The 57671-nt window shown below is 66.6% G+C and carries 51 protein-coding genes and 1 other RNA gene (1 of these 52 running past the window's edge); 37 read left to right on the top strand and 15 right to left on the bottom strand.

Going from position 1 to position 57671, the window contains the following annotated elements; translation table 11 throughout:
• The 6 genes in view from bchM to bchF are tightly spaced (at most 13 nt apart) and all read right to left on the bottom strand, a layout consistent with a single transcriptional unit that may run on beyond the window.
• On the bottom strand, positions 1 to 65 hold the start of the coding sequence (gene bchM, locus P24_RS09090) for a magnesium protoporphyrin IX methyltransferase (protein WP_008944416.1). It extends 658 nt beyond the left edge of the window; 65 of the gene's 723 nt are visible here — the first part of the coding sequence; its start codon is at positions 63 to 65; its stop codon lies off the left edge, out of view.
• Between the two features lie 13 nt (positions 66 to 78).
• Positions 79 to 1008 (bottom strand): ferredoxin:protochlorophyllide reductase (ATP-dependent) iron-sulfur ATP-binding protein, encoded by a 930-nt coding sequence (bchL, locus tag P24_RS09085; protein ID WP_008944415.1) that lies wholly within the window; start codon positions 1006 to 1008, stop codon positions 79 to 81.
• Positions 1005 to 4790 carry a magnesium chelatase subunit H gene (locus P24_RS09080; protein WP_008944414.1) on the bottom strand — a complete coding sequence of 1262 codons (3786 nt, stop codon included), beginning with the start codon at positions 4788 to 4790 and terminating at the stop codon, positions 1005 to 1007. The genes bchL and P24_RS09080 overlap by 4 nt, the downstream gene beginning before the upstream one ends.
• Complete coding sequence (gene bchB, locus P24_RS09075; protein ID WP_008944413.1) at positions 4762 to 6333, bottom strand: ferredoxin:protochlorophyllide reductase (ATP-dependent) subunit B; 1572 nt, start codon at positions 6331 to 6333, stop codon at positions 4762 to 4764. Before bchB ends, P24_RS09080 begins: the two co-directional genes overlap by 29 nt.
• The gene (locus P24_RS09070) at positions 6330 to 7661 is read right to left on the bottom strand and encodes a ferredoxin:protochlorophyllide reductase (ATP-dependent) subunit N (protein ID WP_008944412.1); all 1332 of its coding nucleotides are present in this window, start codon (positions 7659 to 7661) and stop codon (positions 6330 to 6332) included. Before P24_RS09070 ends, bchB begins: the two co-directional genes overlap by 4 nt.
• Positions 7658 to 8182, bottom strand: a complete 525-nt coding sequence (bchF, locus tag P24_RS09065; protein WP_008944411.1) for a 2-vinyl bacteriochlorophyllide hydratase — start codon at positions 8180 to 8182, stop codon at positions 7658 to 7660. Before bchF ends, P24_RS09070 begins: the two co-directional genes overlap by 4 nt.
• A 246-nt stretch (positions 8183 to 8428) precedes the next feature.
• On the opposite strand from bchF, the gene P24_RS09060 reads away from it, so the two are divergent.
• The 6 genes from P24_RS09060 (at position 8429) to P24_RS09035 (ending at position 14778) form a co-directional block, all read left to right on the top strand.
• Positions 8429 to 9409, top strand: coding sequence for a cobalamin-binding protein (locus P24_RS09060; protein ID WP_008944410.1), 981 nt, complete (start codon positions 8429 to 8431; stop codon positions 9407 to 9409).
• An 80-nt stretch (positions 9410 to 9489) separates the two neighbouring features.
• A complete protein-coding gene (gene ppsR, locus P24_RS09055) occupies positions 9490 to 10851 on the top strand; it encodes a transcriptional regulator PpsR (RefSeq protein WP_008944409.1) in 1362 nt (453 codons plus the stop codon).
• 85 nt (positions 10852 to 10936) lie between these two features.
• Positions 10937 to 11860, top strand: a complete 924-nt coding sequence (gene chlG, locus P24_RS09050) for a chlorophyll synthase ChlG (RefSeq protein WP_083859651.1) — start codon at positions 10937 to 10939, stop codon at positions 11858 to 11860.
• A gap of 21 nt (positions 11861 to 11881) precedes the next feature.
• Positions 11882 to 13243, top strand: coding sequence for a BCD family MFS transporter (locus P24_RS09045; protein ID WP_008944407.1), 1362 nt, complete (start codon positions 11882 to 11884; stop codon positions 13241 to 13243).
• Positions 13244 to 13276: 33 nt separating this feature from the next.
• Positions 13277 to 14488, top strand: coding sequence for a geranylgeranyl diphosphate reductase (locus P24_RS09040; RefSeq protein WP_008944406.1), 1212 nt, complete (start codon positions 13277 to 13279; stop codon positions 14486 to 14488).
• A complete protein-coding gene (locus P24_RS09035) occupies positions 14485 to 14778 on the top strand; it encodes a hypothetical protein (protein WP_008944405.1) in 294 nt (97 codons plus the stop codon). The genes P24_RS09040 and P24_RS09035 overlap by 4 nt, the downstream gene beginning before the upstream one ends.
• Here P24_RS09035 and P24_RS09030 read toward each other — a convergent pair.
• The gene (locus tag P24_RS09030) at positions 14745 to 15194 is read right to left on the bottom strand and encodes a TspO/MBR family protein (RefSeq protein ID WP_008944404.1); all 450 of its coding nucleotides are present in this window, start codon (positions 15192 to 15194) and stop codon (positions 14745 to 14747) included. The two genes, P24_RS09035 and P24_RS09030, sit on opposite strands and share 34 nt — an antisense overlap.
• Before the next feature lie 438 nt (positions 15195 to 15632).
• Here P24_RS09030 and P24_RS09025 point away from each other — a divergent pair, with 438 nt between their 5' ends.
• The 6 genes from P24_RS09025 to P24_RS09000 all read left to right on the top strand — a co-directional run bounded on the left by P24_RS09025 (position 15633) and on the right by P24_RS09000 (position 21104).
• Entirely contained in the window at positions 15633 to 17516 is a 1884-nt protein-coding gene (locus tag P24_RS09025; protein ID WP_051013115.1) for a 1-deoxy-D-xylulose-5-phosphate synthase, read from the top strand.
• A gap of 275 nt (positions 17517 to 17791) precedes the next feature.
• The gene (locus P24_RS09020) at positions 17792 to 18601 is read left to right on the top strand and encodes a cobalamin B12-binding domain-containing protein (RefSeq protein WP_008944402.1); all 810 of its coding nucleotides are present in this window, start codon (positions 17792 to 17794) and stop codon (positions 18599 to 18601) included.
• A gap of 111 nt (positions 18602 to 18712) precedes the next feature.
• Positions 18713 to 19156 (top strand): peptide-methionine (R)-S-oxide reductase MsrB, encoded by a 444-nt coding sequence (msrB, locus tag P24_RS09015; RefSeq protein WP_008944401.1) that lies wholly within the window; start codon positions 18713 to 18715, stop codon positions 19154 to 19156.
• Position 19157: 1 nt separating this feature from the next.
• Positions 19158 to 19679 (top strand): peptide-methionine (S)-S-oxide reductase MsrA, encoded by a 522-nt coding sequence (gene msrA, locus P24_RS09010; RefSeq protein WP_008944400.1) that lies wholly within the window; start codon positions 19158 to 19160, stop codon positions 19677 to 19679.
• Between the two features lie 91 nt (positions 19680 to 19770).
• Positions 19771 to 20229 (top strand): carboxymuconolactone decarboxylase family protein, encoded by a 459-nt coding sequence (locus P24_RS09005; RefSeq protein WP_008944399.1) that lies wholly within the window; start codon positions 19771 to 19773, stop codon positions 20227 to 20229.
• Positions 20226 to 21104 carry a sigma-70 family RNA polymerase sigma factor gene (locus P24_RS09000; RefSeq protein ID WP_008944398.1) on the top strand — a complete coding sequence of 293 codons (879 nt, stop codon included), beginning with the start codon at positions 20226 to 20228 and terminating at the stop codon, positions 21102 to 21104. The genes P24_RS09005 and P24_RS09000 overlap by 4 nt, the downstream gene beginning before the upstream one ends.
• Positions 21105 to 21150: 46 nt before the next feature.
• On the opposite strand, the gene P24_RS19650 is transcribed toward P24_RS09000, so the two are convergent.
• Positions 21151 to 21750, bottom strand: a complete 600-nt coding sequence (locus tag P24_RS19650) for an HNH endonuclease (protein ID WP_156816238.1) — start codon at positions 21748 to 21750, stop codon at positions 21151 to 21153.
• A 208-nt stretch (positions 21751 to 21958) separates the two neighbouring features.
• Between P24_RS19650 and P24_RS08990 the strand changes: the two genes are divergently transcribed.
• Both P24_RS08990 and P24_RS08985 read left to right on the top strand, forming a co-directional pair.
• Positions 21959 to 22225 carry a FitA-like ribbon-helix-helix domain-containing protein gene (locus P24_RS08990; protein ID WP_008944396.1) on the top strand — a complete coding sequence of 89 codons (267 nt, stop codon included), beginning with the start codon at positions 21959 to 21961 and terminating at the stop codon, positions 22223 to 22225.
• Positions 22222 to 22638 (top strand): type II toxin-antitoxin system VapC family toxin, encoded by a 417-nt coding sequence (locus P24_RS08985; RefSeq protein WP_008944395.1) that lies wholly within the window; start codon positions 22222 to 22224, stop codon positions 22636 to 22638. Before P24_RS08990 ends, P24_RS08985 begins: the two co-directional genes overlap by 4 nt.
• Before the next feature lie 4 nt (positions 22639 to 22642).
• Here P24_RS08985 and guaA read toward each other — a convergent pair whose 3' ends face one another.
• Genes guaA through guaB form a run of 3 tightly spaced genes read right to left on the bottom strand, consistent with a single transcriptional unit; the run spans position 22643 to position 26395 of the window.
• Positions 22643 to 24190, bottom strand: coding sequence for a glutamine-hydrolyzing GMP synthase (gene guaA, locus P24_RS08980; protein ID WP_008944394.1), 1548 nt, complete (start codon positions 24188 to 24190; stop codon positions 22643 to 22645).
• 13 nt (positions 24191 to 24203) lie between these two features.
• Positions 24204 to 24899, bottom strand: a complete 696-nt coding sequence (locus tag P24_RS08975; RefSeq protein ID WP_008944393.1) for a GNAT family N-acetyltransferase — start codon at positions 24897 to 24899, stop codon at positions 24204 to 24206.
• A gap of 32 nt (positions 24900 to 24931) precedes the next feature.
• A complete protein-coding gene (guaB, locus tag P24_RS08970) occupies positions 24932 to 26395 on the bottom strand; it encodes an IMP dehydrogenase (protein WP_008944392.1) in 1464 nt (487 codons plus the stop codon).
• A 268-nt stretch (positions 26396 to 26663) separates the two neighbouring features.
• On the opposite strand from guaB, the gene P24_RS08965 reads away from it, so the two are divergent.
• Both P24_RS08965 and P24_RS08960 read left to right on the top strand, forming a co-directional pair.
• On the top strand, positions 26664 to 28019 hold the full coding sequence (locus tag P24_RS08965) for a globin-coupled sensor protein (protein ID WP_008944391.1): 1356 nt from the start codon (positions 26664 to 26666) through the stop codon (positions 28017 to 28019).
• A 93-nt stretch (positions 28020 to 28112) separates the two neighbouring features.
• Positions 28113 to 28418: a type II toxin-antitoxin system HicB family antitoxin gene (locus P24_RS08960; protein ID WP_156816237.1), complete on the top strand. Its 306-nt coding sequence runs from the start codon at positions 28113 to 28115 to the stop codon at positions 28416 to 28418.
• Here P24_RS08960 and P24_RS08955 read toward each other — a convergent pair whose 3' ends face one another.
• The 4 genes from P24_RS08955 to P24_RS08940 form a co-directional block, all read right to left on the bottom strand.
• Positions 28419 to 28628, bottom strand: coding sequence for a type II toxin-antitoxin system HicA family toxin (locus P24_RS08955; RefSeq protein ID WP_008944389.1), 210 nt, complete (start codon positions 28626 to 28628; stop codon positions 28419 to 28421).
• Between the two features lie 95 nt (positions 28629 to 28723).
• Positions 28724 to 32344, bottom strand: coding sequence for a hydantoinase B/oxoprolinase family protein (locus P24_RS08950; RefSeq protein ID WP_008944388.1), 3621 nt, complete (start codon positions 32342 to 32344; stop codon positions 28724 to 28726).
• Positions 32345 to 32844: 500 nt separating this feature from the next.
• On the bottom strand, positions 32845 to 33357 hold the full coding sequence (locus tag P24_RS08945; RefSeq protein ID WP_008944387.1) for an AAA family ATPase: 513 nt from the start codon (positions 33355 to 33357) through the stop codon (positions 32845 to 32847).
• Positions 33358 to 33411: 54 nt separating this feature from the next.
• On the bottom strand, positions 33412 to 33960 hold the full coding sequence (locus tag P24_RS08940) for a GNAT family N-acetyltransferase (protein WP_008944386.1): 549 nt from the start codon (positions 33958 to 33960) through the stop codon (positions 33412 to 33414).
• Positions 33961 to 34222: 262 nt separating this feature from the next.
• On the opposite strand from P24_RS08940, the gene P24_RS08935 reads away from it, so the two are divergent.
• The 21 genes from P24_RS08935 to ftsZ form a co-directional block, all read left to right on the top strand.
• Complete coding sequence (locus tag P24_RS08935; protein ID WP_008944385.1) at positions 34223 to 34969, top strand: TerB family tellurite resistance protein; 747 nt, start codon at positions 34223 to 34225, stop codon at positions 34967 to 34969.
• A 172-nt stretch (positions 34970 to 35141) separates the two neighbouring features.
• Complete coding sequence (locus tag P24_RS08930; RefSeq protein ID WP_008944384.1) at positions 35142 to 36980, top strand: ATP-binding cassette domain-containing protein; 1839 nt, start codon at positions 35142 to 35144, stop codon at positions 36978 to 36980.
• On the top strand, positions 36977 to 37858 hold the full coding sequence (locus P24_RS08925) for a DMT family transporter (protein WP_008944383.1): 882 nt from the start codon (positions 36977 to 36979) through the stop codon (positions 37856 to 37858). Before P24_RS08930 ends, P24_RS08925 begins: the two co-directional genes overlap by 4 nt.
• 13 nt (positions 37859 to 37871) lie before the next feature.
• Complete coding sequence (locus P24_RS08920; protein ID WP_008944382.1) at positions 37872 to 38576, top strand: N-acetylmuramoyl-L-alanine amidase; 705 nt, start codon at positions 37872 to 37874, stop codon at positions 38574 to 38576.
• Between the two features lie 52 nt (positions 38577 to 38628).
• An RNA gene (gene rnpB / locus P24_RS19215) (RNase P RNA component class A) lies at positions 38629 to 39038 on the top strand.
• Positions 39039 to 39370: 332 nt separating this feature from the next.
• Positions 39371 to 39844, top strand: coding sequence for a division/cell wall cluster transcriptional repressor MraZ (locus P24_RS08915; protein WP_008944381.1), 474 nt, complete (start codon positions 39371 to 39373; stop codon positions 39842 to 39844).
• Positions 39841 to 40806, top strand: coding sequence for a 16S rRNA (cytosine(1402)-N(4))-methyltransferase RsmH (gene rsmH, locus P24_RS08910; RefSeq protein ID WP_008944380.1), 966 nt, complete (start codon positions 39841 to 39843; stop codon positions 40804 to 40806). Before P24_RS08915 ends, rsmH begins: the two co-directional genes overlap by 4 nt.
• Positions 40803 to 41201 (top strand): cell division protein FtsL, encoded by a 399-nt coding sequence (gene ftsL / locus P24_RS08905; protein WP_008944379.1) that lies wholly within the window; start codon positions 40803 to 40805, stop codon positions 41199 to 41201. Before rsmH ends, ftsL begins: the two co-directional genes overlap by 4 nt.
• On the top strand, positions 41198 to 42961 hold the full coding sequence (locus P24_RS08900; protein WP_008944378.1) for a peptidoglycan D,D-transpeptidase FtsI family protein: 1764 nt from the start codon (positions 41198 to 41200) through the stop codon (positions 42959 to 42961). Before ftsL ends, P24_RS08900 begins: the two co-directional genes overlap by 4 nt.
• Positions 42962 to 42965: 4 nt before the next feature.
• Entirely contained in the window at positions 42966 to 44423 is a 1458-nt protein-coding gene (locus tag P24_RS08895; RefSeq protein ID WP_008944377.1) for a UDP-N-acetylmuramoyl-L-alanyl-D-glutamate--2,6-diaminopimelate ligase, read from the top strand.
• Positions 44420 to 45826, top strand: coding sequence for a UDP-N-acetylmuramoyl-tripeptide--D-alanyl-D-alanine ligase (locus tag P24_RS08890; RefSeq protein WP_008944376.1), 1407 nt, complete (start codon positions 44420 to 44422; stop codon positions 45824 to 45826). Before P24_RS08895 ends, P24_RS08890 begins: the two co-directional genes overlap by 4 nt.
• Positions 45827 to 45829: 3 nt before the next feature.
• Positions 45830 to 46918, top strand: coding sequence for a phospho-N-acetylmuramoyl-pentapeptide-transferase (gene mraY, locus P24_RS08885; protein WP_008944375.1), 1089 nt, complete (start codon positions 45830 to 45832; stop codon positions 46916 to 46918).
• A gap of 10 nt (positions 46919 to 46928) precedes the next feature.
• The gene (murD, locus tag P24_RS08880; RefSeq protein ID WP_008944374.1) at positions 46929 to 48344 is read left to right on the top strand and encodes a UDP-N-acetylmuramoyl-L-alanine--D-glutamate ligase; all 1416 of its coding nucleotides are present in this window, start codon (positions 46929 to 46931) and stop codon (positions 48342 to 48344) included.
• Positions 48341 to 49462: a putative lipid II flippase FtsW gene (gene ftsW / locus P24_RS08875; protein WP_008944373.1), complete on the top strand. Its 1122-nt coding sequence runs from the start codon at positions 48341 to 48343 to the stop codon at positions 49460 to 49462. Before murD ends, ftsW begins: the two co-directional genes overlap by 4 nt.
• Positions 49459 to 50619 carry an undecaprenyldiphospho-muramoylpentapeptide beta-N-acetylglucosaminyltransferase gene (gene murG / locus P24_RS08870; protein ID WP_008944372.1) on the top strand — a complete coding sequence of 387 codons (1161 nt, stop codon included), beginning with the start codon at positions 49459 to 49461 and terminating at the stop codon, positions 50617 to 50619. Before ftsW ends, murG begins: the two co-directional genes overlap by 4 nt.
• On the top strand, positions 50616 to 52055 hold the full coding sequence (murC, locus tag P24_RS08865) for a UDP-N-acetylmuramate--L-alanine ligase (RefSeq protein ID WP_008944371.1): 1440 nt from the start codon (positions 50616 to 50618) through the stop codon (positions 52053 to 52055). The genes murG and murC overlap by 4 nt, the downstream gene beginning before the upstream one ends.
• A 17-nt stretch (positions 52056 to 52072) precedes the next feature.
• The gene (gene murB, locus P24_RS08860) at positions 52073 to 53029 is read left to right on the top strand and encodes a UDP-N-acetylmuramate dehydrogenase (protein WP_237740184.1); all 957 of its coding nucleotides are present in this window, start codon (positions 52073 to 52075) and stop codon (positions 53027 to 53029) included.
• A complete protein-coding gene (locus tag P24_RS08855; protein ID WP_008944369.1) occupies positions 53026 to 53952 on the top strand; it encodes a D-alanine--D-alanine ligase in 927 nt (308 codons plus the stop codon). The genes murB and P24_RS08855 overlap by 4 nt, the downstream gene beginning before the upstream one ends.
• A complete protein-coding gene (locus tag P24_RS08850; RefSeq protein WP_008944368.1) occupies positions 53940 to 54794 on the top strand; it encodes a cell division protein FtsQ/DivIB in 855 nt (284 codons plus the stop codon). The genes P24_RS08855 and P24_RS08850 overlap by 13 nt, the downstream gene beginning before the upstream one ends.
• Entirely contained in the window at positions 54794 to 56047 is a 1254-nt protein-coding gene (gene ftsA / locus P24_RS08845) for a cell division protein FtsA (RefSeq protein ID WP_008944367.1), read from the top strand. Before P24_RS08850 ends, ftsA begins: the two co-directional genes overlap by 1 nt.
• A gap of 64 nt (positions 56048 to 56111) precedes the next feature.
• Positions 56112 to 57671: cell division protein FtsZ (gene ftsZ / locus P24_RS08840; protein ID WP_008944366.1), on the top strand; the 1560-nt coding region annotated here is incomplete at its 3' end.

Raw genomic sequence — 57671 nt, 5'->3', positions numbered from 1 at the left:
AGCGCGGTGCGGTCGAAATAATGCTCGATCTCGCCGGTCCTGCGGATGTAGTCGGTCTGCGTCACCGTGCGGCCCTCCTCACTCGAATCCCAGGAAGTTGAAGATGTCGCGGTCCTTCATCGGCTCCGCCTCCAGCGCCGGCGTACCGGCCCACAGCCGTTCGGCGAGCTGGATATATTCGCGCTGGATGCCCACGACCTCGTCGGCGTCGCCCATCTCGAACAGGGTGCTCTTCTTCAGCCGGCTGAGCCGCAGCAGGTCGGAATCGGGAATATGCGCCAGCCGCTTCAGCCCGATGGCCTCGTTGTAGCGGTCGATCTGGTCGGTCTCGCGCGATCGGTTGGCGATCACGCCGCCCAGCCGCACCTCGTAATTCTTCGCCTTCGCCTTGATCGCGGCGACGATGCGGTTCATCGCGAAGATCGAGTCGAAATCGTTGGCCGCCACGATGACCGCGCGCTCGGCATGCTGCAGCGGCGATGCAAAGCCGCCGCACACCACATCACCCAGCACGTCGAAGACGACGACGTCGGTATCGTCCAGCAGGTGATGTTCCTTCAGCAGCTTCACCGTCTGGCCGACGACATAGCCGCCGCAGCCGGTGCCCGCCGGCGGGCCGCCCGCCTCGATGCACTGCACGCCGTTATAGCCCTCGACCATGTAATCTTCCGGGCGCAGCTCCTCGGTATGGAAATCCACCGTCTCCAGCACGTCGATGACGGTGGGGATCAGGCTCTTGGTCAGCGTGAAGGTGGAATCATGCTTCGGGTCGCAGCCGATCTGCAGCACCCGCAGCCCCAGCTTGGAGAAGGCGACCGACAGGTTCGACGAGGTGGTCGATTTGCCGATGCCGCCCTTGCCATAGACGGCGAAGACCTTGGCGCCGTCGATCTCCTGGGTGGGGTCGAGATGCACCTGCACGCTGCCATCGCCATCGGCGCGCTCCTGCAGCTTGCGGACGATCTGCTCGGCCCGGCCGGGCGTGATGACGGGGGAGTGGGAATTCATTCGGCTGCCTCCATGACCAGCCCTTCCAGGCGGTCTTCCATTTCCTCGCCGGCCTGCCGCAGGGCTTCCAGCGTTTCGGGATCCGGCTGCCAGTAGTTGCGCTCATGCGCTTCCATCAGGCGTCTGACGACGCGTGCGGCGGCAGCCGGGTTGAGGTCGGACAGGCGACGGCGCATCGCCGCATCGAGGATGAAAGTCTCGCCGATCTGCTGATAGACCCAGGGATCGACGCCGCCGGTCGTCGCCGACCAGCCCATGGTGTTGGTCAGCTGCGCCTCGATATGCTGCACGCCCTCATAGCCGTGCCGCAGCATGCCTTCGAACCATTTCGGATTCAGCGTGCGGGTGCGGGTTTCCAGCGCCACCTGCTCACCCAGCGAGCGGACCTTGCCCTCGCCCTGGGTCTGGTCGGAGATCAGCACCGGCAGGTCGGCGCCGCCCCGGGCCGCCGAGACCGCCTTGCTGAGCCCGCCCAGCGTGTCGAAATAATGCTCGATGGTGGTCACGCCGACCTCGACCGAATCGAGGTTCTGATAGGCCATGTCCACCTCGCCCAGGATCGCGTCCAGCGCCTCGGCCTGATGGCTGGTCTTGCCCTTGCGGTCGATGGCGAAGCTCTTGCGCGCGGTATAGGTCCTGGCGATCTCCTCATCGTCCGACCAGGCGGAGGAGGCGATCAGCATGTTCACATTGGCGCCATAGGCACCGTCAGCATTGGTGAAGACGCGGTAGGCCGCCGCCTCGGTCTCGCAGCCATGCGCCGCGCAATAGGCCTGCGCATGCTTGCGGATGAAGTTCCACTCCGCCGGCTCGTCCGCCATCGCCGCCAGATAGCTGGCCTCGGCCAGCATGCTGGCCTGGATCGGCAGCAGGTCGCGGAAGATGCCCGACAAGGTGATGACCGTGTCGATGCGCGGACGCTTCAACTCTTCCAGCGGGATCAGCTCGGCGCCACAGACCCGGTTATAGGCGTCATGGCGCGGCCGCGCGCCCATCAGCGCCAGCGCCTGCGCCAATGCTGCGCCGCCGGTCTTGAGGTTATCGGTGCCCCACAGAACGATGGCGACCGTCTCCGGCAGCCGGGCGTTGCCCTTCATGTAATGTTCCAGCACCAAGGCGGCCTGCCGCGCGCCATCCTGTAGCGCGAAGGCGCTGGGGATACCGAAGGGGTCGAAACCATGCAGGTTGCGTCCGGTCGGCAGCAGGTCCGGCGTGCGCAGCACATCGCCCGAGGGCGAGGGCGGCACGAAGCGCGCATCCAGCGCCCGGACGATCCCGTCCAGCTCCTCATTCATGGCCAGGCCGATATTCAGCGCCACCAGCCGGCCAATGGCCTCGGCCAGCGGTGTTTCCGCCTTCACCTTCACGCCCGCCATGAAGCGCGCGAGCCGCGCCTCATCATCGGCGACGATGACCTGCACCAGGTCGGACAGGGCCGGATTCTCCGCCAGTTCCGGCATCGTGCCGGCGGCGTGGGTCAGCATCTCCGCCCGCTCCTCCGCACCGAGGCCGCGCCCGGCAACGTGCAGCCCGTGCGGGATCAGCGTGTATTCCAGCTCGGTGATTTCGGCGACCAGCCGCTGCACATAGAGTTCCGCGGCCAGCCCCGGCTCCCGCCCGCCCAGATCGAGTGCGGCCGCCTGCGTCTCCAGCAATGCAAACAGCCGCGTGCGTTCCGCCATCGCGTCTGGTTGCAGCGAACGGTACTGGTCGAGGCTCGCCTTCAGCTCGCTCAGCCCCTTATAGAGGCCGGACTGGGTGACCGGCGGCGTCAGGTAGGAAATCAGCGTGGCCGCCGACCGGCGCTTGGCGATGGCGCCCTCGGACGGGTTGTTGGCGGCATAGAGATAGAAATTCGGCAGCGCCCCCAGCAGCCGGTCCGGCCAGCAGCGCCCCGACATGCCGACCTGCTTGCCCGGCATGAATTCCAGCGCGCCATGGGTGCCGAAATGCAGCACCGCATCGGCGCGGAAGCCGTCGCGCAGATAGGTGTAATAGGCAGCAAAGGCGTGGTTCGGCGCGAAGCCGCCCTCATACAGCAGCCGCATCGGATCGCCCTCGTACCCGAACGAGGGCTGGATGCCGACCAGCAGCTTGCCGAACTGGCGGCCCAGCACGAAGATGCCGCGCCCGTTGCTGAGCACCCGGCCCGGCGCCGGCCCCCAATGCGCCTCGATCTCCGCCAGATGCCGTTCCTGCCGCACATGATCGTCCGCCGGGATCACCGCATGGACATTGACCTCGGTGCCATGGGTGGCGGCATTGCCTTCCAGGATCATGCGCTGCAGCGTCTCGGCGCTGTCCGGCACCTCCACGTCATAGCCCTCATCCCGCAGCCGCCGCATGGTTTCCAGCAGGCTCTCGAACACCGACAGGAAGGCCGCGGTGCCGACATTGCCGCCATTGGGCGGATAGTTGAACAGGGTGACGGCGATGCGGCGCTCGGCGCGGTCCTTGCGGCGCAGCCCGGCCAGCGCGGCGAGGCGGTCGGCCAGCAGCGCCACGCGCTCCTCGTCCGGCCGCATGCAGGCCCGGCCCGACGGGCAGGTGCCCATCTTGCGCGAACAGATGCAGGCGGAAGCGGTACCGGCACCATCCGAACGACCGCCGATGACCATGGAGGCGGTGGCGCCGTCCAGCTCCGGGATCGCCACCATCAGCGTCGTCTCGATGGGGGTCAGCCCCTGCGAGGAGGCCTGCCAGCCTTCGCGCGACTGGAACTCGGTCACGAAGGCGGAAAGATAGGGAACGTCCAGCCGCGCCAGCGTTTCCGCTGCGGCCGGCGCATCGCTGTAGGCCGGCCCGCCGACCAGCGAGAAGCCGGTCAGCGAACACAGCGCGTCGATCCGCGCGCCGGTCCTGGCGTCCAGGAAGAAGCGGTCGATGGCACCGCGCATGTCGAGGCCGCTGGCGAAGATCGGCACCACGCGGAAGCCGCGGGCCTGCAGCGCCCGGATCACCGCGTCGTAATGGCCGGTATCGCCGGACAGGATATAGGTGCGCATCAGCAGCAGGCCGATGGTGCCTCTAGCCTCTTCCAGCCGGGGCAGGTCGGCGAGGCGGGTGGTCACGCGCGGCTCGATATCGGGGTGGTAGAGCCCCTGCTCCGGATATTCCACCGGGTCGGCGGCGGTAACGTTGCCGCGCAGCCCGGCGCGCGCATCCTTGGCATATTTGCCGACCAGCAGACGCACCATGTTGGCGATGTTCTCGTCCGAGGCGGCAATGCGGTACTGCAGGGTCAGGAAGTAATTGCGCACATCCTGCGCCGTGCCGGGGATGCAGCGCAGCAGCTTCGGCAGGCGGCGCAGCATGGCAAGCTGGCGTTCGCCGGCCGTCTTGCCGCTGTCACGCCCGCCGCGCGAACTGCCGCCGCGCAGCTTCTTCAGCAGCGCCAGCGGGCCCTTCTGCGGCTCGCCCATGCGGAACCGGCCCATGGATGTATATTTCATAACCGTGCCCGCCGACATGCAGCACACCATGGCGTCGCACTCGCGGTGCCGCGCTTCCAGCACATCGGCGATGGCGCGGACATGCTCTTCCACGAAGATCATCGAGACGATGACGATGTCGCCTTCCAGGATCGCCGCGCGGCAACGCTCCAGGCTGGCCGGATTCTCGGCCCAGTCGGTCGCGGCATGGACGCTGAGCCGCAGGCCCGGCAGGTCAGCCGCCAGCATGTGACGCGCGCCATCGACGGCGGCGGTCATGTGATTGTCCAGCGTGACCAGCACCACCCGGACCGGGGTGCTGTCAGCGGGCGAAATGGGCTTTCGCGTCATACAGCGTCTCCACGGTGATGGGGTGAATGCCTTTGCTCTCGGCAAACAGCTCGGTATTGCGCCGCGCCTTGCCGCGCACGAAGAACGGCACCTTCCGCAGTTCCTTCTCGGCGTCGCTGGTCCACAGCGCCATATCGTCTTCCGCCGTGCCTTGCGCCGGAACGGGGGCTGCCTCTTCCTCCTCGGCAGCCACCGAAGCGGACGGGGACGCAGACGGGGACACCGCATGCAGGTGCGAGGCCTGGGCATCGTCGTTGAACTCGAAATCGTCACGGAACATCTGCAGCAGATGCTCCTCCAGCCCCATCATCAGCGGATGGACCCAGCTGTCGAAGATCACGTTCGCGCCCTCGAAGCCCATCTGCGGGGAATAGCGCGCCGGGAAATCCTGCACATGGACGGGCGAGGAGATGACGGCACACGGCACCCGCAGCCGCTTGGCGATGTGCCGCTCCATCTGCGTGCCCAGTACCAGCTCGGGCCGCGCCTCGATGATCGCGCGCTCGATCTCCAGATGATCGTCGCTGATCAGCGCCTCGACGCCGAGATCGGCGGCGGCGGCGCGTACCTCGCGGGCGAATTCCCGCATGTAGGTGCCAAGGCCGCAGACCTTGAAGCCCATCTCCTCCGCGGCGATCCGCGCGGCGGCGATGGCGTGGCTGGCATCGCCGAACACGAAGACCCGCTTGTTGGTGAGGTAGTTGCTGTCGATGGAGCGGGCGTACCAGGTCATCCGGTCCGTCCCGTCATCGCCCTCATCCATCTCTGCCAGTCCGGCCAGCGCGCGGACCTCGGCCAGGAAGAGCCGCGTCGCGTGCACCCCGATCGGCACCGTGCTGGTGAAGGGCATGCCATAGGTCTTCTTCAGCCAGCGTGCGGCGGTATCGGCAATCTCCGGATAGAGCACGATGTTGAAGGCGGCCTCGGGCAGCCGGGCGATATCGGCCGGCGTGGCGCCCAGCGGGGCGACGACCCGGACATCCAGCCCGTTACGCTCCAGCAAGCGGGTGATTTCCGTCACATCGTCGCGATTGCGGAAGCCCAGTGCGCTCGGCCCCAGGATGTTGCAGCTGTTGGGCGCGATATCCGCCGGGCGCTCGCGGTTGCCCGCCAGCGTGCGGATGATCTGGTAGAAGGTCTCGGCGCCCCCCCAATGTTCCTTCTTCTGGTAGGAAGGCAGCTCCAGCGGCACGACCGGCACGCCAACATCCAGCGTGCGCGCGAGGCCGCCCGGATCGTCCTGCAGCAACTCCGCCGTGCAGGAAGCACCCACCAGCAAAGTGTCGGGCCGGTAGCGCTCGACCGCCTCGCGGCAGGCCGTCTTGAAGATGTCCGCCGTGGAACCGGCCAGATCGCGCGCCTGGAAGGTGGTGTAGGTCACCGGCGGGCGCGAGGGCCGGCGCTCGATCATGGTGAACAGCAAATCGGCATAGGTGTCGCCCTGCGGCGCGTGCAGCACGTAATGAACGCCCTTCATCGAGGCGGCGATGCGCATGGCGCCGACATGTGGCGGCCCCTCATAGGTCCACATGGACAGCTTCATGCGGCACCTCCCGGCGCCGGACGCCGCGTGCCGGAGAGGATGACGTCGCGCATCAGCGGCCGCGCGAACAGCTCCGCCAAGTCGCCAGCCTGCTCATAGCCCTGGATCGGGGTGAAGGCGAATTCGATGGACCATTTGGTCACATGCCCCTCGGCCTCGAACGGGTTGGCCAGCCCCATGCCACAGACGATGAGGTCGGGATCGGCGGCGAGGCAGCGGTCGATCTGACGGTCCACATCCTGCCCCTCGGACAGGGCGGCATCGTCCGGCAGCAGCGCCAGTTCGCCCGCCAGATGCTCGCGGTGCAGGTAGGGGCTGCCGGCCTCGACGATCCGCGCGCCGGCCTCGCGGTACAGGAAGCGCGCCAGCGGCACTTCCAGCTGCGAATCGGGGAACAGGAAGATTTTCCGGCCTTCCAGCCAGGGGCGGTAATGCGCCATGGCACTCAGCGCCCGCTGGCGCGGCGCTTCCGTGATGCGGTTGAACAGTGCCGGCGCCACACCGAAACTGTCGGCGATGGCCTTCAGCCAGGCCGTCGTGCCCTCCTCGCCCAGCGGGAACAGCGCATCGATCCGCTTCGCGCCGCGCGCTTCCAGCGCCGCCGCCGTGGCGCCCAGATAGGGCTGGGCCAGGATATAGCGGGTGTCCGGGCCGATGGCCGGCAGGGCCTCGCTGGACCGCGACGGCAGGAAGGCGACATCGGCGATGCCGAGATCGCGGAACAGACGGCCAAACTGGTCCTCCACGACATCGGCCAGGCAGCCCGCGATAATCAGGGAGGCCGGCGGCGCCTGCGTCGGCTGTGCGCCACTGTCAGCCACCAGCGCCGCCAGGAAATTATCCTCACCCTGGGTGAAGGTGGTCTCGATGCCGCTGCCCGAATAGCTGAGCACACGGTGACGCGGCGCCAGGCGCCGGTTTAGCCGTTCCGCCGCACGCGACAGGTCCAGCTTGATGACCTCGGACGGGCAGGAACCGACCAGCACCAGCATGCGGATGTCGGGCCGGCGCTGCAGCAGTTCCTCGACCACCCGGTCGAGTTCGTCATGCATGTCCGCCATGCCGGCAAGGTCGCGTTCCTCCATGATCGCCGTGGCGAAGCGCGGCTCGGAGAAGATCATCACGCCGGCGGCGGACTGGATCAGATGCGCGCAGGTGCGGGAGCCGACCACCAGGAAGAAGGCGTCCTGCATCTTGCGGTGCAGCCACATGATGGAGGTCAGGCCGCAGAACACCTCGTGCTGGCCGCGCTCGCGGATCAGCTGCCCGGAACGGCAGGCCGCATCCTGCCCGGGATCGCGTGACGGCATGTTCTGTACGGCGGTCATCGGGACGGCTCCGCAGCCAACCCGGCCGGCACGGAACCAGCCTGAGCGGGGCGCTCCAGCCGCGCCATGCGCAGCTTCCACAGGAACTGCCCGGCATTCACGACGTAGGTGGCATAGGCGGTGAGCGCCAGGACCATCTGCCCGGCCGGGCCCAGCGCATCCAGATACAGGCACAGCAGATAGGCGGTGTGCAGCGCCAGCACCAGCATGGAAAAGACATCTTCCCAGAAGAAGGGCCGGGCGAAGAGGTATCGGCCGAACACCTCCTTCTCCCAGATCGAGCCGGTGACCATGATCGCGTACAGCGTCAGCGTCTTCACGACGATGGAGACCTGCGCGGCGACCAGGCCGTCGCCGGTCGCCAGATAGCGCAGGATGAGGGCCAGGCTGATCAGGAAGGCCAGAAACTGGACGGGTGCCAGCACCCCCTGAACCAATGTCCAGACGCTGCGGTCGCGCCGCTGCCGCTCCTCATCCGTGTAAAGCGCCTTGTAAGCGGCCGTTTTTTCGATCTGGGCCATCTGTAGGCTTCCTTCCCTGCCGTGCCCGCCCTGCCGTACCTGACGAAGGGCGAACCGGACTGGGAAAGAGTAAACCCCGGATTTCAGAAGTGTCAACTTTCTTTGACGTATAAGATTGTTTACATGCGCGCCAACTAGGCGCATGGTGTACGGGCTTGTCGGCGCAAAGCGCGGCGCGATGAAAATCGCCACAAGAGCCCCAAACCCGCCGGCACTCCACTCCCCGAGGGATGAGGCGCCGTGACGATGGACAGAACCGACACAGCTTTGGCCGAATTCGAACCGGCCTTCGCAGGACCGGCGGATATCGCTGCCTGGCATATGCGCGCTATTGCATGTGAAGCCGGGAACGCTTACTTAAAACCGGGTGAAAGAGAGAAACTCCGCCGCATTCTGCAAGGGACGGTGGCGCCCATGATGGCCGGGAACCTTGCGGCAATGTATGACCTGGGTCTGGAACACGACCGTCTTTACCGGAAGCCCCTCGCCCAGTTTCAAGACCTCATTCTGGCGCCGGGCACGCGGGCGGCTGTTCTCAAATCCTTTATCGAGCATAAGCTGCCGGCAGGCCGGCCCGACTATATGAAGGCGCTGTTCATCGAAGCCGCCGCCCGCCAGCTCGGCGAACGATGGGTCGGGGACAGCTGCGACTTCATCGATGTCACCATCGGAACGGCCCGCCTGCAGGACCTGATCCAGACCTTTGCCATGGAGACCCGGAATCCGGTTGGCACCACGATCAGGCCTTTCGCCGCCCTGATGACGCCCCAGGGCGAGCAGCACACGCTGACAACCCATCTGCTGGGCCTGCTGTTCGACACGCTGGGCTGGTCGCGGACCGTGGTCGATCCAGGCCCGAAAAATGCCGCCATGCTGGCCGCCACCGTGGCGCGCGCGGATGTCGTCTGCATTGGCTGGAGCAATGAGCGGCTGGCCGGTGAATTCCAGCACCTCGTCAGCCAGATCAGGAGGCTTAGCGCTGGCCGCAGACTCCCCCTGGTGGTCGGTGGCGCAGCCGCCTTGAAATCCGTTGATTTTCTTGTAGAAATAGGGATTGACTGCGTCTGTGACAGCGTCTATTCAGCTGCCAGGATTTGTAAAAGCTTTTATGATCTAGAAGAACTTAATCAACAGGCTTGTGCACCAGGCACCCCTCCTGCCGGAAAGACGGATACCGGCAGGACTGCAATTGTAAGCTCAAGCGGCATAGATTGGCTCAGCCCATGACACCCCCCAACGGTCATCCTGGGAGCGAAATTCAAGGGGTCGATGGCGGCCTCCTGAAGAAGCTTGACCCGGATGCCCTGGTGTCCCTGATCTCTCTCGGCGCGGACATCGTCATGTTCGTCGATGACAAGGGAATCATATCGAGCATCCGCATTTCCGATCCCAGGCTGGACGAGTGGGGCGTGACCGGCTTCGCCGGCAAGCGCCTGGCCGATTGCGTGACCATCGAGTCAGTGCCCAAAGTCGAGGCGATGCTGGCACCGGATACGAAGAACCGGCCGGCGCGCGGCTATCAGGTCAATCACCGCGTTGACGGCAGGCCCGACCTGCCGGTGGTCTATTCCGCCCACCGGGCCGACTGGCTGCCTTTCACGCTGGTCATCGGCCGCGACCTGCGGCAGCAATCGCTCGACCAGCAGCGCCTGGTCGAGACCCAGATGGCGATGGAGGCGGATTACCGCGCGCTGCAGGAAGCGGAAGCGCGCTACCGCACCGCCTTCAAGCTGTCCGCCGTCGCCCATCTGATGCTGGATGGCGACCGCAAGTCGGTGCTGGACGCCAACGCCGCCGCCCTGACGCTGCTGGGCGCCGGAAAGGGCAGCCTGACCGGCAAGCCGATGCGTGATTTCTTCGGCAGGCAGGAGCGCGAGCGGCTGACCGACGCGATCAGCGAGGCCCGCCACAGCGCCAGCCCCGTGCTGATCGACAGTATTCTGAGCGCCAAGGGCGAGGAGATGTCGCTCAGCCTGCGCTCCTACCGCGAAAATGGTGTCACCAACCTCTTCGTCTCGCTGTGGCCCTCCTCCGGCGCGCAGGAAATCCGCCTGCAGCGTGGCGCCGAGCCAGCAGTCGGTCACGCCATCGACCTGTCCGGCGTGCCCGAGGCTGCGGTGCAGACCGACGCAGACGGCCAGATTCAGGCGGCGAACACTTTGTTCCTCGACTTCGTCCATGCGCCATCGCTCAGCCAGGTGATCGGCCGGCATATCGGTTCCTGGTTCACCAAGGCCGCCATCGATATCCACGTCCTCTTCTCGCGGCTGGTGGACGAGGTCGTGGTGCGCGGCTTCTCCTCCGTGCTGACCGACAATCTGTCAGGCGACCGGCAGGTCTCAATCTCGGCGCGGCAGAACCCGGATACCGGCACGGTGCAGATCCTGGTGATCCCGCAGGTCCTCAGCAATGAGCGCATCGCCCTGCCGCCGCCGCGCTCCGTCGATCAGGCCGAGGGTTTTGCCAGCCTGGTTGGCAAGGTGCCGCTGAAGGAGCTGATCCGTGAATCTCTGGATGTGATCGAGAAGATCTGCATCGAGGCGGCGCTCGACCAGACCAACAACAACCGCGCCGGCGCCGCCGAAATCCTCGGTCTGTCGCGGCAGAGCCTCTACATCAAGCTACGCCGGCATGGGCTGGAGGATTACCGGCCTGCCTCCGCCTCCTGACAGGGCGCTGCTGTCAACACGACTGCCTCCTCAAAACTGTAAATTAAAATTGACACTCCGAAGGGGCGAAGCTTAGCATCGCCTCATGGAAATCGCCCGCCCACAGACCGATACCCGTCCGTCACCCGTCAGGGGACCGACGCCGGGTGCCGTGCTGGCATTGCTGAAGCCGATCACCTGGTTTCCGCCGATGTGGGCCTATGTCTGCGGGGCCGTTGCCGCCGGGGCACCGATAGGCGAGCGCTGGTATCTGGTCGCGCTGGGCATCCTGCTGGCCGGCCCGCTGATCTGCGGCACCAGCCAGGCGGTGAATGACTGGTTCGACCGCCATGTCGATGCGATCAACGAACCTGAGCGGGTGATCCCGTCGGGCCGCATGCCGGGCAGCTGGGGGCTCTATATCGCCATCGCCATGTCCGGCATTTCCGCCGTCGTGGCGCTGCTGCTTGGCCCCTGGGTGTTCACCGCCGCGCTGTTCGGCCTGGCCTTCGCCTGGGCCTACAGCGCCCCGCCCTTCCGCTTCAAGCAGAATGGCTGGGTCGGCAACGGGCTGGTCGGCTTCAGCTACGAGACGCTGCCCTGGCTGACCGCCGCCGTCGCCGTGCTGGGCCATCCGCCCTCCTGGACCATGGCCGGCATCGCCCTGCTCTACGGGCTGGGCGCCCATGGAATCCTGACGCTGAATGATTTCAAGTCGATCCGCGGCGACCGCGAGATGGGCATCCGCAGCCTGCCGGCGCGCTATGGTGCGGGTATGGCCGCGCTGATCGCCTGCGCGGTGATCGCCCTGGCCCAGGCCGGCGTGATCGTCATGCTGCACATGGCCGGGCTGGACGGTCATGCCATCCTCATCGAGGCACTGGTCGCGGCGCAATTGCTGCTGATGGTGTGGTTCCTGCGCGATCCGGTCAGTCGTGCCGTTCTCTATTCGGCTGCCGGCGTTGGCCTGTATGTCACCGGCATGATGGTCGCGGCCTTCGGGCTGCGCGGACTGGCGATGCCCGTTTAATTTTACTGAGGGCGTGAGACCATGCGTACTTCCCTCTTCCGCCAACATCCCCCGGGCAGCGCCGGACTCGGCTGGCTGGATATCGTCCGGCTGGGGCTGGTGCAGGCGGCGCTGGGCGCCATCGTCGTGCTCACCAACTCCACGCTGAACCGGGTGCTGATCGTCGAGCTGGGGCTGGCGGCGGTGATTCCCGGCCTGCTGGTCGGCATCCATTATGCCGTGCAGATTTCCCGGCCAGTCTGGGGCCACCGTTCCGACACGGGCGGCTCGCGGCAGCGCTGGATTCTGGGCGGGCTGGCCCTGCTGGGCCTGTCGGGCACCATGGCGGCAGCGTCCCCGCTCGCCTTCGCGCACAGCCAGGCGCTGGGCCTGCTGGTGGCGATCCCGGCCTATGTGCTGATCGGCGTCGGTATCGGCGCCAGCGGCACCTCGCTGCTGGCCCTGCTGGCGACACGCACCGCGCCGGAGCGGCGGGCGACGGCGGCGACCATCACCTGGATGATGATGATCGCCGGCATCGTCGTGACCTCCATCATCACCGGCTTCCTGCTGGAACCCTATTCCCACCTGCGCCTGATCGTGGTGACGGCGGCGACCGGGGCGGTTGCCTTTGCCATCGCCTGCCTCGCGGTTCGGGGTGTAGAGCGCCGGCCGGCCCTGCCCGAGGCTTCGCAGCGCCCGGCGGCGGCCAGCTTCCGCGACAGCCTGGCCGATGTCTGGCAGGACCGGCAGGCCCGGATATTCACCCTGTTCGTCTTCCTGTCGATGCTGGCCTATTCGACGCAGGATCTGATCCTGGAGCCCTTCGCCGGGCTGATGTTCGGCATGACGCCGGGGCAATCCACCCGGCTGTCAGGCACCCAGCATGCCGGCATGCTGCTGGGCATGGCCATTGTCGGCATTTCCGGCTGGCTTTACGGTCGCCGCAACCCGGCCATCGCCCGGCATTTCATCGTCTGGGGCTGCGCCGGCTCGGGTCTGGCGCTGGCGGCGCTGGCGCTGTCCGCCTCGCATGCGCCGGTCTGGCCACTGCAGGCCAACATCTTCCTGCTCGGCCTGATGAACGGCGCCTTCGCGGTCGCCGCCATCGGCACGATGATGCAGCTTGCCGGCCAGGGATCGAAAAAGAACGCCGGCATGCGGATGGGCGTCTGGGGCGCGGCGCAGGCCATCGCCTTCGGGCTGGGCGGGCTGCTCGGCACGATCGCCTTCGACCTGGGCCGCTGGGCGACCGGCCTCGATTCGACAGCCTTCGCGCTGGTGTTCGGCGGCGAGGCCGCTTTGTTCCTGCTCTCGACCTTGCTGGCGCTGCGCATCGGATCGTCACGCCGCGCTGCGCCGGAGCCAGAAAGCTATATCCCCGGCCCTATAGCGGCCGAATGACAGGGGGCGGCTAAAGCCGCCAGGAGGTTCACGATGGAAACTCTCTATGATGTCGCGGTGATCGGCGGCGGGCCGAGCGGCGCCACCGCCGCAGAACAGCTGGCACGGGCGGGCTATCGCGTCGCGCTGGTCGATCCGGCGGACCGGATCAAGCCCTGCGGTGGGGCCATCCCCTCCCGCGCGTTAAAGGATTTCAGCATTCCCGAAAGCCAGCTGGTGTCCCGCGCCCATGGCGCGCGCATCATCGCGCCTTCCGGCCGCAGCGTGGACATGCAGATCGGCGACCGTGGCTTTGTCGGCATGGTGGACCGTGCGACCTTCGACCCCTGGCTGCGTGCCCGCGCCGCACGGGCCGGGGCGGAGCCGGTGACGGGCAGGCTGATCGGGCTGGCCGAGGAGGCGGATGGCTGCATGGCGGTGGTGGTCAGGCCGTCGCGTTCTTCACCCGGCGCGACGGACCTCGACCTGATCTTGCGGGCGCGGCTGGTGATCGGCGCTGATGGCGCCAATTCCGCCGTGCGCCGGCTGGCCTTCCCCGCCGCCAAAAAGCCGCGCTATGTCTTCGCCTATCACGAGATCGTCGAGACTCCGGTTAGTGAGACACCAGCGGGCTTCCATCCTGCGCGCTGCGATGTCGTCTATGACGGACGTATTTCGCCGGATTTCTATGGCTGGGTGTTTCCGCACGGGCCCTACAGCTCGGTCGGTACCGGCACGGCGGTAAAGGGCCACGATCTGCGGCAGGCGACTGCCGCGCTGCGCCGCGCCTCGGGTCTGGAAGGCTGCCGCACCGTCCGACGCGAGGGGGCGCCGCTGCCGCTGAAAGCGATGCGGCGCTGGGACAATGGCCGCAACATCCTGCTGATCGGCGATGCGGCGGGGACCGTGGCGCCCTCCTCCGGTGAGGGCATCTATTACGCCATGCTGTGCGGACAGCTTGCGGCGGATGCCGTCGTCGATTGCCTGGCAAGCGGGCAGGCCGCCCCGCTGAAGCAGGTCCGCCGCCGCTTTATGCGCGAGCATGGCCGGGTCTTCCTGATCCTCGGCATCATGCAGAGTGTCTGGTACCGCAACGACCGGCTGCGCGAGAAATTCGTGACCATGTGCGCCGATCCGGACATCCAGCGCCTGACCTGGGAATCCTATCTCGACAAGAAGCTGACGCGGCGCGATCCGCTCGCCCATATCCGCATCTTCTTCAAGGACCTCGCCCAGCTGCTCGGCATCCCGGCGGCGCAGAAATGACGCTGCTCGCCGACTGGCTCGGCTGGCTGCCGCCGGTTGCCGTGGTGATCCTGTGGGCCGAAACCGCACTGCTCAGCGCGCTTGCACCAGGGCCGCTGGACCGCTTGCGGGCACTCGCACCGAACGCCACCTCCGGCACCTGCCTGCTGCTGGCGCTGGGAGTAGCGCTGCGGGATGGCGGCGCGGTCTGGATCGTCGGGCTGCTGGCCCTCTCCCTGCTGGCCCATGCTCTGGATGTGTTGCAGAGGCTGGCCGGTCAGCGGGCGGAATTCAGCCGCAGCACCGAATAGTTCAGCGCGCCCGCCGTGCTGACCCAGACGAGATAAGGCAGGAACAGCAGCGCGGCCAGCGTCGAAATCGGCCAGGCCAACACGATGAAGGCGGCAACCGACAGCCACAGCACACCGATATCGGCCAGCGCCAGATCCATGCGCCGGCGCCCGAAGAACAGCCAGGACCAGGCGGCATTGGCCAGGATCTGCACGCCCCAGGCCAGCATCGCCGCAGACCATCCGACCTGCTGCCAGACGATCCAGCCGGCATAGGCGATCATCATGTAGAGGATCGTCCAGACCACCGGGAACGCCCATTTCGGCGGGGTCCAGGCGGGCTTTCGCAGGGTCTCGTACCAGGGGCCGGGCTTGAAGATGGCGCCGCTGGAGGCGGTGGCGACCACGATGAGAATGAACGCGATTGCGGAGATCAAACGGTTTCGCCTTTCCGGGGCAATCCTATCCGGGAACCGGCCCTGCCCCTTGTGTCTGCTGTCAACATAGGTTGTCGGAACGGGATTACCAAGAAACAGAAATGCCGGAAGCCAGACCGCGTGTGTAAAAAAAAGTTTACAGTTCATTAAGTCTCGCTGAATATGGAAGCATAATACCGTCCACGTTGCGACGGCCGACACCGCCCGGTGCTGGGGGATACGCCGCTCACCCTTTCTGAAAAGCGGATTTCATTCAGCATCAAGGCGTTCGGTCACCGGAGAAAGAAGCTTCCCCGGTCGCGGTGAGAAGCCGGCAGGCCCGGTCGAGACGACCAAGTCGAGACGACAGGCCCACCGGTGACAACCGGACTGCGCAATGGAAAAGGCGCCAGACAGGCGTCAACTAAAATGGACGGTCCATTGCCGGGAGGACATGCGATGGGCTTGATTTCAGCACCGGTAACCGCCACGCCGCTGCTCGATGGCGTGACCGGTCCCAAAGACCTCCGGACAATGGACTCCGAGAAACTGGTCCGGCTTGCCGGCGAATTGCGGGCCGAGACGATCCGCATCGTCTCCAGGACCGGCGGGCACCTCGGTTCCAGCCTTGGCGTCATCGAGCTGACGCTGGCAATCCACGCGATTTTCGACACGCCGCACGACAAGCTGATCTGGGATGTCAGCCATCAGTGCTACCCGCACAAGATTCTGACCGGACGCCGCGAGCGCATGCTGGGCCTGCGCAAGAAAGATGGTCCCTCCGGCTTCACCCGGCGCGCCGAAAGCCCCTACGATCCCTTCGGGGCCGCGCATTCCTCCACCTCCATCTCCGCCGGCCTTGGCTTCGCCATGGCGCGGGAGCTGGGCGGCGATCCGGGCGATGTGGTCTGCGTCATTGGCGATGGCGCCATGTCGGCCGGCATGGCTTTCGAGGCGATCAACAATGCCGGCGCGCTGGGCAAGCGCATCTTCGTCATCCTGAACGACAACGCCATGTCGATCAGCCCGTCCACCGGGGCGTTCGCGACCTATCTGGCAGAACTCGGCGCGCGGCCCGGCGAAGAGCGCAGCTTCTTCGCGCAGATGGGCTTTGCCTATCACGGGCCGGTGGATGGTCATGACCTGCCCGGATTGCTGGAAAAGCTGCGGTCCCTCAGGGAGGAGGCCACAGGCCCGGTGCTGCTGCATGCAATCACCCGCAAGGGGGCGGGCTACGATGCCGCCGAAACCTCGGCGGACAAATATCATGGCGTGGCCAAGTTCGATGTCGAAACCGGGCAGCAGGCGAAGGCCGCCGCCGCGGCGCCCAGCTACACAAAGGTATTCGCCGGCGCGCTGGTGAAGGAGGCGGAGAAGGACAGCCGCATCATCGCCATCACCGCCGCGATGGAGGCCGGCACTGGCGTCGATATCTTCCGCCGGCACTTCCCCGACCGCGCCTTCGATGTCGGCATCGCCGAACAGCACGCCGTGACCTTCGCCGCCGGGCTGGCGGCCGGCGGCATGAAGCCGTTCTGCGCGATCTATTCCACCTTCCTGCAGCGCGGCTACGACCAGATCGTCCATGATGTCGCCCTGCAGGGGCTGCCGGTCCGCTTCGCCATTGACCGCGCCGGGCTGGTCGGCGCCGACGGCCCGACCCATGCCGGCGCCTTCGATGTGGGTTACCTGGCGAACCTGCCCGGCTTCACCGTCATGGCGGCCAGCGACGAGGCGGAGCTGGTGAACATGGTGGCGACAGCCGCTGCGCATGACAGCGGACCGATTGCCTTCCGCTATCCCCGTGGCGAAGGCACCGGCGTGGCCATGCCCGAGACCGGCGTACCGCTGCCCATCGGCAAGGGCCGCGTGGTGGCGGCTGGCGGCACGGTGGCGCTGCTGTCCTTCGGTGGCCGGCTGGGCGAATGCCTGATGGCCCGGCAGATGCTGGCCACGCACGGTATTCCGGTGACGGTAGCGGATGCGCGCTTCGCCAAGCCGTTGGATACCGGGCTGCTGGAAGAGCTGTACGAGACCCATGAGCTGCTGGTGACCATAGAGGAAGGAGCGAGCGGCGGTTTCGCGGCGCTCGTGCTCAGTCATCTCGCCGGGCGGGGGCTGCTGGACGGGCATCTGGGTTCCCGTTGCGCGCTGCGCACCATGACCTTGCCCGACCGGTTCATCGCGCAGGCCTCACCGGAGGAAATGTACGAAGACGCCGGGTTGAGCGCGCACCACATCGCCCTACTTGTGCGGGATGTGCTGGCCGCCAGAAGCGTGGTGCCCCTGGCAGCACGCCAGTTGAACGGCCGGCATGTCAGACGGGTTCAGGTAGCGGAGTAGTGACAGAAGACCGGGTCCCAAGGTGCATTGCTTTCGGTGCCGACAGAGCGTTAGGATACGCTTAACCAAGGAGGCGCCAGACCACCTGGACCGAATAACGGGAGGGGGAAATGGCCAATGACAATTCAGGCCGGCCATCAGGTGCGGATAACCAGTCCTCGAACCAGCCGATAGACTCGGATACTGGTCAGACTGGCAGATTTCACGGCGCTGAACATTTGAGCGCCAGGGACCACGGGGTTCTCGAAAACGCCATCCGGAAATCGGTTTCGCGCATGGTCGGAGCCGGCCATCCGGAGATTCCTCAGGCGGAGCCGCCGCAGGCCGATGCCGGCGCTGACGCCGAGGCCGGCGTGTGCGGGCTTGGCTTCGACCCAAGGCTGCACCCCGAGCATGATCCGGTGGCCAGCCAGCTGCCGGGCACGGACAAGGCCATTTCCTATCGCAACGCCCTCAAGGAAGCGCTGATCGACATCGACCCGCGCGCGCACCGGGCGATGATCGAGGAGCTGCAGGCCAGCGGCGTGCCGATGCAGACCCTGGCGATCCACCTGTTCTCGCCGGTCGCGGCGCGGCTTGGCGACCAATGGTGCGACGACGAGATCGATTTCATGCTGGTCGCGGTGGCCTCCACCCGGCTCTCCATGATCATCAACCACCTCTCGCACCTGTCCATCCAGCGCACGCAGTCGCAGGACGACCGCCCCGTCCGCCGGGTGCTGCTGGCGCGCACCGGCAAGGCCGCCCACACCATCGGCGTGGCAATCGTGGCGAGCTGCTTCCGCGAGATGGGCTGGGTGGTCGATGGCGGCGTGGATACGGAGCTGGACGACACCATCCACAAGCGCCTGTCCAACACGCCCTATCACCTGCTGGGTATTTCCGTCGGGCAGGTGGACCAGGTGGAGGAATGCACCCGGACGATCCGGCGCATCCACGCCACCCCCAGCCCCAGGCGGCTGAAGATCGCCGTCGGCGGCCCGGCGGTGCTGGCCAACCCCGACGCCTTCAACCGCATCGGGGCGGATATCGTGGCGCAGTCGGCGCTGCAGGTCGTCAGCTACGCCGACAGCATCCGGGCATAAAACCGGGGCCTGAACGGGCCGATCTTCAAATAACCGTGATGCGTGCTTTGGCAGGCGGGCGTACCTACCCCATATTGGATGCAGATTTCCGCAGCCCGTAGAGGGACACCCATGCGCTACGCCAAGACCAAGGACGCCATCGACCGGCTGACGCCCGAACAGTACCGGGTGACGCAGGAGAACGGCACCGAACGCCCGTTCACCGGCGAGTATAACGACAACAAGCAGCCTGGCCTGTATGTCGACATCGTGTCGGGCGAGCCTCTGTTCGCCTCATCCGACAAGTTCGAATCCGGCTGCGGCTGGCCCAGCTTCACCAAACCGGTCGAGCCGGCGAATGTGGCGGAGCTGCGCGACACCAGCCACGGCATGATCCGCATCGAAGTGCGCTCCGCCCATGGCGACAGCCATCTGGGCCATGTCTTCCCGGACGGGCCGCGCGACCGCGGCGGCATGCGCTACTGCATCAATTCCGCCTCGCTGCGCTTCATCCCGCGCGACCGTATGGCGGAAGAAGGCTATGGCGACTATCTCGACCAGGTGAAGGAGAACTGACATGACCGAAAAAGCGATGACCGAGAAAGCGATTCTGGCCGGCGGCTGCTTCTGGGGCATGCAGGACCTGATCCGCCGGCAGCCCGGCATCCTGTCCACCCGTGTCGGCTATACCGGCGGCGATGTGCCGAACGCGACCTACCGCAACCACGGCACCCATGCCGAGGGCATCGAGATCGTCTTCGACCCGGCGGTCACCAGCTACCGCCGCATCCTGGAATATTTCTTCCAGATCCACGACCCGACGACGCCGAACCGCCAGGGCAATGATCGCGGCCCGTCCTACCGTTCGGCGATCTATTATCTGAACGAGGAACAGCACCGCGTGGCGCTGGACACCATCGCCGATGTGAATGCCTCCGGCCTGTGGCCCGGCAGGGTGGTGACGGAGGTCGATCCTGCCGGCGATTTCTGGCAGGCCGAGCCGGAGCATCAGGATTACTTGGAACGCTACCCCAACGGCTATACCTGCCACTTCCCGCGCCCCAACTGGGTGCTGCCGAAACGTAACGCGGCGGAGTAAGAAAAAAAGTTCGGGCGCGCGTGTCACATTCCGCCCCTCTGTCTCGTCAGGCAGGCATCGACCCTGTTTACCCTGACGAGAGGAAGCGAAAATGACACCGCGTCTGAACAATCCGCACGGAATTGGCACCGGCCCGATCAAGGCCATGGTGGCGCTGGAGGGGGCCCTCTCCAAATGCAGCCTCGACCATGGGCTGCTGGAGCTGGTGAAGCTGCGGGCCTCGCAGATCAATGGCTGCGCCTTCTGCATCCACATGCATTCGACCTGGCTGCGCGCCTCCGGCGAGACCGAGATGCGCCTCTACATGCTGAACGCCTGGCGCGAATCCTCGCTCTACACCCCGCGCGAGCGCGCCGCCCTGGCCTGGACCGAGGCGCTGACCCTGCTTGCCGAAACCGGCGCGCCGGACGAGGATTACGCCCTGGTAAAGGCCGAGTTCAGCGAGGAGGAACAGGTGGACCTGACCATCGCCATCGGCGCCATCAATGTGTGGAACCGGCTGCAGGTCGGCTTCCGCGCGGCGCATCCGGTGGATAAGGCGGCCGCTTGAGTGCGCACGCCGCCCTCACAGGCGCGTTCGAGGCGCAGCGGCCGCGGCTGCTGCGTCTCGCCTACCGCATGCTGGGTTCCCGCGCGGAAGCCGAGGATATCGTGCAGGAGGCCTGGCTGCGCTGGCAGGCCGCCGACCGCAGCGCCGTCGCGGAGCCGGCGGCCTATCTCAGCCGCATCGTCACAAGGCTGTGCCTGGATGCGCTGAAATCCGCCCGCGCAAGGCGCGAGACCTATATCGGCCCCTGGCTGCCGGAGCCGGTCGCCGAGCCGCCGGAGGAGGAGCCCCGAGCCGACGAGCTGACCCTGACCCTGATGCTGGCGCTGGAGCGGCTGTCACCGCTGGAGCGCGCCGCCTTCCTGCTGCATGACGTGTTCGGCGTGCCGCTGGGCGAGGTGGCGGCGACGCTGGAGCGCGAGCCCGCCGCCGTGCGCCAGCTGGCCTCCCGCGCCCGCCGGCATGTGCGCAATGCAAGGCCGCGCTACGCTGTCGGGCGGGAAGAAGGGGAGCGACTGGCCCGCGCCTTCTTCGACGCCTCCTCCAGGGGGGATGTGCAGGGTTTGAGCGCCCTGCTGGCCGAGGATGCGGTGCTGCATGCCGATGGCGGCGGCAAGGTGATCGCCTTCCACAACCCGATCCGCGGGCTGGCGCGCATCCTGCGGCTCTATGCGGGCTTAAGGCGTAAATACAGCCCGGAGCAGATCGTGCTGATCCGCCCGCTGCGCATCGACGGGCTGCCCGGCTATCTCAGCCGCGAGCGCGACGGCATCCTGCAGACCACCGCCTTCGACATACGCGACGGCCGCATCGCCGCCATCTACATCACCCGCAACCCGGACAAGCTGGCGAGGTTGGTGGAGGAGATGGGGGTGTGAGACAATTCACAACAGTATTCCGGTGAGGTAATAAAAATAAGAATGTTCACTCGGGAAACTCATCGAAATTTAATCGCACGAGCTCAGAAATAAAATATTCATAGAATGTTTCAGGCATTGATCGCCAAATTTCATGAGCGAATTGAATTCGACTGATTTTCCCTTCATTTACCAAATCAAATAACTCGTGATAACCTTGAAATGACACAGAAAATCCTAAAACTTCGTCGCTAAGATGATAAAAATCATCCTCTGGAATGCCTCTTTTTTTTGCATCATCTAAAAGAAGGCCGAAAAGATAAGACCACTCATCCTGATCATCACCTTGTTCTGCTCCGAGTGGGAGTGACAGATCAGGTCTTCCGTTGAACTTTTCATGTACTCGGTTATGGCATTCGGAGCATAATGTAATGCCATTTCCCAATTCAAGAGCAGCCTGTGGGTAAAGTGTTTTCCGTATAATGTGATGTGCTTGTATGCCATCAGGGGAATCGCAACTTAAACAACGAAAAGCGTCTCGTGTCTTAATGAACCTGCTCCAGAGCTGAAGCAGCCATTTTCTGGAGCGCCTTCGTAGTATTGCCCTCTCCAGAGCCTGCTTTCTCTCTTTAATCCCACCTACATCAAAGACAATCATACCATTCATACAGTATAAAAAATTCACTACTCTCTAAATTTAATGGTAATTTACAGTTAAGGATGATTAAATTAACCCTTTGGCATAAAAAAGTCAAGTCCTATTAAGTATTTGCAAGTGACGCTTTCAGTCGCACGGATAATGCAATCACTCTTGAAAAATGCTATCATCGCCATCATATTGATAGCAGCGTAACGAATTTCTTAGAGACACCATCATGGCTGCTGTCACCATCCGCAACCTCCCCGAGGAGGTACATCGCGCGCTGAAGGTCCGCGCGGCGCAGCATAATCGCAGCGCTGAAGCGGAGATGCGCGCCATTCTGGAAGCCGCCGTGCGCCCCGAGGGGCGGCTGCGGCTTGGCACGGCCATGGCGGATGTTAGCCGGAAGATGGGTCTTACCAATGCCGATGTCGAGGCGCTGGAGCAATCCCTGGAGCAGGTCCGCGATGCACGCCCCGCCGAACCCTTCAAGTTCGAATGATCCTGCTCGATACCAATATCGTCTCGGAGGCGATCAAGCCTGAGCCCCACCCATCGGTTCTCGCCTGGCTCGACGAGCAGGCGGCGGAGACGCTGTTCCTGTCCAGCATTACCGTCGCCGAACTTCTCTTCGGCATCGGCGTGCTCCCCAAGGGCAAGCGAAAAGAAACGCTGGCAGAACGGATCGCGCGGCTGTTGAGCCAGTTCGCCGACCGCATCCTGCCCTTCGACACGGAAGCGGCGCGGCACTATGCCGATCTCGCGGTGCAGGCCCGCACCGCCGGGCGAGGCTTCCCGACGCCAGATGGCTACATCGCCGCGATTGCCGCCGCGCACGGCTTCGCCGTGGCCACGCGAGACACCAGCGCTTTTACCGCTGCGGGACTGACCGTAATCGACCCCTGGATGGCCTAACCCCTCACTCCCACTCGATGGTTCCGGGGGGCTTGGAGGTGATGTCGTAGGTCACGCGGTTGACGCCCTTCACCTCGTTGATGATGCGGGTGGCGACGCGCGACAGGAACTCCATGTCGAAATGGTAGAAGTCGGCGGTCATGCCATCGACCGAGGTGACGGCACGCAGCGCGCAGACGAACTCGTAGGTCCGGCCATCGCCCATCACGCCCACGGTCTGCACCGGCAGCAGCACGGCGAAGGCCTGCCAGATCGCGTCATACAGGCCGGCCTTGCGGATCTCGTCGAGATAGACCGCATCGGCCTGGCGCAAAATGTCCAGCTTCTCGCGCGTCACGCCGCCCGGGCAGCGGATGGCGAGGCCCGGCCCCGGGAAGGGGTGGCGACCGACGAAGCGGTCGGGCAGGCCCAGCTCCCGGCCCAGCGCGCGCACCTCGTCCTTGAACAGCTCGCGCAGGGGTTCCACCAGCTTCATGTTCATGCGCGCGGGCAGGCCGCCGACATTATGATGCGACTTGATGGTGACGCTCGGGCCCCCGGTGAAGGACACACTCTCGATCACATCCGGGTAGAGCGTGCCCTGGGCCAGGAAATCGGCGCCGCCGATCTTCTTCGCCTCGGCCTCGAACACATCGATGAACAGCTTGCCGATGGTCTTGCGCTTCACCTCCGGGTCGCTCTGGCCTTCCAGCGCGCCGATGAAGGTGTCGCTGGCATCCACATGCACCAGCGGAATGTTGTAATGGTCGCGGAACATGGTCACGACCTCTTCCGCCTCGTTCAGGCGCATGAGGCCATGATCGACGAACACGCAGGTCAGCTGGTCGCCGATGGCCTCGTGGATCAGGATCGCCGCCACCGAGGAATCGACGCCGCCGGACAGGCCGCAGATCACCCGGCCGGAGCCGACCTGTTTGCGGATCGCCTCCACCGCCTGCTGGCGGAAGGCGGCCATGGTCCAGTCACCCTTGCAGCCGGCGACGTTCAGCACGAAATTATGGATCAGCTTCGCGCCATCCGGCGTGTGCACCACCTCCGGGTGGAACATCAGGCCATAATAGTGCCGGCCCTCATCCTCGATCAGCGCATAGGGCGCGTTCTGCGACACGCCCTTGACCTTGAAGCCGGGGGGCAGCCGGGTGATGCGGTCGCCATGGCTCATCCACACCGTATGCTTCTCGCCCGGCGCCCACACGCCATCGAACAGGCCGGAGGGCTCCTTGACATCCAGCAGCGCGCGGCCGAATTCGCGGTGATGGCCGCTCTCCACCGTGCCGCCCAGCTGTGCCGCCATGGTCATCTGGCCATAGCAGATGCCCAGCAGCGGCACGCCCATGTCGAACACCAGCTGCGGCGCGCGGGGGCTGCCCTCTTCCGCCGGGCTGGCCGGCCCGCCGGACAGGATGATCGCCTTCGGGGCGAATTCCCGGATGCGGGCGGGATCGACATTGAACGGAAATATCTCGCAATAGACGCCGGCCTCGCGCACCCGCCTTGCGATGAGCTGCGTGACCTGGCTGCCGAAATCGAGGATCAGGATGCGGTCTGTCATGGCGGGCTCGTTCTCAATTCTCTTCGGACGATCTGTGATGGGGCCGGTCGAGCGGGTTGTCGAGGCGCGGGATGACACGGCGCACATCGATCCAGTCATAGGCGGTTTCGGGCACTTCCTCCTCGCCGAACACGCCGCCGATCTGCAGGGCAGCGCGCTGGCCGGGGGCAGCCCCGAAGCGCAGGTAGAAGCTTTCCGCCGGTTCGTTGTCCGACGGCGCCCAGGCGCGCACGGACAGCTGGCCGACCGCCGCCATCGCCTTGAAGGCGGAGGCCAGCAGGCGGCGGCCCACCCCCTGGCGGCGATGGCCCGGATCGGCATGGATGGCGTAGATTTCCGCATCCAGCGCCGCATCCTCCTCGGACCGGGGCGGCCCGAAGGCGATGAAGCCGACGATGGTTTCTTCTGCCGGCTTGTCCTTGGGCGCCTTGCCCTTCTTTTCGGAAGGCTTCTTCTCGGAAGATGCCGGCGCAGTTTGGGGCTGAGGCTGGGGCGGCGGGGCCAGCACGGCGACCAGCACCATGTTGTTGGTGCTCTCGATCACCTCGCCCCAGAAGGCGGCGGCGCGGACATCGGCGAAATCCTCGAAGGCGTCATCCGGCACCGGCTTGCCGACCAGGCTGCGCAGCTGCACGCGCGCCACCCCGAAGGCGTCGTCCAGCTCGGCGACGCGAACACTGAGAATATGCTGCTGGCCGCTGTCGCTCACGCTGTCCTGCCGCTGCTCCTGTCCCCTACCCGTCAGCCTTCGCTGCGGTAGTTCGGCGCCTCCCGGGTGATGGTCACGTCATGGACGTGGCTCTCGCGCAGGCCGGCATTGGTGATCTTCACGAACCGGGCATTGGCCTGCAGATCCTGGATGGTCTGGCTGCCGGTATAGCCCATCGCCGCCTTCAGCCCGCCGACCAGCTGGTGCACAACCGCGCCCAGCGGCCCCTTGTAGGGCACCTGACCCTCGATGCCTTCCGGCACCAGCTTCAGCGTGTCCTTCACTTCCTGCTGGAAGTAGCGGTCCGCCGAGCCGCGCGCCATGGCGCCGACCGACCCCATGCCGCGATAGGATTTGTAGGACCGGCCATTATAGAGGAACACCTCGCCGGGGCTTTCGTCGGTGCCGGCGAACAGCGAGCCGATCATCGCCACATCGGCACCCGCCGCGATGGCCTTCGCCAGGTCGCCGGAGAATTTGATGCCGCCATCGGCGATGGCCGGCACGCCGCGTTCACGGCAGACGGCACTGGTGTCGATGATCGCGGTCAGCTGCGGCACGCCGACGCCGGCGACGATACGGGTGGTGCAGATCGAACCCGGCCCGATGCCGACCTTGATGGCATCCGCCCCGGCATCGATCAGCGCCCTGGCGGCATCCGCCGTGGCAACATTGCCGGCAATGACCTGGGTGTAGTTGGACAGCTTGCGCACCTTGCCGACCGTGTCGATGACCTTCTGCGAATGGCCATGCGCGGTATCGACCACCAGCACGTCCACCTCGGCATCGAACAACGCCTCGGCCCGGGCCAGCGCCTCGTCGCCGGTGCCAACAGCGGCAGCGGCGCGCAGGCGGCCCTTGGCGTCCTTGGTGGCGGACGGGTGCAACTGCGCCTTCTCCATATCCTTCACGGTGATCAGGCCGATGCAGCGATAGGCATCATCGACTACCAGCAGCTTCTCGATGCGGTGGCGATGCAGCAGCTCCTTGGCCTGCTCGCTCTCGATGCCTTCGCGGACGGTGACCAGATTGTCCTTGGTCATCAGCTCGCGCACCGGCTGCGCCGTGTTGCGGGCAAATCGGACATCGCGGTTGGTCAGGATGCCGGCCAGCTTGCCCGATGCCTTCTCGACGACCGGAATGCCGGAGATATGGTGCTGCGCCATCAGGCCCAGCGCCTCGCCCAGCGTGGCGTCGGGGTCGATGGTCACCGGGTTGATGACCATGCCGGATTCGAATTTCTTGACCCGCCGGACCTCCTCGGCCTGCCGTTCGATCGACAGGTTGCGATGGACAACGCCAATGCCGCCGGCCTGTGCCATGGCGATCGCCAGGCGGCCCTCGGTCACGGTGTCCATGGCGGACGAAATCAGCGGAATTCCAAGCTCGATGGACCGGGTGAGACGGGTACGGGTGTCCACCTCGGTGGGCATGACCTGCGACCTTGCCGGCTCAAGCAGCACATCGTCGAAGGTCAGCGCGTCACGGATCTGCATTGCGCCTCCATGCAAACGGGGCCGCACTATACACCAGTGCCGCGCTGTGTGAAGGCCCAGATGAGGATGATTGCCGGCTTTTCTGTCGCACCGCCATCGCATGGCCCACACGCCGGCATGCAACGGCGTCTGCGTACAAAAATTCATGAATTTTGATGATCTGATTCCAACCAATTAACTATTATTTTATCATTTTCTTATTAACCTTATGTCGCGCACGGGATTTTTCGGCGCCAACCCTACACAACAAGCCATCGAAAGAACTGCCATGAGCGCTGCCGCCCATACCGACGACCTCGCCGAAAGGCTCCGTTTCCTGAACATTGATGACAGCGTGAAGGCCATGCTGCGCGAATCCCGGCCGCTGATCGAAAAGCATCTGCCCGGCATTCTCGACCAGTTCTATGCCCAGATCGCCCGCTTCCCCTCGGTGCAGCGCCACTTCACCGACCCGGCGATCCGCGCCCATGCGCAATCGGCGCAGATGAAGCACTGGCAGATCATCCTGTCGGGCAAGTATGATCAGGCCTATGTCGATTCGGTGCGCAGGATCGGCCGCGCCCACAACCGGCTGGGGCTGGAGCCGCGCTGGTATATCGGCGGCTATGGCTATCTGACCTCCGCCATGCAGAAGGCGGTCAGCGACACCTATGCCGACGGCATGATGCGCAACAACAGCGCCAAGCGCGCCGCCATGCTGGACGCGCTGAACAAGGCCGCGCTGCTGGACATGGACTATGCCATCTCGATCTATCTGGAGGAGGGTGCGCGCGAGAAGGAAGAGCTGCTGGCCCGGCTCGCCAGCGAGTTCGAATCGGGCGTCGGCTCGCTGGGCCAGAATATCGGTGCCGCCGTGACCCAGCTGAATTCCGGCGCGCAGTCGCTCTCCGGTTTCGCCGATGACGCAACCCGCCAGGTGGCGGTCGTGAAGGACGCCGCGACAACGACCGCGAACGCAGTCGATTCCGTTGCCTCCGCCGCCGAGGAGCTGTCCGCCTCCATCGGCGAGATCGCCGGCCAGCTGGAAAACTCCACCCAGGCCTCGAAGGAGGCTGTGGCCACGGTGCGCACCACCCAGGAAACGGTCGGCACCCTGACTAAGGCATCGGAGAAGATCGGCGAGATCGTCTCGATGATCCAGGAAATCGCCTCGCAGACCAATTTGCTGGCGCTGAACGCCACCATCGAGGCGGCGCGTGCCGGCGAGGCTGGCAAGGGCTTCGCGGTCGTGGCGTCGGAGGTGAAGGCGCTGGCGACCCAGACCGGCCGGGCGACGGAGGAAATCGGCAGCCAGATCGACCAGATCCAGTCCGTCACCCGCGAGACGGTGAACGCCATCGCCGAGATCGCGACCCGCATCGACAAGATCGACGAGGTGATCGCGGTGATCGCCGCCGCCGCCGAGCAGCAGCAGGCGGCTACCACGGAAATCTCCCGCAACATCCAGGAATCCTCGCAGAGCACACAGCGCGTCAGCGCTGCCATCGAGGATGTCAGCCGGGTCTCGGACGAAACCTCCAGCATGGCCGGCAACCTGCTGGCGGCTACCAGGGAGATCACCCAGCAGACCAGCACGCTCGACCGTCAGGTCGCGGCCTTCCTCGACAAGGTGAAGGCGGCGTAGGGGCGTGGTGAAAACCCGCAGGGGCTTGCTAAAGCCGGTCACGATCCCGAATATGGTAGGTAAAGGTTTGGTAAAGTCCGGTGTGAAATGACGATGCGGCTTCTCAGGTGCCATGCGGAACAAAGCAGCGATGGGTGGGAGGCAACCTGCCTCGACCTCGACATTGCCGTGCAGGGCGACAGCTTCGAGGAAGTCTATTCCGCGCTGCAGGAAGCCATCGCGCTGTATCTGGAAACCGTCGCCGATCTTCCGCAAGAGGATCGGCGGCGCCTCCTGAACAGGCCAGCCCCGCTGCCGTCGCGCCTGCGCTTTCTCGGCTATGCGATCCGCAATGTCCTGTCTGACAGCCTGACAGGCCGGACGGCATCGGCGGATTTCACCCTGCCGATGGCCGCCTGATCAGCGGAACAGCGATTTCGGCAATCCGCTCTGGCGGATCATCGAACCCAGCGTACCCGGCTTGATCTCGTCGCCCTCGCGCGTGCAGGCGACCACGACGATTTTCGTTTCCCCATTCACCACACCGCGATAGGTCCGGTGACTCCCGCGCTGGCGAGCCAGCTCGAAACCGTGTGTTTCGAGAATACGGAGGAAATCACGGAAGTTCATGCGAGTATCGTGAACTCACAAGTCCCTTCCGGCAACGGGAACAAATTAGTTACACCTAGTGCCTTAAGGTCATTTTAGCACTAAATACAGCCTCCCTACTCCGCTGCCACCTTCCCGTAGCCGCCGCCGCCCGGCGTCTCGATCACATAGACATCGCCCGGCTGCATCTCGATCTGGTTGATGTGCTCCAGCTCGATCACCGTGCCGTCGGTGCGTTCCACCGCGTTGCGGCCGGTCTTCGCTTCGCCGCCGCCGGCCATGCCATAGGGCGGGATGACGCGGTGGCCGGACAGCATGGCCGCCGTCATCGCCTCGCGGAATCGCACTCGGCGGATCACGCCGTCGCCGCCCTTGTGCAGACCTGTACCGCCGGAGCCCTCGCGGATGCGGAAATCCTCGACCAGCACCGGGAAGCGCCATTCCAGCACCTCCGGGTCGGTCAGGCGGCTGTTGGTCATGTGGGTGTGGACGGCGCTGCAGCCGTCGAAATCCGGCCCGGCGCCGGAGCCGCCGCAGATCGTCTCGTAATACTGGTAGGTCTCGTTGCCGAAGGTGAAATTGTTCATCGTGCCCTGCGCCGCGCCCATCACGCCGAGCGCGCCATAGAGCGCGTCGGTGATGCATTGCGAGGTCTCGACATTGCCGGCGACCACGGCGGCCGGGTAGTTCGGGTTCAGCATCGAGCCCTTGGGGATGATGACTTCCAGCGGCTTCAGGCAGCCTTCGTTCATCGGGATGTCGTCATCGACCAGCGTGCGGAACACGTACAGCACGGCGGCCTTGCACACGGCTGAGGGCGCGTTGAAGTTGGTCTTCTGCTGTGCGCTGGTGCCGGTGAAATCGATCTTCGCCGACCGTTTCTCGCGGTCGATGGAGACAGTCACCTTGATGACGCTGCCATCGTCCATCTCGTAGGCGAAGCTGCCATCCTTCAGCACGCCGATGACGCGGCGCACCTGCTCCTCCGCATTGTCCTGGACGTGCTGCATATAGGCCATGACCACGTCGAGGCCGAAATGCCCGACCATCTTGCGCAGCTCCGCCACGCCCTTCTCGTTAGCGGCGATCTGCGCCTGCAGGTCGGCGACATTCTGCGTCACGTTGCGCACCGGGTATGTCCCGCCGGTCAGCAGTTCGACCAGCTCCTGCTCCCGGAACGCCCCCTTATCGACCAGCTGGAAATTGTCGATCATCACGCCTTCCTGATCGACGGTCACCGAATCCGGCGGCATCGAGCCGGGCGTGGTGCCGCCGATATCGGCGTGATGACCGCGCGACGCGACATAGAACAGGATTTTCTTGCCCGCCTCGTCGAACACCGGGGTGATGACGGTGACGTCCGGCAGGTGCGTGCCGCCATTATAGGGCGCGTTCAGCGCATAGACATCGCCAGGCCGGATATCCGGGTTCTCGCGCACCACCGTGCGCACGCTCTCGCCCATCGAACCCAGATGCACCGGCATGTGCGGCGCGTTGGCGATCAGGTTGCCGTCCTTGTCGAAGATGGCGCAGGAGAAATCCAGACGCTCCTTGATGTTCACCGAATAGGCGGTGTTCTGCAGGGTCACGCCCATCTGCTCTGCGATCGACATGAACAGGTTGTTGAACACCTCCAGCATCACCGGATCGACCTGGGTGCCGATGGCGACGCGCGCCGGCAAGGCCTTCACGCGCTTCAGCACCATATGGTCGCGGGTGGTGACCTCCGCCTGCCAGCCCGGCTCCACCACCGTGGTGGCGTTGGCATCGGTGATGATGGCCGGGCCATCCACCTTGCAGCCGGGGCTGAGGTCCAGCCGGTCATAGACCGGGGTTTCGTGGCGTTCCGCGCCGCAATACATCGGCAGCGTGCCCTTGGCGGCCGGCAGCGCGCCTGAGCCTGCCTCCAGCACCGGGTCCTCGGCGGAATCGGTGACGCCGATCACCTCGACCGACACGGCCTCCACCACCATGCCCTTGTTTTCCATGTGGAAGCCGTAGAGCTGCTTGTGCGCCTCGACGAAGCGCGCGGCGATCTCCTGCCGGCTGCCGAACTCCACCACCTGTGCGGTGTCGGAGCCGTCATAGCGCACATGCACCTTGCGCAGCACCTTGATGTGATCCTCGGCCACGCCCTGGCGGCGCATCTCCGACAACCCTTCTTCGGCGAGCGTATCCAGCTCCCCCGACAGCGTGGGGATCAGATCGTCGGCCAGCTTCGCCTCGACCGCCTTCTCCTTCAGCACGCGCAGATCGGCCAGCCCCATGCCATAGGCCGACAGCACGCCGGCGAAGGGGTGGATCAGGATGGTCTTCATGCCCAGCGCATCGGCAACAGAACAGGCATGCTGCCCGCCGGCCCCGCCGAAGCAGTTCAGCGCATAGCGCGTGACATCATAGCCGCGCTGCACGGAAATCTGCTTGATCGCGTTGGCCATGTTCTCGACCGCGATCTTCAGGAAGCCCTCGGCGACCTCCTCCGGCGTGCGCTTCACGCCCATGGATTTCTCGATCTCGGCGGCCATCTCGGTGAATTTCCGGCGCACCACATCGGCGTCCAGCTTCTCGTCGCGCTTCGGCCCGAACACCGGCGGGAAGAAATCGGGATGCAGCTTGCCGACCATCACATTGGCGTCGGTCACGGTCAGCGGCCCGCCGCGGCGGTAGCAGGCCGGCCCCGGATTGGCGCCCGCTGATTCCGGCCCGACGCGGAAGCGCGATCCATCGAAGAACAGGATGGAACCGCCGCCCGCCGCCACGGTGTGGATGCGCATCATCGGCGCGCGCATCCGCACACCGGCGACGATGGTCTCGAAGGCACGCTCATACTCGCCGTCGAAATGCGACACGTCGGTCGAGGTGCCGCCCATATCGAAACCGATCACCTTGTCGAAACCGGCCATCTGCGCGGTCTTCACGCAGCCGACGACGCCACCGGCCGGGCCGGACAGGATGGCGTCCTTGCCCTGGAACAGGAAGGCGTCGGTCAGGCCGCCATTCGACTGCATGAACATCAGGCGGGTATCGCCGAGTTCTCCCGCCACCCGGTCCACATAACGGCGCAGAATCGGCGACAGATAGGCGTCCACCACCGTGGTGTCTCCGCGCCCGACCAGCTTCATCAGCGGGCTGACCTGGTGGCTGACGGAAATCTGCGTGAAGCCGATCTCCTTCGCGACCTTCTCCAGCGCCGCCTCATGGTCGGTGTAGCGATAGCCATGCAGCAGCACGATGGCGAGCGAGCGGATGCCGCTGTCGAACACCGCCTTAAGGTCACGGCGCGCCGCGTCGAGGTCGAGCTTCGTCAGCACCTCGCCCTGGGCGCTCATGCGCTCCTCGATCTCGACGACACGCTCATAGAGCAGTTCCGGCAGGGTGATCTTGCGGGTGAACAGGTGCGGGCGGTTCTGGTAGGCGATGCGCAGCGCGTCACGGAAGCCGCGCGTGATGGCCAGCGCCGTGCGCTCGCCCTTGCGTTCCAGCAGCGCGTTGGTGGCGACGGTGGTGCCCATCTTCACGGCCTCCACCTGCTCCGCCGGGATGGCGTCCTCGGCTGTCCGGCCCAGCAGCTCGCGGATGCCCTGCAGCGCGGCATCGGCATAGGATTCCGGGTTTTCAGACAGCAGCTTGTGGGTGACCAGCGAACCGTCCGGCTTCTTCGCCACGATGTCGGTAAAGGTGCCGCCCCGGTCGATCCAGAACTGCCACTCGCCTGCGCCCACCGTCTCAACCCCCATGTTCCGTCACCCTGCTACAATCCTGCGATCCTGTCGCACTGCGGTAACGTACCTAGCAACTTCCCCGGTTCCTGTCACGGGGCAGTCATGCAGGACGGAGGGAAGAAACACCGACCTTCCCCCGATGCCCTTCGAGACGCCGGCTTCGCCGGCCCTCAGGGCGAGGTGATGGTTGGCATTCCGACAGTGCCTAAATCTATCGGGACACCGGCGGTACCCCTTGGTGACCTCATGCAGAGGAGGGCCGCCAAGGCACTTGGAGGCCCGTCTCGAAGCATATGGCGGCGATATGAAACGCCCTGCCGCCTATCGCACTGACACCCGCCATCACCACTACCCGTCACCCCCGCATTTATTGCGGGGGTCCAGGCCTCCGCTAGCTGGATCGCTTGTCGAGCAGGCTGAACCCTAGATTCCCGGCACAAGGCCGGGAATGACGGACAAGGAAAGCGAGACGGTCAGGGAAAGCTGGATGAGGACATTCCTCGCGGCGAATCTCCCTATAGCGGCCCGTCCTGTAGGGCCAGCCGCTCCAACCCGGCGACTGCCGCCTCGGGGGTCAGCCGGGCAGTGTCGATCACCACATCGGCCTCCGACCAGGGGCGGTAGTCTCGGGCCTGCACGGCTTCCCAATTCGGCTGAAGGTGACCCGCGATATCGGCTTCGCGTTCCTCCACACGCCGGCGATGTTCCGCCACATCGGAACAGATCACTTCCACCTGCAACAGACGGGCGCCAGCGGTGCGCGCAACAGTGACCCAGCCTTCCCGGCTTTCGGGAACCGGGTTCACACAGTCCGCGATGACGGTATGGCCGATCTCCAGATTGCTGCGCGCCAGCGCCATCGCCGCCAGATAGCCGGCAGCGTCAACCTCACCCGACAATTCGCCGGAATCGCGCAGCGCCTGCTCCACCGCGTCGATTCGCAGATAGACCGCCCGCAACCGCGCGGCCAGGGCGCGAGATATCGTGGTTTTTCCGGTTCCCGGCAGTCCGCCGAACACGATCAGCATGCATCCCCCTTCGGACAAGGCGGGCATCCTATCCCGCCGGCCTTTTTGGGGAAACTAGGCTGCCTTCGCGCCGAGTTGCTCGAAGAAGCTGCCGACCGTGGTTTCCATCAGGCCGAGCGCCTCCTCCGCATAGCTCATCTGATCCGGTATCCCCAGATCGACGGTCAGTTCCGCCTCGCCATGGTCATGCTGCATGCGGGGGTCGAACTTGCGCGCCAGCGCCAGCAGCCGGCGGTTGTCGGACAGGCAGAACAGGGTCACCCGGTGGACGCCGCGATTGCGCGCCAGCGTGACGACACGGCGCATCAGCTGGGTGCCGATGCCGCGTCCCTCGAAATCGGCCTCGACGGTGATCGCCAGCTCCGCCTCGTCGATCCAGCCATTATGGGCGCGGATGACGAAGACGGCGCCGCGCAGCACACCATCGACGAAACAGCCGATGGCGATACAGCGGAACCAGTCGATTCCCTTGGTCTTGGTGGTGAGGTATCCGTCATCGACAAAGCCGCCGAACCGGTAATGGCGCTGCTCCGGCGTCAGCCGGGCCAGATGATCGGCATAGTCGGTGGAGTCGGTCGGCCAGAGACGTCTGTAAACAAGCATTGGGGCACCTAACCTGCTGCGGGTACCCTCCCTGGGCCTTGCGGCCGCGCCATCCGAGGGACCGAGGCCCGCCCGGACGGCTTGTTTCGTATCGTCACTTCTGCGATACGTTGCTGCGCAACACTATGCTGCATTGCACAATAATTTGAAACATAAATGTTGTGGCCGTGTGCCCTTGTCAACGGTTATCTCGTGGCAAGGGGCACTGGTGCCCTGCGGTATTTCTCGGTAGGGTCGGGCAAGGCAGGAAACTGAGCGACACATGAGTATCTGGGGCAAGATCATAGGCGGCGCGGCAGGTTTCGCGCTGGGCGGACCGCTGGGCGCGCTTCTGGGCGCGCTGGCCGGCCATGCCGTGGACAAGATCCGCGCCATCGACACCGTCGAGCCGCAGCCGCAGCGCGACGAGGACGGCACGCGCAAGATCGCCTTCACCATCGGCGTCATCGTGCTGGGCGCCAAGATGGCGAAGGTGGATGGCGTGGTCAGCGAGCGCGAGATCCGCGCCTTCAAGGAGGTGTTCCGCGTCCCGCCTGACGAGATCAAGAATGTCGCCCGGGTGTTCAACCTCGCCAAGCGCGACGCGCGCGGGTTCGAGCCCTATGCGCGGCAGATCGCCGGCTTGTTCGAGCCCGGCTCGCCGGTGCTGGAGGAATTGCTGGCCAGCCTGTTCCATATCGCCATGTCGGATGGCCGGCTGCACGATGCCGAAATCGCCTATCTGAAGGAGGTGGCGCGTATCTTCGGCTTCGACGAATTTGCCTTCGAGCGTATCCGCGCCCAGCATACCGGCGAATCCTCTGGTGATCCCTACACGGTGCTGGGGATATCCCCGGACGCTGATGACGACACGGTGAAGAAGGCCTATCGCGACCTGATGCGCGAGAACCATCCAGACCGGCTGATGGCGCAGGGCCTGCCGCAGGAATTCATCGAGATCGCCAACGAGAAGGTGGCGGCGATCAACGCCGCCTACGACCGCATCCGCAAGCATCGCGGGATGAAATGAGCGCTGGCTCATACCGGCATTATTATCTTCTGTCATGCCCGGACTTGATCCGGGCATCCAGGGGCGGTGCTTTGCCTGTGACACTTCAGGCCGCCGCCCTGGATTGCCCCAAGCCCCATTGGGTCAAGCCCGGCAATGACAATCCTCTATTTCCGGACAGATTTCTCTGACCATGGCGACCAATCCCCCCATCGTGGCGCTGCGTGGCGCCTCCCTCAGCTTCGGCGGCAATCCGGTGTTCGAGAAGGCCGACCTGCCGGTCGGCATCGGCGACCGGCTGTGCCTGGTCGGCCGCAATGGCAGCGGCAAATCGACCCTGATGAAGGCGCTGGCGGGCCTCGCCGATATCGATTCCGGCGAGCGCTTCCAGCAGCCGGGCGCCCGGATCGCCTATCTGCAGCAGGAGCCGGTCTTCGCCAAGGACAGCACCGTCGGCCAGTATGTCGCCGAGGGGCTGCCGCCGGTGCAGGACAATGCGCCGCGCGACCATCTGGTGGAATCGGTGGTGCGCCGGCTGGGGTTAGCGCCCGAGACGCCGACCGCGCGCCTGTCGGGTGGCGAGAGCCGGCGCGCGGCACTGGCCCGCACGCTGGTCTCCGACCCCGACGTGCTGCTGCTGGACGAGCCGACCAACCATCTGGACCTGCCGACCATCGAATGGCTGGAGCAGGAGCTGCTGGGGTTCCGCGGCGGCATCCTGCTGGTCAGCCATGACCGCGCCTTCCTGACCCGGCTGGGGCAGAAGACCTACTGGCTGGAGCGCGGCGAGCTGCGCCGCACCAACCAGAGCTTCGCGCATTTCGAGGACTGGGCCGACAAGCTGCTGGCCGATGAGGAGATGCAGGCGCAGAAGCTGAACCGCCGGATCGCCGAGGAGATGCGCTGGCTGCGCGAGGGGCTGACCGCCCGGCGCAAGCGCAATATGGGCCGGGTGAAGGCGCTGATGCTGAACCGGCGGGAGCGTGCCGAGCGCATCCGCCCGTCCGGCCGCATGATCGTCTCGGTGGAGACCGCCGAGGGCGCCGGCACGGCGATCATCGAGGCCAACCACATCGCCAAATCCTTCCCGCAGCCGGACGGCACGGAGAAGCTGCTGGTGAAGGATTTCTCCACCCGCATCATCCGCCGCGACCGCATCGGCCTGATCGGCCCGAATGGCGCCGGCAAGACCACGCTGCTGAAAATGCTGATCGGCGAGCTGAAGCCGGACAAGGGGCGCGTGAAGATCGGCTTCGGTGTGGAGATTGCCTATTTCGACCAGAAGCGCGAGCAGCTGAACCCCACCACCAGCCTGTGGGAAACGCTGGCGCCCGGCGGCGACACTGTGTTCATCAACGGCAAGCCGAAGCATGTGGCGACCTACCTGAAGGAATTCCTGTTCCAGGACCGCCAGTTCCGCAGCCCGGTCGGCAGCCTGTCGGGCGGCGAGCGCAACCGCCTGCTGCTGGCCAAGCTGTTCAGCCAGCCCCACAATTTCCTGGTGATGGACGAGCCGACCAACGATCTCGACATGGAGACGCTGGACCTGCTGCAGGAAGTCATCGCCGACTATGAGGGCACGGTGCTGCTGGTCAGCCATGACCGTGACTTCCTGGACCGTACCGTCACCGCCATGCTGGCCGTCGAGGGTGAGGGTAAGGTCACCGAATATGCCGGCGGCTACCGCGATTATCTGGCCCAGCGCCCGGCACCCGTTGAGGACGGTCCGAAAGCCGCACGGCCCGCCGCCGCGCCGAAGGCGGAGAAGCCGAAGTCCGCGCCCGCGAAGCTGAGCTACAAGGACCAGCGCGAACTGGACCAGCTGCCCGGCATGATCGACAAGCTGGGCACGGAGATCGCCAAGCTGGAGGAGAAGCTGGCCGACCCCGACCTGTTCCGGCGCGACCCGGACGGCTTCCAGAAGACCAGCGCGCTGCTGGAACGCGCCCAGGCCGCGCTCGCCAAATCGGAAGATCGCTGGCTGGAGCTGGAAAGCCTGCGCGAAGGCATCGAACAGGCGAAGACCGTATGAATATGAGCCTGCGCGACATCGCCCTCATCATCTTCGTCATGGCGGTCTGGGGGGCCAATTTCGGCGTCAGCAAGCTGGGGCTTCAGGAATTGCCGCCGCTGCTGCTGGTCGGGCTGCGCTTCGCGCTGACCGCCCTGTTCCTGGTGCCCTTCACCCGGCTGCCGCGCGACAAGATGCTGCCGGTGCTGCTGCTCAGCACCACGCTCGGGCTGCTGCATTTCGCGCTGATGTTCACCGGCCTGCAGAAGGTGGATGCCAGCACCGCCGCCATCGCGGTGCAGATCCAGGTGCCCTTCTCCGCCCTGCTGGCCGCCATCTTCTTCAAGGACAAGCTGGGCTGGCGGCGCGCGCTGGGCATGGCGCTGGCGATTGCCGGGGTGGTGCTGCTGGCGGGCGAGCCGCAGACCAGCAGCAACATCCTGTATCTCGGCATGATCCTCACCGCCTCGATGATCTGGGCGGTTTCGGCAATCCAGATGAAGCAGCTTTCGGATCTGGACACGCTGACGCTGAATGGCTGGATGGGGCTGTTCGCGGCGCCGCAGCTGCTGGTCGGCTCCTGGCTGCTGGAAGACGGCCAGACGGAGGCCATCGCCAACGCCGGCTGGCAGGGCTGGGGGGCGGTCGCCTTTATGGCAGTCGCGGTCACCATAATCGGCTATGGTATCTGGATGCAGATGCTGAGGCGCTATCAGGTGAACCAGGTCATGCCCTTCACATTGCTGGCCCCGATGTTCGGCGTGTTGGCCGGCGTGATCATGCTGGGCGAGAGCCTGAGCCTGCTGAAGCTGGCGGGCGGTGCCCTCACTATCCTCGGTGTCGCCATCATCACCGTGCGCCGGCCGCAGCAGGCGCAGCCCGTGGCCCCAAGGTCGTAGCGGCCTCCGGCGGATGAGCGTCATCGACAGCCCCTCGCCGAATTTCGGGCCGCGCCGCGACGGCCGGAAACCCGATCTGGTGGTGCTGCACTATACCGGTATGAAAAGCGCCGCCGAGGCGCTGGAGCGGATGTGCGATCCGGCGTCCGAGGTCAGCGCGCACTACATGATCGACGAGGACGGCACCTGCCACCGTCTGGTGGACGAGGCGATGCGCGCCTGGCATGCCGGTGTGGCCTGCTGGGCCGGGGAGCGCGATGTGAACTCCATCTCCATCGGCATCGAGCTGGTCAATCCGGGGCATGAGCATGGCTACCGCCCCTTCCCCGACCCGCAGATCGCCCGGCTGGTCGCGCTATGCAGCGAGATGAAGACCCGGCATGGGATAGCGCCCCACCGCTTTGTCGGCCATTCCGACGTGGCCCCGGCGCGCAAGCAGGACCCGGGCGAGCTGTTCCCCTGGAAAGACATGGCCCGGCAGGGCTTTGGCATCTGGCCGAAACCGAACCATGCCGGCGCCCCCGTGGCACCGATGGAGGCCGCCTTCCTGCTGGCCGAGATCGGCTATGACATCGCCGACCTGCCGGCTTCCATCGCCGCCTTCCAGCGCCGATACCGGCCATCGCTGATTGACGGGCAGCTGGACCGCGAAACCGCCGGCCTGATCAACGGCCTCGCCCGCATGCTGCCGCGCCAGGATGCGCTGCAGGGGGAGTAAGTCCCCTCTTCGCTTGACCGGCCTGTCCGGAACGCCTACCTATCCGCCGGGGTCAGACGGTCGGATGGCCGCCTTCCGGGCAACCGGGGGGAGGAAAGTCCGGGCTCCACGGAAACATGGTGCCGGGTAACGCCCGGCGGGGGCGACCCCAGGGAAAGTGCCACAGAGAGCAGACCGCCCGTCCCGCCTTCGGGCGCGGCGGGTAAGGGTGAAAGGGTGCGGTAAGAGCGCACCGCGGTCCCGGCGACGGGAACGGCACGGTAAACCCCACCAGGAGCAAGACCGAATAGGGATGGCACGCAGGTTCGCTTTGATGCGGGCCGGCAGGCGGGTTCCGCGCCGCCGTCCGGGTTGGTCGCGCGAGGCGTCCGGTAACGGGCGTCCCAGATGAATGGCCATCCCCCGCCACCCGCGCGCAAGCGCCGGCGGGGACAGAACCCGGCTTACAGACCGCCTGACCCCCTTCTGTCCCCGCGGCCTGTTGATATCGCTTGGGTTTTTCCGCAAACCCAAATGAGAACATTCAGGCAACATAATAGAATCCGGCGAATATTTATCCACAGCCCCGCCTGTACTGACGATGACTGTCGGAGGACACCCTGTCGCCCCGAAAAACTGGAATAAATCAAGAACTAACCCAGGAAATCACCAGCCATTCCCATTGACCACCATATATTCCCATGATATCCCATCATATCCCATAAGAGACCCATGGGATGCCATCGCCGCCCAAAGGCGCAGCCGGATCGCGACCGGCGCACCATCCGGGCGGGGATATTCGAGGGGAGCTTTCGGTGGCGACGTTCATCGGCCAGCACGAGAACAAGATCGACAGGAAGGGGCGTGTCTCCGTTCCGTCGAAGTTCCGTGCCCAGCTCGCCAAGGAAGACTTCCAGGGCGTGGTCGTGTACCCCTCCCCCAAATTCCAGGCGCTGGAAGGCTGCAGTTTCCGCCGTATCGAGCAGATCGCCGCCAGCCTGGACGATCTCGACATGCTCTCCGACAAGGCCGACGACTTGGCCGCCACGATCCTTGCCGAAGCCCGCGAACTCCCCTTCGACGGCGAAGGCCGGATCATGCTGCCGCGCGACCTGCTGGACGAGATGGGCATCGACGAGACGGCGCTGTTCGTCGGCCAGGGCTCGACCTTCCAGATCTGGTCGCCCGAGGCTTATAGCCGCCGCAAGGAAGAAGCCCGCCAGCGCATCCGTGAGGGCGAGGTCACGCTGAAGCTGCGCCGTGACGGCGAGGCGGGAGGTGGCGCATGACGGAAACCGGCCGGCCGCTCCATATCCCCGTACTGCGCGACCAGGTGGTCGCCGCCCTGGCGCCGCGTGACGGCGCCGTCTTCGTTGATGGCACCTTCGGCCTCGGCGGCTACACAGGCGCACTGCTGGACAGCGCCGATTGCCGCGTCTATGGCATCGACCGCGACCCCGACGCGATCCGCCGGGCCGAGCCGATGGTGGCGCGCTATGCCGGCCGGCTGGTGCTGATCGAGGGTCGCTTCGGCGAGATGGACCGGCTGCTGGCCGAGCGCGGCATCGACGGCGTCGATGGCGTGGCGCTCGACCTCGGCGTTTCCTCGCCGCAGCTGGACGAGGCCGGGCGCGGCTTCTCCTTCCGCGCCGACGGGCCGCTCGACATGCGCATGGAGCAGGCCGGCCCCAGCGCCGCCGACGTGGTGAACAGCGCCGACGAGGCGGAACTGGCCGACATCGTCTTCCATCTGGGCGAGGAACGGCATGCCCGCCGCGTCGCCCGCGCCATCGTTGCCGCCCGCGCCGAGGCGCCAATCGAGCGCACCGGGCGCCTGGCCTCCATCGTGCGCAGCGTCGTGCCGAAATCCAAGGATGGCATCGACCCCGCCACCCGCACCTTCCAGGCGCTGCGCCTGCATGTGAATGACGAGCTGGGTGAGCTGGACCGTGGCCTCGCCGCTGCCGAGCGCGCGCTGAAGCCGGCCGGGCGGCTGGCCGTCGTCACCTTCCATTCGCTGGAGGACCGCCAGGTGAAGCGCTTCCTGAAGGCGCGCTGCGGCGAAGCCTCCCAGCCTTCGCGCCACATGCCGGTGGCCGCCGCCGCGCCGCAGGCCCCCAGCTTCCGGCTGGTGCACCGCAAGCCGCTGGCGCCGGACTCCGCCGAGATCGCCGCCAACCCGCGCGCCCGTTCCGCCAAGCTGCGCGTCGCCGAACGTACCGACGCGCCGGCATGGGAGGAGGCCGCATGATCCGCCAGGGCTTCCTCTTCTGGGTCTTGCTGGTCGGTGGCGCCGGCGTTGCGCTGTTCCTGCTGAAATACGAGGTGCAGGCGCGCGAGGAACGGCTGGCCCGCATCAATTCCGAGATCATCCGCACGCAGGAGGCGATCCAGGTCCTGCGCGCCGAATGGAGCTATCTGAACCGCCCGGACCGGCTGGCCGATCTGGCGCAGCGCCATCTCGACCTGGTGCCTGCCGGCGGCCGCCAGATCGCGGTGTCGCTGGCGGCCGTGCCGGAAGCGCGCCCGGTCATCACGCCCGATGGGCTGCCACTGGCGACCAAGCCCCGTCCCGGCGACCCGCTGGTCTATGCCCCTCTCGATAAGCCGCAGCCGGTGCTCGCCGCACAGCGGAGCGTGCAATGACCCGGCTGTTCCGCAACGGTTTTGCGCGCCCGGCAACGCCGGAGGCGCCCCCGCCTGCGCATCATGTGGCGCTGGAAGGTGTTGCCAAGCAGGCGCTGGAAACCGGCCGCACCCGGCTGGTCATCGCCACCGCGCTGTTCGCCGCCGTGTTCGCCGCCGTCGGGCTGCGTCTGGTCGATGTCAGCGTGCTGTCCGGCGCCAGCGAGCCGCGCCTGGCCGAGACGCCGCGCGCCAATGCCAGCCCCTCGGGCCGGGCGGAGATCATCGACCGCAACGGGCTGCTGCTGGCGACCAGCCTCGCCACGCCCTCGCTCTATGCCGATCCGCAGGCGGTGCTGGACCCGGCGGAGGCCGCGCGCAAGCTGGCCACCGTGCTGCCCGACCTCAGCGAGCCGGAGCTGATCGCGAAGCTGGCGACCGACCGCCGCTTCGTCTGGGTGAAGCGCAACCTGACGCCGCGCCAGAAATACGAAGTGAACCGGCTGGGCATCCCCGGCTTCTACTTCCAGCGCGAGGAACGCCGCTTCTACCCGCAGGGGTCTGCAGCCGCCCATGTGCTGGGCTACACCGACGTGGACGGGCGCGGCATCGCCGGCATCGAGAAGTCCTTCGACGAGGTGCTGCGCAGCGGCGGCCAGCCGGTGCAGCTGTCGCTCGACGTGCGGCTGCAGCAGATTGTCCGCGATTCGCTGCTGGAATCGATTGAGGAATTCAAGGCCATCGGCGCGGCCGGCCTGGTGATGGATGTGCGCAGCGGCGAAGTGCTGGCGATGGTGTCGCTGCCGGATTACGACCCGAACCAGCCCGGCAGCATCACCGAGGAACAGCAGTTCAACCGCGCCACGCTGGGCGTGTACGAGATGGGCTCCACCTTCAAGCTGTTCAATCACGCGATGGCGCTGGACAGCGGCAAGGTGCGCATGGGTGGCGGCTACGACGCCAGCCAGCCGATCCGCATCGCGCGCTTCACCATCAACGATTATCACGGCAAGAACCGCTGGCTGAGCGTGCCGGAAATCCTGATCCATTCCTCCAATATCGGCTCCGCCAAGATGGCGCTGGAGGTCGGTGCTGCAGGTCAACGCGCCTTCATGGAGAAGATCGGCATGCTGGCCCGCCAGCCGATCGAGATTCCCGAGGCCGGCCTGCCGCTGGCGCCGAGTCCGTGGCGTGACATCAATGTGATGACGATCTCCTTCGGGCATGGCCTGTCGGTCAGCCCGCTGCATCTGGTAAGCGGCGTGTCGGCGCTGGTGAATGGCGGCATGCTGCATCCGGCGACGCTGCTGCGGCGCGAGCCGGGTGCCGCGGTCCAGGGCAGCCGCGTGATCGCCGAGCGCACCTCCCTGCAGATGCGCAAGCTGATGCGCCTCGTGGTCGAGGAAGGAAGCGGCCGCAACGCCGACGCCAAGGGCTATCTGGTCGGCGGCAAGACCGGCACGGCGGAGAAGCTGAACGGCCGCGGCTACAACCGCAAGGCACGCATCTCCTCCTTCGTCGGCGCCTATCCGATCAACGATCCGCGCTATGTCGTGCTGGCCATGATCGACGAGCCGGTCGGCAACAAGCGCACCTTCGGCTACGCCACCGGCGGCTGGGTCGCCGCCCCGGTGGTCAACCGCATCGTCGCCCGCATGGCGCCGATGTACGGAATTCCCCCGATTGACGAAAACGCGCCAGAAATCCGCCGTGATCTGGTGGTCGATATCGCGCCCCGCGACCCCTCTCAGAATGGGAGCAAGCGCCTTGCGTCTTATTGACCTCATGAATGGCGACAAGCCGGCCGAGGCGGCCATTGCCGCCACCCTCGATATTGATATCGAGGGGCTGACGGCGGATTCCCGGCAGGTCCGCCCCGGCTATCTGTTCGCCGCCTTGCCCGGTGCCCGGGAAGATGGCAGCGCCTTCATCGGCGACGCCGTGCAGCGCGGTGCGCGCGCCGTGCTGGCCCCCGCCGGCCTGACGCTCGACAGCCCGGTCCCTGTTATCGCCGACGCCAATCCCCGGCTGCGGCTGGCCCGCATGGCCGCCCGCTTCTTCGGCCAGCAGCCGGAAAATGTGGTCGCCGTGACCGGCACCAACGGCAAGACCTCCGTCGCCGACTTCACCCGCCAGATCTGGACCCGGCTGGGCCGCAAGGCCGCCAGCATGGGCACCCTCGGCGTGATCGCCCCTGACTTGCCGAGCAGCAAGGGGCTTACGACCCCGGACCCGGTGGAGCTGCACCGCGTCCTCGCGGAGCTTGCCGGCTCCGGGGTCGGCTTTTTGGCGATGGAAGCCTCCAGCCACGGGCTCGACCAGTTCCGGCTGGACGGTGTGCGGCTGAAGGCCGCCGCCTTCGTCAATCTGGCGCGCGATCATCTGGATTATCACGGCACCATGGAGGCCTATTTCGCCGCCAAGGCGCAGCTGTTCGACCGGGTGATGGCGCCCGGCGGCACGGCTGTGCTGAATGCCGACAGCCCCCAGTTCCCTGCCCTTGTCGAAATCTGCGGCCGGCGCGGTCACCGCGTGCTGAGCTACGGCATGGCGGCGGGTGCGGACTTCCGCATCGTGGACCGGCTGCCGCGCCCCGACGGGCAGACACTGGCGCTAATCCTGCACGCACGGGCGCGCGAGATCGATCTGCCGCTGGCCGGCGGCTTCCAGGCGATGAACGCGCTGGCGGCCCTCGGTCTTGTCACCGCCACCGGCGCGCAGCTGGACGAGGCGCTGGCCGCGCTGGAAACGCTGCAGGGCGTGGCGGGCCGGCTGCAGCGCGTCGCCACGCTGGCGAACGGTGCCGCCATCTATGTCGATTACGCCCACAAGCCGGGCGCGCTGGAGACGGTGCTGACGGAAATCCGCCCCTTCACCACCGGCAGCCTGTCGGTCGTGTTCGGCTGCGGCGGCGAGCGTGACCGCGGCAAGCGTCCGATGATGGGTGAGATCGCCCAGCGGCTGGCCGACCGCGTGATCGTCACTGACGACAATCCGCGCGGCGAAGCACCGGCGGCGATCCGCGCCGAGGTGATGGCGGGCTGCCCGGACGCCACGGAGATCGGCGACCGTGCCGAGGCGATTCACGCCGCCATTTCCGCTCTGGGTGCCGGCGACGTGCTGGTGATCGCCGGCAAGGGGCACGAGCAGGGCCAGGAAATCGCCGGGGAGATTCGTCCCTTCGACGATGCCGATGTGGCGCGCCGCACCGTGCAGGCGCTGGGTCTGGGAGGTGCGGCATGACCGAACCGCTCTGGACCTCGGCTGATGCCGTTACCGCCACCGGCGGGAAGAACAGCCGCGACTGGCAGGCCTTCGGCGTGTCCATCGACAGCCGGACGGTGACAGAGGGGGATTTGTTCGTCGCCCTGAAGGGCGATGCGTTCGACGGCCATGATTATGCAAGGGACGCCCTGGGTGGGGGGGCGGCCGCGCTGCTGGTCGAGCGGCGACCGGAGGGGGTACCGGCGGATGCGCCGGTACTGGAGGTCGCCTCGACCCTGGAAGCGCTCGGGAAACTCGGGCGCTTCCAGCGCGGCCGCAGCAGGGCGAAGGCGATTGCCGTCACCGGCAGCGTCGGCAAGACCGGCTCCAAGGAGATGCTGCGGGCCGGCCTGTCCGCGCTGGGCAAGACCCACGCCAGCGTGGCCAGCTTCAACAACCATATCGGCGCGCCGCTGACTCTGGCCCGCCTGCCGCTGGATGCGGAATATCTGGTTTCCGAACTGGGCATGAACCATCGCGGCGAGCTGGAGCCGCTGGCGCGCATGGTGCAGCCCGACGTGGCGCTGATTACCACGGTGGAAGCGGTGCATGCCGGGCATTTCTCCTCGGAGGAGGAGATCGCCGAGGAGAAGGCCGACATCCTGCTCGGCGTGAAGGAAGGCGGCACCGCCGTGCTGAACCGCGACAACCGGCACTATGCCCGGCTGCGCGAGCGCGCCCAGAAGGCCGGCATCCGCAATATCATCAGCTTCGGCACAGACCTTGCCGCCGATACCTGCCTGCTGAACGCCGAGCTGCGCCGCACCGACAGCCTGGTGCAGGCCATCGTGGCGCAGCGCCGGCTGCGCTACCGGCTGGCCGTGCCGGGCCGGCACTGGGTGATGAACAGCCTTGGCGTGCTGGCCGGCATCGCGGCGCTGGGCGGCGATGTCGCCACGGCGGCGGCGGCGCTGGAACAGGTCGAGGCGCCGAAGGGCCGGGGCCGGCAGGTCGAGATCGCGGTTTCCGGCGGCACGCTGCTGCTGATCGATGAGAGCTACAACGCCAGCCCGCCCGCCGTGCGCGCGGCGCTGGACGTGCTGGCAATGACCAAGCCGAAGGCCGGCGGCCGCCGCGTGGTGGTGCTGGGCGACATGCTGGAGCTAGGCGACGGCGCTGCCGAGGCGCACAACGCGCTGGCCCAGCCGATTGAGGCAGCCGGCGCCGATCTGGTGTTCACCGCCGGCCCGCACATGAACCGCATGGCCGAAAAGCTGCCGCGCGCGCAGCTGGGCGGCTCGGCCGACGACACGGCGGCGCTGACCCCGCTGGTGACCGCGCTGGTGCATGCCGGCGACGTGGTGCTGGTGAAGGGTAGCCTTGGCATGAAAATGGCGCGGGTGGTGGATGCCCTGCTGGCGCTGCGCACGGGGGAGAACTGACCGATGCTGCCGCTTCTCCTCACCCCGCTGGCCGATCTGTTCAGCCCGTTCAACCTGTTCCGCTACCTGACCTTCAGGACCGGCGGCGCGGTCGTCACCGCGCTCGCCATCGCCTTTCTGATGGGCCCGGCCGTCATCGGCTGGCTGAAGGCTAAGCAGCGCGAGGGCCAGCCGATCCGCGAGGATGGGCCGGAAAGCCACCTGCTGACCAAGAAGGGCACGCCGACCATGGGCGGCGCGCTGATCCTGCTCGCGCTGGTGGTCTCTACCCTGCTCTGGGCCGATCTGCGCAACCTGCATGTCTGGACCGTGCTGCTGGTGACCTGCGGCTTCGGGCTGATCGGCTTCTTCGACGATTTCCTCAAGCTGACCAAGCGCAACGCCAAGGGCCTGCCGGGCCGTCTGAAGCTGGCCGGCCAGATCAGCGTCAGCCTGGCTGCCGCGATCATGTTCGCCTGGATCAGCGAACCGGCGCTCTCGACCAGCCTCGCCGTGCCGTTCTTCAAGGCGCTGCTGATCGACCTCGGCTGGTTCTTCATCGTCTTTGCCGCCCTGGTCATGGTCGGCGCCTCCAACGCCGTGAACCTGACCGACGGGCTGGATGGCCTCGCCATCGTGCCGGTGATGATCGCCGCCTCCTGCTTCGCGCTGATCGCCTATCTGGTCGGCAATGCGGTGTTCTCCAACTACCTGCAGATCCAGCATGTGCCGGGTACGGGCGAGCTGGCAGTGCTGTGCGGCGCGCTGGTCGGCGCCGGCCTCGGCTTCCTGTGGTACAACGCGCCGCCGGCCATGGTGTTCATGGGCGACACCGGCTCGCTGGCGCTGGGCGGCGGGCTGGGCGCGATCTCCGTCGCCACCAAGCACGAGCTGGTGCTGGCCATCATCGGCGGGTTGTTCGTGCTGGAGACCGTCTCGGTCATCGTCCAGGTGCTGTCCTTCAAGCTGACCGGCAAGCGCGTCTTCCGCATGGCGCCGCTGCACCACCACTTCGAGAAGAAGGGCTGGGCCGAACCGACCATCGTGATCCGCTTCTGGATCATCGCCGTTGTGCTGGCGATTGCCGGCCTGTCCACCCTGAAGCTGCGGTGAGGGAGGCGGCATGATCGATCTCTCCCGTTTCGCCAGCCGCCGCATCGCCGTGATGGGTCTCGCCCGTTCCGGCCTCGCCAGCGTGTCCGCGCTGCTCAAGGCCGGTGCCGAGGTGCTGGCCTGGGACGACAATGAAGCGCGCCGCGCCGAGGCGGAGAAGCTGGGCGCCACCGTCACCGACCTGGCCGAAGCCAACTGGTCCGGCATCGACCTCGCCGTGTGGAGCCCCGGCATCCCACATTCCTTCCCGGTGCCGCACCCCGCCGCCACCGCTGCCAAGGCGGCTGGCGTGGCGCTGGTCTGCGATATCGAGCTGCTGGCCCTGGCCTGCCCGCAGGCGCGCTTCGTCGGCATCACCGGCACCAACGGCAAATCCACCACCACGGCGCTGGTCGGCCATATCCTGAAGCAGGCCGGACGCAAGGCCGAGGTCGGCGGCAATCTGGGCATGGCGGCGCTGACGCTGGCGCCGCTGGGGACCGATGGCGTCTATGTGCTGGAACTGTCCAGCTACCAGATCGAGCTGTTGCGCGAGGCGCGCTTCGATGTGGCCGCCCTGCTGAACATCACCCCGGACCATCTCGACCGGCATGGCGGGTTCGAGGGCTATGTCGCCGCCAAGCGCCATCTGTTCGACCAGCTGCCGGCGGACGGCACCGCGATCATCGGCCTCGATGACGAGACCACCCGCGGCGTCGCCCAGGCGCTGGGCCGCAGCATCCTGAGCCGCGGCGTGACCGGCATTTCCGCCTACCGGCCGGTGGTCGGCGGCGTCTATGTCGATGGCAGCACCGGTGGGGGCCGGCTGATCGATGCCCGCAACGGCAGCGCGCGTACCATTCTGGACCTGACCGAGGCCCCTGCCCTGCCGGGCTCACACAACTGGCAGAACGCGGCCTGCGCCTTCGCCATCTGCGCGGCGCTGGGGGTTGAGGCCGAGGCCATCGCGGCGGGCATCCGCAGCTTCCCCGGCCTTGCCCACCGGCAGGAGCGGGTGGCGGTGCTGGACGGTGTCACCTTCGTCAACGATTCCAAGGCGACCAACGCCGAGGCGACCGAGAAGGCCCTGGCCTGCTACGAGCGCATCTACTGGATTGCCGGCGGACGCGCCAAGGAAGGCGGTATCGCCGCGCTGGCCCCGCATTTCGGGCGCGTGCGCCATGCCTATCTGATCGGCGAATCCGCAGACGCCTTCGCCGCGACACTGGACGGCAAGCTGACCTGGTCCAAGTGCGGCACGCTGGAGCAGGCCGTGGCCGCCGCCGCGAAGGACGCGCGCGGCACCGGCGGCGTCGTGCTGCTGTCGCCGGCTGCCGCCTCCTTCGACCAGTTCGACAGCTTTGAGCAGCGCGGTGACCGGTTCCGCGAGCTGGTGATGGCCATGACGCGGCATGCCGCCGCCACGGTGACGGGAGGTGCCGCATGAGCGCGCTGTCCCGCAACGATACCAGCCTGTTGGGCCGCTGGTGGTGGACCATCGACCGCTGGAGCCTGGCGGCGCTGGGCCTCATCATCGGCTTCGGTGCGCTGATGATCCTGGCCGCGAGCCCGCCGGTGGCGGAGCGTATCGGCCTCGACCAGTTCTATTTCGTGCGCCGCCATTTCGCACTGCTGCCGGTCGCCATCGCACTGCTGATCGGCGTGTCGCTGATGCAACCGCGCACCGTGCGCCGGCTGGCGCTGATCGGCCTTGCCGGCACCATCGTGCTGCTGGTGGCCGTGCTGCTTGGTGGCGCGGAGATCAAGGGCGCGCGCCGCTGGATCAACCTGGCCGGCTTCTCGCTGCAGCCTTCCGAATTCGCCAAGCCCTTCTTCGCCGTGATCGCCGGCTGGCTGTTCGCCGAATGGCGGCGCGCCGAGGGCTTCCCCGGCCATATCGCCGCCGGTGCGCTGTACCTGCTGATCGTCAGCCTGCTGCTGATGCAGCCCGACCTCGGCCAGGCGGTGGTGCTGAGCGCCATCTTCTTCGGCCAGTTCTTCCTGGCTGGCATGCCCATCGCCTGGGTCGGCGGCGCCATCCTGTTCGGCGTGCTGGGGCTGATCGGCGCCTATTTCACGCTCGATCATGTGGCCAGCCGCATCGACCGCTTCCTCGATCCGGCCTCGGGCGACAGCTACCAGGTGAACCGCTCCATGGAGGCCTTCATGAATGGCGGCCTGCTGGGACGCGGTCCCGGCGAGGGCACGGTGAAGGCCTTCATCCCCGACGCGCACGCCGATTTCGTGTTCGCCGTCGCCGGCGAGGAGCTGGGGCTGATCGCCTGCCTGCTGGTACTGCTGCTGTTCGCCTTCGTGGTGCTGCGCGGCTTCGCCCGCGTGCTGAGCGAGCAAAATCTGTTCGTCATGCTGGCCGCCTCGGGTCTGCTGGCGCAGTTCGGCATCCAGGCCATCATCAATATGGGCTCCACCCTGCACATGATGCCGACCAAGGGCATGACCCTGCCCTTCGTCTCCTATGGCGGCTCCTCCCTGCTGGCGCTGGCCGTCGGCATGGGCATGGCGCTGGCGCTGACCCGCCGCCGCCCCGGTGGAGGTCAGCCATGAGCGCCGTCCTGAAGAAGACCATCGTGCTGGCCGCCGGCGGCACCGGCGGGCATCTGTTCCCGGCACAGGCGCTGGCCCATGCGCTGCTGGCGCGCGGCTATGCCGTGGCGCTGGTCACCGACCGGCGCGGCAAGGCCTTCGAGGCGCCGGCGAATGCCGCCTTCACCGTGCACCGCATCCGTGCCGAGGGCATCAGCAAGCCCGGCCTGGCGGCGAAGCTGGGCGGTGCCGTCTCGCTCGGCCTCGGCACGCTGGATGCGCTGGCCCTGCTGCGCCGACTGAAGCCCGCCCTGGTGGTGGGTTTCGGCGGCTACCCGTCGGTGCCGACCGTGACCGCCGCCGGCCTGCTGGGCATCGGCATCCTGCTGCATGAGCAGAACGCCCTGCTGGGCCGCGCCAACCGGCTGCTGGCCGGCCGGGCGAAGCGCATCGCCACCTCCTTCGCCGAGATTTCCGGCGTGAAAGAAAGCCTGCGCAACCGCCTCAGCTTCACCGGCAACCCGGTGCGCCCGGACGTCGCCGCCGTGCGCCACAGCCCCTACCCGCCGGCCGAGATCGACGGCAAGCTGACCGTGCTGGTCACCGGCGGCAGCCAGGGCGCGACCGTATTCTCCGACGTGATGCCCGCCGCCATCGCGCTGCTGCCCGAGAGCGTGCGCCGCCGGCTGCGCATCGAGCAGCAGGCCCGGCCGGAGGATGTTGCCCGCGTCGAGGCGGCCTATCGCCAGATCGGCTTCCCGGCGGAGGTCGCGTCCTTCTTCTCCGACATGCCGGCCCGGCTGGCCCGTGCGCATCTGGCGATCTGCCGGTCCGGCGCCTCAACCGTCGCCGAGCTGATGGTGGCCGGACGCCCGGCGGTGCTGGTGCCCTATCCGCATGCCATGGATGACCATCAGAGCGCCAACGCCCATGCCGTCGAGGCAGCTGGCGGCGCCTGGGTCATGCCGCAGGACGCCTTCTGCCCGAAGGCCGTCGCCGACCGTCTGGAGATGCTGCTGAGCATGCCGCAGAAGCTGAACGCCGCCGCGCTGAAGATGCGCGAGGCCGGCACGCCGGACGCGGTCGAGCGGCTGGCCGACCTGGTGGTGGCCGAACTCCCCGCGAATGGCGGCAGCGTCCGCCATACCTCCCCGGAACCGCAGGAGAAGGCGGCATGAGGGCGCTTCCACTCGATATCGGCATCGTGCATTTCGTCGGCATCGGCGGCATCGGCATGAGCGGCATCGCCGAGGTGTTGCTGAATCTGGGCTACCAGGTGCAAGGCAGCGACATCGCCGACAGCGCCAATGTGAAGCGCCTGCGCGAACGCGGCGTGACCATCCATGTCGGCCACCGCGAGGAGAATATCGGCGACGCCGCCGTGGTCGTGATCTCCTCGGCGGTGAAGCAGGATAATCCCGAGGTGGTGGCCGCCCGCGCCCGCTTCGTCCCGGTGGTGCGCCGCGCCGAGATGCTGGGCGAGCTGATGCGTCTGAAATGGTCCATCGCCATCGCCGGCACGCACGGCAAGACCACGACGACATCACTGGTCGCCTCGATCCTGGACACCGCCGAGCTCGACCCGACGGTCATCAATGGCGGCATCATCAATGCCTGGGCCAGCAATGCGCGGCTGGGCACCGGCGACTGGATGGTGGTTGAGGCGGACGAGAGCGACGGCACCTTCACCAAGCTGCCGGCGACCATCGGCCTCGTCACCAACGTCGATCCGGAGCATCTCGACCATTACGGCAGCTTCGAGAAGGTGCAGGAGGCATTCCGCACTTTCATCGAGAACATCCCCTTCTACGGCTTCGCCGCCATGTGCCTGGACCATCCGGTGGTGCAGTCGCTGATCGGCCAGATCCCCGACCGCCGCATCGTCACCTACGGCATGAGCCCGCAGGCCGAGGTGCGCGGCGTCGATATCGAGATCAGCCCGGCAGGCTCGCGCTTCTCTGTCATCTTCGGGCCGCGCTCGCGCAATGAGGGCCGCGCCTTCAAGGACCTGATGCTGCCGATGTACGGCAAGCACAATGTGCAGAACGCGCTGGGCGCGGTCGCCATCGCCGCCGAAATGGGGCTGGAGGAAGACACGATCCGCCGGGCGCTGGCGAATTTCGCCGGGGTGAAGCGGCGCTTCACCAAGACCGGCGAGTCGAACGGCATCACCGTGATCGACGATTACGGACATCACCCGGTGGAGATTTCCGCCGTGCTGGCCGCCGCGCGCGGCGCCTGCCCGGACGGCAAGGTGATCGCCGTGGTGCAGCCGCACCGCTACAGCCGGCTGGCCAGCCTGTTCGAGGAATTCTGCACATGCTTCAACGACGCTGACTCGGTGCTGGTGGCCGATGTCTATGCCGCCGGCGAACAGCCCATCGAGGGCATGGACAAGGACCGGCTGGTGGCCGGCCTGCAGGCCCATGGCCATCGCGGCGTCGCCCCGCTGTCCGGCCCGGAATCGCTGGCCAAGAGGGTCGCCGCCATCGCCAGGCCGGGCGACATGGTGGTCTGCCTCGGCGCCGGCTCCATCACCAACTGGGCCAACGCCCTGCCGGCCGAACTGGATGCCGTGTTCGGCGTCGAGGCAAGCCGGAGGGCACGCTCATGAAGGCGGTGCGCAGAGCCATGACCAGTCTCATCGAACGTCTGCCCGCGGTCCGGGGCCGCTATACCGAGGATGCGGACCTTGCGAAGACCACCTGGTTCCGCTGCGGCGGGCCGGCCGAGGTGCTGTTCCGCCCGGCCGATGCCGACGATCTGGTGGAATTCCTGGCCACCCGCCCGGCCGACGTGCCGGTGACGGTGATCGGCGTCGGCTCCAACCTGCTGATCCGCGACGGCGGCGTGCCGGGCGTGGTGATCCGGCTGGCGCGTGGCTTTACCGAGGTGACGCTGGAGGAAGGCGACCGGTTGCGGGCCGGTGCCGGGGCGCTGGACCTGAATGTGGCGCTGACAGCGCAGCAGGCCGGGCTGACCGACCTTGAATTCTTCTCCGGCATTCCGGGTACTGTCGGCGGTGCCCTGCGCATGAATGCCGGCGCCTATGGCGGCGAGATCAAGGACGTGCTGGTCGAGGCCGAGGCAGTCGATCCGTTCGGCAAGCGGCACCGGCTGGACGCGGCGGCGATGGGTTTCTCCTACCGCCGTTCGGAAGTGCCGGCGGGCTGGATCTTCCTGTCCGCCCTGCTGCAGGCCCGCAAGGGCGATCCGGCATCCATCGCCCAGCGCATGGCCGATATCCGCAAGAGCCGCGAGGAGACGCAGCCGACCCGCGCGCGCACCGGCGGTTCCACCTTCAAGAATCCCGAGGGGCATCCAGGGGCGCTTCGGGCCTGGCAGCTGATCGACAAGGCCGGCTGCCGGGGCTTGCGCATCGGCGATGCCATGGTGTCGGACAAGCACTGCAACTTCCTGATCAACACCGGCGCGGCCACCGCAACCGACATCGAGACGCTGGGCGAGGAAGTGCGCCGCCGCGTGTTCGAGACTTCCGGTATCCGGCTGGACTGGGAAATCCGCCGCATCGGCGTGCCATCGCAGAGCGGCCCGAGCGCCATTGTCGAGACGGGAGAGACGGCATGAAGGCGCGTTCCAATATCCACGTCGCCGTGCTGATGGGCGGCTGGTCGGCCGAGCGCGAAGTGTCGCTGGTCAGCGGTCATGAATGCGCCAAGGCGCTGCGCCATGCCGGCTACCGCGTCACCGAGATCGACATGGAGCGCAACATCGCCGAGGTGCTGGGCCGGCTGAAGCCGGACGTTGTGTTCAACGCGCTGCACGGCCCGATCGGCGAGGACGGCAATGTGCAGGGGCTGCTGAACATCCTGGGCATCCCCTACACCCATTCCGGCGTCATGGCCTCGGCCATCGCCATGAACAAGCCGGCCGCCAAGCAGCTGTTCGCCGGCGTCGGGCTGCGCTGCCCGGAAGGCCGCATCGTCGGCAAGAAAGAGGTCGTTCTGGAGCATCCGATGGAGCCGCCCTATGTGCTGAAACCCATCGATGAGGGCTCCTCCATCGGCGTGCGCATCGTCCATAAGGGCAGCAACGCGCCGATGCTGAACGGCGACTGGCCATTCGGCGAGGAAGTGCTGGTGGAGACCTACATCCCCGGCCGCGAACTGACCGTCGGCGTGATGTCCGGCAAGGCCATGGCGGTGACCGAGCTGGTGACCGACGAGGGCTTCTACGACTATGAGAACAAGTACGCGGCGACCAGCCGGACCCGGCACATCGTGCCGGCGGAACTGCCGAAGCCGGTCTATGACCAGGCGCTGCGCATGGCCGAACAGGCGCATGCCGTACTGGGCTGCCGGGGGGTGAGCCGCGCCGATTTCCGCTATGACGACACCGAGGCCGAAACCGGCACGCTGTACCTGCTGGAGGTCAACACCCAGCCGGGCATGACGCCGGCCTCGCTGGTGCCGGAACAGGCGGCGCATCTCGGCATCTCCTTCCCCGAGCTGGTGGCCCGCATGGTCGAGGAGGCGCGATGCGACTCCTGACGAAGAAGCCTGCCGCCACGAAGCGCCGCGCGGCCCCGCGCCGCCGCATCCAGCCGCGCTGGGTGAAGCCGCTGGCGAAGACCGGATTCGTGCTGGCACTGCTGGGCGGGCTGGCCGGCGGCGGCTGGTACCTGTGGTCCAGCGACACCATCCCGGAAGCGGCGATGGAGCTGCGCGCCAACGCGCTGGAGCTGACCCGCAAGGCCGGGCTGACCGTCGCCGACGTGCTGGTCGAGGGGCGCGGGCGGACCGATGCCGGGCTGCTGCTGGCGGTTCTCGACGTCAACCGCGGCGATGCGCTGCTGGGCATCGATGTCGAGGCCGCGCGCGAGCGGCTGGAATCGATCAACTGGGTGCGCAGCGCCGTCATCGAGCGCCGCCTGCCGCACACGCTCTATGTCCGCATTGAGGAGCGCCAGCCGATGGCGCTGTGGCAGCGCGACGACAAGCTGGTGCTGGTCGACGCCGAGGGCGTGGTGATCCTGCGCGACGATATTGCCGCCTTCGGCCACCTGCCGGTGCTGGTCGGCGATGAGGCGCCGAAGGAAGCGCCGGCCCTGCTGGCCGTGCTGGAGACCGCTCCGGATCTGCGTGCCCGTGTGCGCGCCGCCACCCTGGTCGGCGAGCGGCGCTGGAACCTGCTGTTCGATAACGGCATCGATGTCCGCCTGCCGGAGGAGGACCCGGCCGGCGCCTGGACCCGCCTCGCCGCGCTGGAGCGCGAGCACAAGGTGCTGGCCAAGGATGTCGTCGCCATCGATCTGCGCTTCGCCGACCGGCTGGTCGTGCGGGTAGCCCCCGAGACGGCGAAGCGTCTGCGCAACCCCGGGAAGAACACCTGATGAGCAAGAGCCTCAGCAAGCCCCGTACCGGACTGGTCGCCGCGCTGGACATCGGCACCACGAAGGTCGCCTGCTTCATCGCCCGGATCGACCATGGCGTGCCGCGCGTCGTCGGCATCGGCCATCAGGTCAGCCGCGGCCTGCGCTCCGGCGCCATCGTCGATATGGAAGCGGCCGAGGAATCGATCCTGAACGCCGTCCATGCCGCCGAGAAGATGGCGAACGAGACGGTGCGCCAGGTCGTCGTGAATGTGTCGGGCGGCCATCCCGCCTCGCACACCATCGGCGTCGAGGTGGCGCTGGGTGGCCAGGAGATCGGCGAGCGCGACGTGCGCCGGGTGCTGAGCCAGGGCCGTACCCAGCAGGAGCCGGAGGACCGGCAGCTCATCCATTCCATCCCCATCGGCTTCTCCATCGATGGCAGCCGGGGCATCAAGGACCCGCGCGGCATGTTCGGCCAGCGCCTCGGCGCCGACATCCATGTCGTCAGCGCCCAGGCCGGCGTGCTGCGCAACCTGACCACGGTGGTGCAACGCTGCCATCTGGATATCGAGGCGCTGGTGGTTTCGCCCTACGCCTCCGGCCTTGCAGCGCTGGTCGAGGACGAGATGGAGCTGGGCGTCACCGTCATCGACATGGGTGGCGGCACCACCACCGTCGCGGTGTTCTTCGAGGGCCAGGTCGTGTTCACCGACATGGTGCCGATCGGCGGCGCCCATGTGACCAGCGACATCGCGCGTGGCCTGACCACGCCGCTGGCCGAGGCCGAGCGCATGAAGACGCTGTATGGCAGCGCGATTTCCTCGCCGCTGGACGACCGCGAGGTGATCGACGTGCCGCTGGTCGGCGAGGATCGCCACACCAGCCCGAACCATGTGCCCAAGAGCTTCCTGGTCTCGATCATCCAGCCGCGCCTGGAGGAGACCTTCGAGCATGTGCGCTCGCGCCTGGAGATTTCCGGCTTCGACAAGCTGGCCGGCCGGCGCGTGGTGCTGACCGGTGGCGCCAGCCAGCTGCCGGGCGTGCGCGACATGGCGCAGCTGGTGCTGGACAAGCAGGTCCGCATGGGCCGGCCGATCCGGGTGCACGGGCTGGCGGATTCCACAGGCGGGCCGGCGTTCGCCACCTGCGCCGGGCTGTTGACCTACGCGGTCAACGAACAGATCGACGCCGCGCTGCTGAAGCGCGGCGACACCGAGGCGCCCGAAGGCCTGATGGGCCGGATCGGGTCGTGGCTGCGGGAGAACTTCTGATGCTGGGAAACAGGGGTTTCGCGCAGTCTTTTGTCAACGATGGTATGAGCAAGCGGAGGGCAGTATGACCATCAATATCTCTCTACCGAACGAGCCGGACCTGAAGCCGCGGATCACCGTGATCGGTGTCGGCGGGGCCGGCGGCAACGCGGTCAACAACATGATCCGCTCGAACCTGACCGGGGTCGAGTTCGTGGTCGCCAACACCGATGCGCAGTCGATCGCGCAGTCGGTCGCCGAGCGGCGTATCCAGCTCGGCACCTCGGTGACCCAGGGTCTGGGCGCCGGGTCGCGGCCTGAGGTTGGCCGGGCGGCGGCGGAAGCCTCCATCGACGAGATTCTGGAGCACCTCGAAGGCTCCAACATGTGCTTCATCACCGCCGGCATGGGCGGCGGCACCGGCACCGGTGCGGCACCGGTCATCGCCCAGGCGGCGCGCGAGCGCGACATCCTGACGGTCGGCGTGGTCACCAAGCCGTTCCACTTCGAGGGCCATCACCGCATGCGCCTCGCCGATGCCGGCATCGAGGAACTGCAGCAGTATGTCGATACCCTCATCATTATCCCGAACCAGAACCTGTTCCGGGTGGCGAACGAGAAGACGACCTTCGCCGACGCCTTCAAGATGGCTGACGATGTGCTGCATGCCGGCGTGCGCGGCGTGACCGACCTGATGGTCATGCCGGGCCTGATCAACCTGGACTTCGCCGACATCCGCACGGTCATGAGCGAGATGGGCAAGGCGATGATGGGCACCGGCCAGGCGTCGGGCGACCGCCGCGCCATCGACGCCGCCGAGGCGGCGATCAACAACCCGCTGCTGGACGACACCTCGATGAAGGGCGCGCGTGGCCTGCTCATCAACGTCACCGGCGGCCCGGACATGACGCTGTTCGAGGTGGACGAGGCGGCCAACCGCATCCGCGAGGAAGTCGATGCCGACGCCAACATCATCTTCGGCGCCACCTTCGACGACAGCCTGGAAGGCCAGATGCGCGTCTCCATCGTCTCCACCGGCATCGAGGCAGAGTCGCAGACCATGAACCGCCCGGCGGCCCGCCCGCAGCTGAGCGTGGTCGCCTCGCGCACCCGCACTGCCGCTCCGGCCGCCCCGGCGGCGCCCGCCACGGCCACCGGCTTTGCCGGCATGCCGCTGAATTCTGGCGGCATGGGCGGCAGCATGGGCAACCACGCCACCGCGCTGGCCTACAAGCTGGAGGAGGAGACGCTGGATCTGGGCGCCACCGAAGCCGCCCCGGAAACCGCTGCGGAAACTGCTGAGGCGAAGGTCGCCGAACAGGCAACCGCCGAGATGGCCGCTCCGGCTGAAACCAAGGCTCCGGCTGCTGCCGAGACCAAGGCGGCGGCGCCGTTCATCGCCCCGCGTCCGGTCACCCCGGCAGCCCGTCCGGCCGCACCGGCTGGCAGGGCCGACCCGTTCGCCGAGGCGGCGATGGCCAATGGTGCCCGCCCGACCGCCGAAAAGCGGACGCCGAGCCTGTTCCAGAAGGCCGTTGGCCTGATGCGCGGGCAGGACAGCGAGGCCGCACCGGCAGCGCAGAAGCCGCAGGCCCAGCCGGTTACCCAGCCGGTTGCCCAGAAGCCCGCGATGCCGGCAGCCGCC

Origin of the sequence: Oceanibaculum indicum P24 (assembly GCF_000299935.1) — a bacterium.
In the GTDB taxonomy this organism is placed as follows: domain Bacteria; phylum Pseudomonadota; class Alphaproteobacteria; order Oceanibaculales; family Oceanibaculaceae; genus Oceanibaculum; species Oceanibaculum indicum.
Note: the sequence above shows the minus strand (reverse complement) of the source record. Positions and strands in the feature narration are given on the sequence as shown.

Bases quoted from the DNA above. Each gene is read 5' to 3' on its own strand.
- bchB (WP_008944413.1), bottom strand. From the start codon at position 6,333: ATGAAGCTGTCCATGTGGACCTATGAGGGGCCGCCACATGTCGGCGCC.
- P24_RS08900 (WP_008944378.1), top strand. From the start codon at position 41,198: ATGACCCGGCTGTTCCGCAACGGTTTTGCGCGCCCGGCAACGCCGGAG.
- murC (WP_008944371.1), top strand. From the start codon at position 50,616: ATGAGGGCGCTTCCACTCGATATCGGCATCGTGCATTTCGTCGGCATC.
- P24_RS08895 (WP_008944377.1), top strand. From the start codon at position 42,966: ATGAATGGCGACAAGCCGGCCGAGGCGGCCATTGCCGCCACCCTCGAT.
- murG (WP_008944372.1), top strand. From the start codon at position 49,459: ATGAGCGCCGTCCTGAAGAAGACCATCGTGCTGGCCGCCGGCGGCACC.
- P24_RS08940 (WP_008944386.1), bottom strand. From the start codon at position 33,960: ATGCTTGTTTACAGACGTCTCTGGCCGACCGACTCCACCGACTATGCC.
- bchL (WP_008944415.1), bottom strand. From the start codon at position 1,008: ATGAATTCCCACTCCCCCGTCATCACGCCCGGCCGGGCCGAGCAGATC.
- P24_RS08890 (WP_008944376.1), top strand. From the start codon at position 44,420: ATGACCGAACCGCTCTGGACCTCGGCTGATGCCGTTACCGCCACCGGC.
- P24_RS09035 (WP_008944405.1), top strand. From the start codon at position 14,485: ATGACGCTGCTCGCCGACTGGCTCGGCTGGCTGCCGCCGGTTGCCGTG.
- P24_RS08855 (WP_008944369.1), top strand. From the start codon at position 53,026: ATGAAGGCGCGTTCCAATATCCACGTCGCCGTGCTGATGGGCGGCTGG.
- P24_RS19650 (WP_156816238.1), bottom strand. From the start codon at position 21,750: ATGAATGGTATGATTGTCTTTGATGTAGGTGGGATTAAAGAGAGAAAG.
- P24_RS08850 (WP_008944368.1), top strand. From the start codon at position 53,940: ATGCGACTCCTGACGAAGAAGCCTGCCGCCACGAAGCGCCGCGCGGCC.
- P24_RS08945 (WP_008944387.1), bottom strand. From the start codon at position 33,357: ATGCTGATCGTGTTCGGCGGACTGCCGGGAACCGGAAAAACCACGATA.
- mraY (WP_008944375.1), top strand. From the start codon at position 45,830: ATGCTGCCGCTTCTCCTCACCCCGCTGGCCGATCTGTTCAGCCCGTTC.
- P24_RS08930 (WP_008944384.1), top strand. From the start codon at position 35,142: ATGGCGACCAATCCCCCCATCGTGGCGCTGCGTGGCGCCTCCCTCAGC.
- guaA (WP_008944394.1), bottom strand. From the start codon at position 24,190: ATGACAGACCGCATCCTGATCCTCGATTTCGGCAGCCAGGTCACGCAG.
- ftsL (WP_008944379.1), top strand. From the start codon at position 40,803: ATGATCCGCCAGGGCTTCCTCTTCTGGGTCTTGCTGGTCGGTGGCGCC.
- murB (WP_237740184.1), top strand. From the start codon at position 52,073: ATGACCAGTCTCATCGAACGTCTGCCCGCGGTCCGGGGCCGCTATACC.
- P24_RS08985 (WP_008944395.1), top strand. From the start codon at position 22,222: ATGATCCTGCTCGATACCAATATCGTCTCGGAGGCGATCAAGCCTGAG.
- P24_RS09040 (WP_008944406.1), top strand. From the start codon at position 13,277: ATGGAAACTCTCTATGATGTCGCGGTGATCGGCGGCGGGCCGAGCGGC.
- P24_RS08920 (WP_008944382.1), top strand. From the start codon at position 37,872: ATGAGCGTCATCGACAGCCCCTCGCCGAATTTCGGGCCGCGCCGCGAC.
- msrA (WP_008944400.1), top strand. From the start codon at position 19,158: ATGACCGAAAAAGCGATGACCGAGAAAGCGATTCTGGCCGGCGGCTGC.
- P24_RS08960 (WP_156816237.1), top strand. From the start codon at position 28,113: ATGCGGCTTCTCAGGTGCCATGCGGAACAAAGCAGCGATGGGTGGGAG.
- ftsA (WP_008944367.1), top strand. From the start codon at position 54,794: ATGAGCAAGAGCCTCAGCAAGCCCCGTACCGGACTGGTCGCCGCGCTG.
- P24_RS08965 (WP_008944391.1), top strand. From the start codon at position 26,664: ATGAGCGCTGCCGCCCATACCGACGACCTCGCCGAAAGGCTCCGTTTC.
- P24_RS09025 (WP_051013115.1), top strand. From the start codon at position 15,633: ATGGGCTTGATTTCAGCACCGGTAACCGCCACGCCGCTGCTCGATGGC.
- P24_RS09080 (WP_008944414.1), bottom strand. From the start codon at position 4,790: ATGACGCGAAAGCCCATTTCGCCCGCTGACAGCACCCCGGTCCGGGTG.
- guaB (WP_008944392.1), bottom strand. From the start codon at position 26,395: ATGCAGATCCGTGACGCGCTGACCTTCGACGATGTGCTGCTTGAGCCG.
- P24_RS09060 (WP_008944410.1), top strand. From the start codon at position 8,429: ATGGACAGAACCGACACAGCTTTGGCCGAATTCGAACCGGCCTTCGCA.
- murD (WP_008944374.1), top strand. From the start codon at position 46,929: ATGATCGATCTCTCCCGTTTCGCCAGCCGCCGCATCGCCGTGATGGGT.
- P24_RS08955 (WP_008944389.1), bottom strand. From the start codon at position 28,628: ATGAACTTCCGTGATTTCCTCCGTATTCTCGAAACACACGGTTTCGAG.
- ftsW (WP_008944373.1), top strand. From the start codon at position 48,341: ATGAGCGCGCTGTCCCGCAACGATACCAGCCTGTTGGGCCGCTGGTGG.
- bchF (WP_008944411.1), bottom strand. From the start codon at position 8,182: ATGGCCCAGATCGAAAAAACGGCCGCTTACAAGGCGCTTTACACGGAT.
- P24_RS09045 (WP_008944407.1), top strand. From the start codon at position 11,882: ATGCGTACTTCCCTCTTCCGCCAACATCCCCCGGGCAGCGCCGGACTC.
- msrB (WP_008944401.1), top strand. From the start codon at position 18,713: ATGCGCTACGCCAAGACCAAGGACGCCATCGACCGGCTGACGCCCGAA.
- chlG (WP_083859651.1), top strand. From the start codon at position 10,937: ATGGAAATCGCCCGCCCACAGACCGATACCCGTCCGTCACCCGTCAGG.
- P24_RS08935 (WP_008944385.1), top strand. From the start codon at position 34,223: ATGAGTATCTGGGGCAAGATCATAGGCGGCGCGGCAGGTTTCGCGCTG.
- P24_RS08925 (WP_008944383.1), top strand. From the start codon at position 36,977: ATGAATATGAGCCTGCGCGACATCGCCCTCATCATCTTCGTCATGGCG.
- P24_RS09005 (WP_008944399.1), top strand. From the start codon at position 19,771: ATGACACCGCGTCTGAACAATCCGCACGGAATTGGCACCGGCCCGATC.
- P24_RS09070 (WP_008944412.1), bottom strand. From the start codon at position 7,661: ATGACCGCCGTACAGAACATGCCGTCACGCGATCCCGGGCAGGATGCG.
- P24_RS08950 (WP_008944388.1), bottom strand. From the start codon at position 32,344: ATGGGGGTTGAGACGGTGGGCGCAGGCGAGTGGCAGTTCTGGATCGAC.
- rsmH (WP_008944380.1), top strand. From the start codon at position 39,841: ATGACGGAAACCGGCCGGCCGCTCCATATCCCCGTACTGCGCGACCAG.
- P24_RS09020 (WP_008944402.1), top strand. From the start codon at position 17,792: ATGGTCGGAGCCGGCCATCCGGAGATTCCTCAGGCGGAGCCGCCGCAG.
- P24_RS08990 (WP_008944396.1), top strand. From the start codon at position 21,959: ATGGCTGCTGTCACCATCCGCAACCTCCCCGAGGAGGTACATCGCGCG.